At 52.5% G+C, this 42155-nt stretch carries 35 protein-coding genes, 1 tRNA gene, 1 pseudogene and 1 riboswitch; of the genes and pseudogenes, 28 read left to right on the forward strand and 9 right to left on the reverse strand.

The genetic code is table 11. The annotated features are described in order from the left end of the window. The 13 genes from ENN66_00135 to ENN66_00195 all read left to right on the forward strand — a co-directional run. Positions 1-114 (forward strand): hypothetical protein (locus ENN66_00135; GenBank protein ID HDS15047.1); only part of this gene is annotated, 114 nt, incomplete at its 5' end. Further along, positions 86-814, forward strand: a complete 729-nt coding sequence (gene grpE / locus ENN66_00140; GenBank protein ID HDS15048.1) for a nucleotide exchange factor GrpE — start codon at positions 86-88, stop codon at positions 812-814. The genes ENN66_00135 and grpE, both read left to right, overlap by 29 nt. 111 nt (positions 815-925) lie before the next feature. Continuing rightward, the gene (gene dnaK / locus ENN66_00145) at positions 926-2827 is read left to right on the forward strand and encodes a molecular chaperone DnaK (GenBank protein ID HDS15049.1); all 1902 of its coding nucleotides are present in this window, start codon (positions 926-928) and stop codon (positions 2825-2827) included. A gap of 242 nt (positions 2828-3069) precedes the next feature. Beyond that, entirely contained in the window at positions 3070-4179 is a 1110-nt protein-coding gene (gene dnaJ, locus ENN66_00150) for a molecular chaperone DnaJ (protein HDS15050.1), read from the forward strand. A 12-nt stretch (positions 4180-4191) separates the two neighbouring features. Further along, positions 4192-4953 carry a hypothetical protein gene (locus ENN66_00155; protein HDS15051.1) on the forward strand — a complete coding sequence of 254 codons (762 nt, stop codon included), beginning with the start codon at positions 4192-4194 and terminating at the stop codon, positions 4951-4953. 177 nt (positions 4954-5130) lie between these two features. Next, entirely contained in the window at positions 5131-7035 is a 1905-nt protein-coding gene (locus ENN66_00160) for a hypothetical protein (protein ID HDS15052.1), read from the forward strand. A gap of 77 nt (positions 7036-7112) precedes the next feature. Then, positions 7113-7188: transfer RNA gene (locus tag ENN66_00165), tRNA-Ala, on the forward strand. 208 nt (positions 7189-7396) lie between these two features. Beyond that, the gene (locus ENN66_00170; GenBank protein HDS15053.1) at positions 7397-7594 is read left to right on the forward strand and encodes a DNA-binding protein; all 198 of its coding nucleotides are present in this window, start codon (positions 7397-7399) and stop codon (positions 7592-7594) included. Between the two features lie 445 nt (positions 7595-8039). After that, complete coding sequence (locus tag ENN66_00175; GenBank protein ID HDS15054.1) at positions 8040-9671, forward strand: acyl-CoA synthetase; 1632 nt, start codon at positions 8040-8042, stop codon at positions 9669-9671. 2 nt (positions 9672-9673) lie between these two features. Next, the gene (locus ENN66_00180) at positions 9674-11449 is read left to right on the forward strand and encodes an AMP-binding protein (protein HDS15055.1); all 1776 of its coding nucleotides are present in this window, start codon (positions 9674-9676) and stop codon (positions 11447-11449) included. A 319-nt stretch (positions 11450-11768) separates the two neighbouring features. After that, positions 11769-12023, forward strand: a complete 255-nt coding sequence (locus ENN66_00185) for a hypothetical protein (protein HDS15056.1) — start codon at positions 11769-11771, stop codon at positions 12021-12023. Then, entirely contained in the window at positions 12020-13762 is a 1743-nt protein-coding gene (locus tag ENN66_00190; protein HDS15057.1) for a cation acetate symporter, read from the forward strand. The genes ENN66_00185 and ENN66_00190 overlap by 4 nt, the downstream gene beginning before the upstream one ends. Positions 13763-14057: 295 nt before the next feature. Beyond that, on the forward strand, positions 14058-14639 hold the full coding sequence (locus tag ENN66_00195; GenBank protein ID HDS15058.1) for a hypothetical protein: 582 nt from the start codon (positions 14058-14060) through the stop codon (positions 14637-14639). A 129-nt stretch (positions 14640-14768) separates the two neighbouring features. Here ENN66_00195 and ENN66_00200 read toward each other — a convergent pair whose 3' ends face one another. From ENN66_00200 to ENN66_00240, 9 genes are all read right to left on the reverse strand, one after another. Further along, positions 14769-15263: a PaaI family thioesterase gene (locus tag ENN66_00200; GenBank protein HDS15059.1), complete on the reverse strand. Its 495-nt coding sequence runs from the start codon at positions 15261-15263 to the stop codon at positions 14769-14771. Between the two features lie 166 nt (positions 15264-15429). After that, complete coding sequence (locus tag ENN66_00205) at positions 15430-16356, reverse strand: dihydropteroate synthase (protein ID HDS15060.1); 927 nt, start codon at positions 16354-16356, stop codon at positions 15430-15432. Between the two features lie 110 nt (positions 16357-16466). Continuing rightward, a complete protein-coding gene (locus ENN66_00210; protein HDS15061.1) occupies positions 16467-17810 on the reverse strand; it encodes an acetyl-CoA decarbonylase/synthase complex subunit gamma in 1344 nt (447 codons plus the stop codon). A 57-nt stretch (positions 17811-17867) separates the two neighbouring features. Further along, positions 17868-18053: riboswitch (cobalamin riboswitch) on the reverse strand. Beyond that, the gene (gene cdhC / locus ENN66_00215) at positions 18052-20277 is read right to left on the reverse strand and encodes a CO dehydrogenase/CO-methylating acetyl-CoA synthase complex subunit beta (protein HDS15062.1); all 2226 of its coding nucleotides are present in this window, start codon (positions 20275-20277) and stop codon (positions 18052-18054) included. (Overlaps the previous riboswitch by 2 nt.) Positions 20278-20354: 77 nt before the next feature. Continuing rightward, positions 20355-21302, reverse strand: a complete 948-nt coding sequence (locus ENN66_00220; GenBank protein HDS15063.1) for an acetyl-CoA decarbonylase/synthase complex subunit delta — start codon at positions 21300-21302, stop codon at positions 20355-20357. A 221-nt stretch (positions 21303-21523) separates the two neighbouring features. Beyond that, positions 21524-22276, reverse strand: a complete 753-nt coding sequence (locus tag ENN66_00225; GenBank protein ID HDS15064.1) for a carbon monoxide dehydrogenase — start codon at positions 22274-22276, stop codon at positions 21524-21526. Positions 22277-22378: 102 nt separating this feature from the next. After that, complete coding sequence (locus ENN66_00230) at positions 22379-24352, reverse strand: DUF4445 domain-containing protein (protein ID HDS15065.1); 1974 nt, start codon at positions 24350-24352, stop codon at positions 22379-22381. Between the two features lie 191 nt (positions 24353-24543). Next, on the reverse strand, positions 24544-26325 hold the full coding sequence (locus tag ENN66_00235; protein ID HDS15066.1) for a formate--tetrahydrofolate ligase: 1782 nt from the start codon (positions 26323-26325) through the stop codon (positions 24544-24546). A 360-nt stretch (positions 26326-26685) separates the two neighbouring features. Then, the gene (locus tag ENN66_00240) at positions 26686-28080 is read right to left on the reverse strand and encodes a CCA tRNA nucleotidyltransferase (protein ID HDS15067.1); all 1395 of its coding nucleotides are present in this window, start codon (positions 28078-28080) and stop codon (positions 26686-26688) included. 295 nt (positions 28081-28375) lie between these two features. Here ENN66_00240 and ENN66_00245 point away from each other — a divergent pair. The 15 genes and pseudogenes from ENN66_00245 to ENN66_00315 form a co-directional block, all read left to right on the forward strand. Continuing rightward, positions 28376-29671 (forward strand): annotated as a pseudogene (locus ENN66_00245) (acetyl-CoA hydrolase/transferase family protein). After that, positions 29671-30279: an XTP/dITP diphosphatase gene (locus ENN66_00250; GenBank protein HDS15068.1), complete on the forward strand. Its 609-nt coding sequence runs from the start codon at positions 29671-29673 to the stop codon at positions 30277-30279. The pseudogene ENN66_00245 and the gene ENN66_00250 overlap by 1 nt, the downstream one beginning before the upstream one ends. A gap of 610 nt (positions 30280-30889) precedes the next feature. Next, on the forward strand, positions 30890-32137 hold the full coding sequence (locus ENN66_00255) for a transcription termination factor Rho (GenBank protein HDS15069.1): 1248 nt from the start codon (positions 30890-30892) through the stop codon (positions 32135-32137). A gap of 91 nt (positions 32138-32228) precedes the next feature. Next, the gene (locus tag ENN66_00260) at positions 32229-32426 is read left to right on the forward strand and encodes a 50S ribosomal protein L31 (protein ID HDS15070.1); all 198 of its coding nucleotides are present in this window, start codon (positions 32229-32231) and stop codon (positions 32424-32426) included. Positions 32427-32440: 14 nt separating this feature from the next. Further along, complete coding sequence (locus ENN66_00265; protein HDS15071.1) at positions 32441-33130, forward strand: FAD-dependent thymidylate synthase; 690 nt, start codon at positions 32441-32443, stop codon at positions 33128-33130. A 14-nt stretch (positions 33131-33144) separates the two neighbouring features. After that, on the forward strand, positions 33145-34212 hold the full coding sequence (locus ENN66_00270; GenBank protein ID HDS15072.1) for a peptide chain release factor 1: 1068 nt from the start codon (positions 33145-33147) through the stop codon (positions 34210-34212). Beyond that, on the forward strand, positions 34209-35108 hold the full coding sequence (gene prmC / locus ENN66_00275) for a peptide chain release factor N(5)-glutamine methyltransferase (protein ID HDS15073.1): 900 nt from the start codon (positions 34209-34211) through the stop codon (positions 35106-35108). The genes ENN66_00270 and prmC overlap by 4 nt, the downstream gene beginning before the upstream one ends. Positions 35109-35125: 17 nt before the next feature. Beyond that, positions 35126-36418 carry a UDP-N-acetylglucosamine 1-carboxyvinyltransferase gene (murA, locus tag ENN66_00280; GenBank protein HDS15074.1) on the forward strand — a complete coding sequence of 431 codons (1293 nt, stop codon included), beginning with the start codon at positions 35126-35128 and terminating at the stop codon, positions 36416-36418. 67 nt (positions 36419-36485) lie between these two features. Then, on the forward strand, positions 36486-37799 hold the full coding sequence (gene hisD, locus ENN66_00285) for a histidinol dehydrogenase (GenBank protein ID HDS15075.1): 1314 nt from the start codon (positions 36486-36488) through the stop codon (positions 37797-37799). Continuing rightward, positions 37789-38388, forward strand: a complete 600-nt coding sequence (gene hisB / locus ENN66_00290; GenBank protein HDS15076.1) for an imidazoleglycerol-phosphate dehydratase HisB — start codon at positions 37789-37791, stop codon at positions 38386-38388. Before hisD ends, hisB begins: the two co-directional genes overlap by 11 nt. A 1-nt stretch (position 38389) precedes the next feature. Next, on the forward strand, positions 38390-39022 hold the full coding sequence (gene hisH / locus ENN66_00295) for an imidazole glycerol phosphate synthase subunit HisH (protein ID HDS15077.1): 633 nt from the start codon (positions 38390-38392) through the stop codon (positions 39020-39022). A gap of 12 nt (positions 39023-39034) precedes the next feature. After that, the gene (locus ENN66_00300) at positions 39035-39736 is read left to right on the forward strand and encodes a hypothetical protein (protein ID HDS15078.1); all 702 of its coding nucleotides are present in this window, start codon (positions 39035-39037) and stop codon (positions 39734-39736) included. Next, a complete protein-coding gene (gene hisA, locus ENN66_00305) occupies positions 39714-40451 on the forward strand; it encodes a 1-(5-phosphoribosyl)-5-[(5-phosphoribosylamino)methylideneamino]imidazole-4-carboxamide isomerase (protein HDS15079.1) in 738 nt (245 codons plus the stop codon). Before ENN66_00300 ends, hisA begins: the two co-directional genes overlap by 23 nt. Then, positions 40451-41209, forward strand: coding sequence for an imidazole glycerol phosphate synthase subunit HisF (gene hisF / locus ENN66_00310; protein ID HDS15080.1), 759 nt, complete (start codon positions 40451-40453; stop codon positions 41207-41209). Before hisA ends, hisF begins: the two co-directional genes overlap by 1 nt. After that, positions 41206-42155: phosphoribosyl-ATP diphosphatase (locus ENN66_00315; protein ID HDS15081.1), on the forward strand; the 950-nt coding region annotated here is incomplete at its 3' end. The genes hisF and ENN66_00315, both read left to right, overlap by 4 nt.

Below are 42155 nucleotides of genomic sequence, written 5' to 3' on the forward strand. Positions count from 1 at the left end.
GGTCGAGTCTGGGGACGGGTGGGCGTGATTGGTCCGACGCGGATGGATTATTTGAATATAATTCCTTTGGTGAACTATATCGCTGATGTTATGGGTCAGCGTTTGCACGTATAAGCCAAGGATTACAAGGATTAGAACTTATTTAAGGCTTCCGGCCACCAGAACGCCGCAGGAACGGGGTTGGCCGGAGCGTAAGGAGGCAGCCGTGAAGGAAGCGCGGGACCAGGTTGAAAAAAAAGAGGGAGCGGAGAGTGAGCCGGTTTTGGGGACGAAAATTTCGGAACAGGGCGGTGGTGAAGTTCAGGAAGAAAACCTGCCGACAGCTGAGGCAAAGGTGATTTCTGAACTGGAAGCAAAGATAAGTGATCTGCAAACGCTTAACAGCTCATTGCAGGAGCAAATGCTCAGAGTACGAGCTGAGGCCGATAACTTTCGCAAGCGGGTACAGAGGGAAAAGGATGAATTTACTCTTTTTGCCCGCGAGGGTTTTATTCGTGATCTGTTGCCGGTAAAAGACAATCTGGAACGGGCTTTGAGTTTGAGTCATTCGGCCACGGATACGGATGCGCAAGCGATAATTGAAGGGGTCAGGTTGACTCTGGAGCAGTTTGAGTCGGTTCTCAAAAATATGGGGGTCGAATGTGTCGAGTGTCTGGGCCAGGCCTTTGATCCAGCTTTTCATGAAGCCATGACCCAGGTCGAGAGCGATAAGCATGAGCCCAACATGGTGGTCGATGAGTTGCAGAAAGGTTATCAACTGCATGGCCGGCTTCTGCGGCCGGCTCTGGTTAGTGTGGCCCGAAGTAAGACCTGATGAAAAACAAAGCTAAGGGTTGATTTTCGGTTTCTGCGTGCTTAACTTGTAGCGCGGGTTGAGTTTGAAAAATATAATTATATTTTAATAACCTTTTTTAAGGAGTGTGTCATGGGGAAAATAATCGGCATTGATCTGGGGACCACCAACTCATGTGTCAGTATTATGGAAGGTGGCGAAGCCAAGGTTATCGCCAATTCGGAAGGGGTCCGAACCACTCCTTCGGTGGTTGCCATCAATGAAAGTGGAGAGCGTCTGGTGGGGCAGCTGGCTAAACGTCAGTCGGTTACCAACCCGACCAACACGGTTTTTGCCGTCAAACGTCTGATCGGTCGCAAGTTTTCCGCACCCCAGGTCCAGCAGATGAAGAGCAAGGTGCCTTTTGCGATTACCGAGTCCAAAAATGGTGATGCCTGGGTTAAAATCAGGGATAAGGAATACAGCCCGGCCGAGATTTCGGCCATGGTTTTACAGAAAATGAAACAGACGGCTGAGGATTATCTCGGCGAACCGGTTACCGAAGCTGTCATTACGGTGCCCGCCTATTTCAATGACAGTCAGCGGCAGGCGACTAAGGATGCCGGCAAAATTGCCGGTTTTGACGTTAAACGCATTATCAATGAACCGACGGCAGCCGCCCTGGCCTATGGCGCGGATAAGAAAAAAGATGGAAAAGTTGCGGTTTTTGATCTTGGGGGCGGTACTTTCGATATCTCCATTCTGGAGCTGGGCGACGGGGTTTTTGAGGTCAAGGCGACCAATGGCGACACCTTTCTGGGGGGGGAGGATTTCGATGAACGGGTTATCGATTATATCGCCGATCAATTTCGTAAAAGTGACGGTATTGACCTGCGCAATGACAAAATGGCTCTGCAGCGTCTTAAGGAAGCCGCCGAAAAGGCTAAATGTGAGCTCTCCTCCTCGATGGAGACCGATATTAATCTACCCTTTATTACAGCTGATGCCTCCGGCCCTAAACATCTGAATGTTAAACTGACCCGGGCAACCCTGGAGAGCCTGGTGGCCGACCTGATTGATCGGGTGGTTGGTCCCTGCCGTACCGCGATGAAAGATGCCGGAGTCTCGGCCTCGGATATCAATGAAGTTATTCTGGTCGGCGGCATGACCCGGATGCCCAGGGTTCAGCAGAAGGTCAAGGAAATTTTCGGTCAGGAGCCGAGCAAGGGGGTTAATCCGGACGAAGTGGTATCGATTGGGGCGGCGATTCAGGGCGGCGTTCTGCGGGGCGATGTCAAGGACGTTTTGCTTCTCGATGTGACTCCGTTGTCGCTGGGCATTGAAACCCTGGGTGGCGTTTGCACCAAGTTGATTGAGAAAAATTCGACCATTCCGACTAAAAAGAGCCAAATTTTTACCACGGCCGCGGATAATCAGCCGGCGGTCAGTATCGTTGTTTTGCAGGGTGAGCGCCAGATGGCCGCCGATAATAAGCGGCTGGCCCAGTTTGAACTGGTTGGCATTCCGGCCGCGCCGCGCGGGGTTCCGCAAATTGAAGTGACTTTCGATATCGATGCCAACGGGATTGTCCATGTTTCCGCCAAGGATACGGCAACCGGCAAGCAGCAGTCGATTGAGATCAAGGCCTCCAGTGGTCTGAGCGATGCGGAAATTGAACAGATGGTCAAGGATGCCGAGCTTCATGCCGACGAGGATAAAAAAAAGCGTGAGCTGATTGATTTGCGCAATCAGGCGGACAGTACGATTTACCAGACTGAAAAGAGTCTTCATGATCTGGGCGATAAAGTTCCGGCGGCCGATCGCGCTAATATCGAAGCTGCGCTTAATCAGTTGAAAACGGTTAAGGATGGTGGGGATTCGGCCGCGATCAGTAAGGCCATGGACGGTTTGCAGCAGGTTTCTCACAAGCTGGCGGAAGCGATGTATGCCCAGAATCAGGCGGGGAGTCCTGCCGGAGAAACTGCCGGAGCCTCTGCAGGCAGTGACGATGATGTTGTCGACGCCGATTTTGAAGAGGTTAAGGACGAAAAATAATCACCGCCGGCGGGGTTCTGCCCCCGGGCTTATCTTTTGGGAATTCCAGGTACGGTGGTGCGCCGTACCTGGTTTTTTTCGTCTTCGCGTTGGTCTCGCTGAAAGTGTGAGGTTTCGTTTTCAGGATAGAAGAGCGGATTGTTAAGGCGAGGGTGACGTTTCGTCGGGGGCGCGTGGTTGTGGGCCCGAAGGCTTTTCCGTGAAGCCGCTGGTTTCATGTATTTGGAGGGAGATTTACAGGCGTGGCGCAAAAAAGAGACTATTATGAGGTGTTGGAACTCCATCGCAACGCCTCTGAGACTGAAATTAAGAAGGCCTATCGCAGGATGGCTTTTAAGTACCATCCTGATCAGAATTCGGGTGACCCCGAAGCCGAAGCTAAGTTTAAGGAGCTCAGTGAGGCCTATGGGGTTTTGTCCGACAGCCAGAAACGGGCTCTTTACGACCAGTATGGCCATGACGGGCTGCAGCAACAAAATGGAGGTGGTTTTGATTTTGGTGGGGGCTTCGGCGACCTTTTCGGCGACCTTTTCGGCGAGGTTTTCGGGGCGTCCGGCGGCCGGCGACGTTCAAGCGGACAAGCCGGTGAAAGTCTGCGCTATAATCTGGAAATTAACTTCGAAGAAGCGGTTTTTGGGACTCAGGCCAAAATCAAGGTCCCTCGTTATGTGGTCTGCGATCTCTGTCGAGGGTCGGGTCTGAAGGCCGGGTCTCGGCCTGAGGTCTGTCCGACCTGTAAAGGGCATGGCCAAGTACGCTACCAACAGGGTTTCTTCAGCGTTAGCCAGGCCTGTTCAACCTGTCGGGGAGAAGGGTCGGTAATCAAGGATCCTTGTTCGAAATGTCAGGGCCGTGGTCGTATACGGGAAGATAAAAGTCTTTCGGTCAAAATTCCGGCCGGAGTTGAGACCGGCACCAGGCTGAAGTTGGTGGGTGAAGGTGGCGCCGGCATCAAAGGCGGTCCGGCGGGAGATCTTTATGTGGTGATTCAGGTGCGCGAGCACCCCTTCTTTCACCGGCGCGGCAACGATATCTACTGTCAGGTTCCGATCAGCTTTGCCCAGGCGGCTCTCGGGGCTGATTTTGAGGTGGAGGCTCTGGAGGGCAAGGAGAAGGTTTCAGTTCCGGAGGGAACCCAGTCAGGGGATCATCTTTGTCTGCGAGGTAAAGGCGTGCCGCATCTGAACGGATATGGTCGTGGCGATCAGATTCTGGAGCTGCTGGTCGTGACCCCGAAAAATTTGACCTCTCGGCAGCGGGAACTTTTCGAGGAGCTTGCGCGTGAAGAGGGAGATGTTTCCACGCATGAAAATAAAAGTTTTTTTTCCCGGATTCGTGAGATGCTGGATTAGGGTTGCTCCTTGATGTGCACGGTTTTGCTGGCCTTTCAAAAGGTCGCGGGCTGGCCTCTGGTGGTGGCCAATAATCGCGACGAGTTCTTTGATCGTCGCGCCCTGCCGCCGCGGGTTTACAGGGCTGGGCGGAAAGGTGGACGGCGTTGGCTGGCTTGCCTGGACTTGAGTGGCGGCGGCAGCTGGTGGGGGTACAACGACCGGGGGCTGATGGTTTTTCTGACTAATCGTTGGATCGGAGACAACTACGCTCCGGGCTCCTGTTCTCGGGGCCAGCTGGTTCTTGAGCTTTTACAGTTTTCCGAAATCAATGAAGCCCGCGAAGGCTTAGGTCGGATTGCCGTTGAACATCCCTTTAACCCTTTTAATCTGCTCGTTACTTCCCGTTACCAGGGCTTTTTTTCTTCTAATTTTCCCGAACTTCACTTTTGCCCTCTGTTGCCGGGGTATCATTATCTTGGCAATGGCCTGCTTGATGGTTGCAGCTCCATGAAGGCTCGCAGCGCTCGCCGTCTTTTTGCCCGGTTAGCGATTGACGGGGCTTCTCTCGGCTGCGTTCTGGATAGTTTTATGCAGGCTTTGCGCAGCCCCTATCCTCAGGATGGCATTCCCCCTCAGGGTTTTAATGTCTCCTTTGATGGCTACGGAACAACATCATCTTTACTCCTGGCCGTCCCCGAGACCGATAACGCGAATCTTTTCCTGGGCTACTGCGATGCCAATCCCTTGCGCTCTCAATACCGGGATTATTCGGCTTTGGGCCAGCTGCTCTAAAGGGAAGGCAAGGTTTTTTCTTGCTTTTTTATTCGCTCTTAACCTATAAGCCGGTTGCCGCGCTCTGGTTGTCCGGCGGCTCGGGCTTGCTTTCTGGATGCGGACAGCCCGGGAAAATTTTTAAAATAAACCGGTCGGTAGCTTACCCTGCCGGCGCAGAGAAGGGGTTTTTGCTGGATGTTAAGAATCATGCGAAAAAACGCCCAGTCCATGGTCGTTAAGTTTATTTTCGGGGTGATTATCGTCGTCTTTTCTTTCTGGGGTGTCGGCAGTATGAAGGCCAGGCAGATGACGCTGGCGGCAACGGTCAATGGAGAAAGTATCGATCGCAAGGCTCTGGATGAATCCTTTCGTAATCTCTGGCGTAATTATCAGGAGCAGGCGCAGGGTAAGTTTGATCCCGATGAAACCCGGATCCGCCAGCTCAAACAAGAGGCTCTGAACAGTCTGGTTGATCGTCGTCTGCTTCTGAAGGAAGCCGAGAAGTTGGGCCTGATTGTCAGTGAAGAAGAATTGCGTCAGCGAATCGCCGGCCTGGGGGCTTTCCAGCTGGAGGGTCGATTTGATCGGGAGACCTACCGGCGGGCACTGAGTTACAGTCGTTTGACCCCAGCTCAGTTTGAAGCCGGGCTGCGGGAAGACCTGTTGCTGGATAAACTGCGGCAGGTGATTGCCGATGGTGTAAAGGTGCTGCCTGAGGAGGTTGATATTCTGCTGCAGCAGCAGAAAGAAGAGATTCGCTTGGCTCTGTTGCGTCTGGCGCCGGCTGATTTTCAGGCGCTGATGCCGGTGGATGCGGAAGGCCTAGAAAAATTTTTCAGCGAAAAACGGGAACGGTTTCGTATCCCGGAACAGCGTCGAATCGCGGCGGTCGTCATTGAGCGGGAGCCGCTGCTCGATCAGGTCGTCTTGGCAGAGGGGCAGGCTGAAAAGTATTATCAGGATAACCAGGAAAAATTTCGGGTCGACGAGCAGGTTAAGGCCCGCCATATTTTGATCAGGGTTGGAGCGGATGCCGGGGGGCAGGAACTAGCCGAGGCCGAGGCTAAAATCGGGGAGATTCTCATGCAGCTTGAAGCCGGGGGCGATTTCGCTGAACTGGCTAAAAACTATTCTCAGGATGCGGCGGCCTCCAGGGGGGGGGATCTCGGTTGGTTTGGTCGCGGAGCCATGGTTGCTCCCTTTGAAGAGGCGGTTTTCGCACTTGAGACCGGGGTGGTCAGTGCTCCGGTGCGGACCGATTTCGGGATCCATCTGATCAAGTGCGATGAGCGGAAGACTGCCCATGTCAAGACCTTTGCGGAAGTGAAAAACAATATTGAGAAAGACTTGCGGGCGGAAGCCCTTCCCACGCTGCTGCGGCAGCGTCTGGCGGAAGTCGGCGAAGGTCTGGCCGGCAGTGGTCCGGATGACTTTGTCAAGGTGGCGGGGCGGCTTGGTTTGAAGGTGATAGAGACCCCTTTTTTTAGTCAGAAAGATGGCGTGGTGCCTGAGATTGGTCGGGATGTGGCTCTGATGGCTGAAGTCTTTAACACCGGAACTGGCGAGACGGCTGAATTAAATAATCCGACGCGTAACAGCTATTACTTTATGGTGCTTGAGCGGAAGGATAGTTATTTGCCGGAACTGGTCGAGGTAAAGGCTTCGGTGGAGAATGCTTACAGGTTGGAAAAGGCCAGGCTGCGCGTAAAAGAATTGACTGCACAGGTGGTTTCGCGCCTGCAGGAGGGGAAAGCCCCCCTGGAGGAGGCGGCCCATGAAATTGGGGTTGAACTTCTGGATAGCGGTTTTTTTCAGCGTGGTCGCGGGGCGATTCCCAAAATCGGCACCGACCAGCAGCTCAGTAGTCAGCTTTTCGCCCTGCTCGAGGGGCAGACATCGTCGCCACTGCGATATAAGGATGTATATTTTTTTGCTCGTCTGGAGGAGCGACGTCTTGAACTCGGCGACGATGCGAGCGCTCAGAAAAATGAGATCAGGGCGCAATTATTACAGTTCAAAGGATATCGCCTGATGAATGAGTTTGTTCAGGATCTGAGACAGAAAGCGGAGGTGAAGATTATGTCCGGAGTTCTTGATTAAAATGCGGTGCTGAGGTAGAAAAGATATTGACAGGGCTGCCCGGGCATGATAATAGGGCCCTCCGCGACTTGGGGAGAGGGGCTGTAGCTCAGCTGGGAGAGCGCTTGACTGGCAGTCAAGAGGTCGACGGTTCGATCCCGTTCAGCTCCACCAAAAGTAAAAAAAGCAGGCACTTGCGTAATGACGCAGCTGTCTGTTTTTTGTTTTGGCACAAAACGTGCAAGGCTAATCTGGAAACTGGGCTTTCAATCGGGTCGGCAGGTTTTTGTTCACGTGGATTGCAGTCTTCCCGAGGGTTTTTAAAATCTTGGTTTGTTTGCGAGAAACCCAAGGCCTGTTTTCCTAAATTAAGGAGAGAGTGATGAGGATTATGAAAGGTAAAAATAATGCTGAAATCGGTAGTATCGAGGTAGCGGAGCTGCTGGATACGAGCCCCGATAATGTAAACTACATGGCCCGGAAAGGGATTCTGCCTGGGTATAAAGAGAAAAAATTCTGGCGCTTTAATAAGCGTGCGGTGGTTCGTTGGATTAAATCCAGGAAGCTGGTAGAGGTTTGACTTCTTAGAGTGGACTATAGGTTTAGGCTTTGGTGTGGAGGGGTGGTGAAAATTGCCTCTTTTTTCGGGTTGTTTTTCGCCAGTTAACGTTAACTGAAGTCACAAATTCAGACCTTTCTGCTGGGAATCATTTTTTGAAAAAAAAGTTATTGCCAGCTGACGTTAACTGTTTTTAGTTGACAAAGTCATGTTCTTGTTATATGGGGAGGGACGGCTTTTCGTAGAAAGCTGTTTTATACATGGCTTTGTTCATGGATTGCTGAGCCCTGCTGCCGGGAGCGTAACGGTCGACAGGCGGGCGGCTTTGCCAGGGCGATACAAAGCCGACAAACATAATTGTTGACCTTGAAATGGGTCGATGCAGCGGAGACGGTTAAGGAGAGAGGAAGCTATGCAACTGACAACCCCGTACGACAATGTTCCGGTAGATCTCAATGGTCCTAACATGAAGGATTACGATGAGGTTAAGAAAAACTTTAAATTCGATATTCCAGAATTTTTTAATTACGGTTTCGATGTCGTTGATCGCTGGGCTAAGGACCGGACCAAGTTGGCGATGGTCTGGGCCAGTACCGACCTGAGTGAGATTCGCAAGTATTCATTTTTCGATCTGCAGTGTCTTTCCAATAAGTTCGCCAATGTGTTACGCAAAAAGGGATTGAAAAAAGGCGACCGGGTTTTTGTCATGGTTCCCAGGATTGTGGAATGGTATGCGGTTATGTTGGGGACCGCCAAGCTCGGCGTGGTGCCGATGCCGGCCCCCAATATTCTGGTTCCGCACGACGTTGAGTATCGCGTGCAGCAGGCCGATGCGGTTGCGGCCATCATGTGGCATGAAAATGTCTCGAAGATTGATGAGGTTCGCAGCAGCTGTCCGACGCTGAAGCATTACATTTGTATTGGTGAAAAGAAGGAGGGTTGGGATGCTTATGCCGATCTGATGACGGAGGCGTCGGTTAAACTCTCTCGTGACGAAGTCGAAGCGACTAAATCCAGCGACGGGTTACTGATTTATTTTACTTCCGGGACGACCAAGTTCCCCAAAATGGTTTGTCATACCCACGCGTCATACGGAATTGGCCATATTATAACCGCTAAATTCTGGCAGGATCTGAAACCCACTGATCTGCACTGGACTCTTTCCGATACCGGGTGGGCGAAAGCCGGTTGGGGCAAGATTTACGGTCAGTGGCAAATCGGCGCGGCGGTTATGGTGCATAACGCAGCCGGTCGTTTTGATGCAAAAACCCATCTTAAGATTATTGAAACCTGTGGCGTGACCACTTTCTGTGCTCCGCCGACCGCTTATCGAATGCTTATTCTTGAAGATCTTTCTCAGTATGATCTATCCGGTCTGCGCCACTCTTTGGCCGCCGGCGAACCTCTCAATCCAGAGATCATCAAGGTCTGGAAGGAGCATACCGGGACGACGATTTATGACGGCTTCGGTCAGACCGAATCAGTAAACATGATCGCCAATTATCCTTGTATGAAGATCAAGTTCGGTTCCATGGGCAAGCCGACTCCGGGCTTTGACATTCATCTGGTCGATGACGACGGCAATCCGGTGCCGATTAACGAAGAGGGCCATATCGCGGTGCGCGTTAAACCCGTGGCTCCGGTTGGTCTGTGTACGGAGTACTGGCGTAACCCGGAGGCCACGAGTGAAGCCTTTGTTGGAGACTGGTACTATACCGGCGACAAGGCGAAGGTCGATGAAGATGGTTATTTCTGGTTTGTCGGGCGTTCTGATGATGTGATTAAGGCTTCCGGTTATCGCATCGGACCCTTTGAAGTTGAAAGCGCCCTGCAGAGCCATCCCGCCGTCGCCGAAAGCGCGGTGGTCGGTTCTCCCGATGAATTGCGGGGGACGATCGTCAAGGCCTTCATCATTTTGGCTCCCGGTTTCGAGCCTTCGGATGAGTTGATCAAAGATATACAGGATCATGTTAAAAAGGAGACGGCTCCGTATAAGTATCCCCGGGAAATCGAATTTTTGAAAGAGCTGCCGAAAACGGTTTCCGGCAAGATTCGCCGCGTTGAGTTGCGCAAAATGGAAGAGGCGAAAAAAGCCTAAACATGGGGTTTGAAGATCAGGGGGAGACGTTAGTCTCCCCTTTTTTAGAAGGTTTCTTGTATACTAGAGAAGAGTTGGAAGAGAAAGAGGAGGTATTGGTGAACAAACCGCAATTTGAACTTGGTAATATTACCATCGGAAAATTAATCGAAACGGTTGCCGGGCAGTTTGGTGACAATAAAGCGTTAGAGTATCATAAGCAGGGGCTCAGCCTGAGTTATAAAGAGCTGAATCAAGTCTGCAACCAGGTGGCTAAAGGTTTCATGGCGCTGGGGGTTAAGCGCGGAGACCATGTCGCCATCTGGGCCAACAACGTGCCGCAGTGGACCTATACACAGTTTGGTTTGCCCAAGTGCGGGGGCGTGTTGGTTACCGTCAATACCGCCTATCGCAGCTTCGAGCTCGAATACCTGATGAAGCAATCCGATTCGACGACTCTGATTCTGATCGGCGGAGTGCGTGAAGCGGATGAGTATGTCAAGGTTATCAATGAAGTTTGTCCGGAACTGAAGGATGCCCAACCGGGGGAACTTGACTGCGCCAAATTACCGAAGCTTAAAAATGTTGTTTATATCGGAACAGAAAAGATTCCCGGAACCTTCAGCTGGGAAGATGTTATGGCTCTGGGTGAAAAGATCAGCGACGTCGAGCTTGAGGCACGGCAAGCGACCTGTCAGCCAGAAGATGTCATAAATATGCAGTACACCTCAGGGACTACTGGTTTTCCCAAGGGGGTTATGCTGACCCACACCAACCTGATCGGCAACGCCTACAGCATGGCGGATTGCATGAACCTGACTGCAGATGACTGTCTTTGCATTCCGGTTCCCTTTTTCCACTGTTTCGGATGTGTGATCGGTAATCTCTGCAGTCTGGTTTCGGGAGCGACCATGGCCCCGGTGGTTGCCTTTAACGCCGTGGATGTTTTGGAAACCATTCAGGCTTCGAAGTGTACCGTTATTCACGGTGTCCCGACGATGTTTATCGCTGAGCTTGAGGAGATGAAAAAGAAGAAGTATGATACCTCACACCTGCGCACCGGGGTCATGGCTGGATCTCCCTGCCCGATCGAGGTTATGAAGCAGGTGGTCGATGTGATGGGGGCCAGCGAGATGACGATTGTCTATGGCCAGACCGAAGCTTCGCCGGGCTGTACCCAGACCCGGGTTACGGATTCCCTGGAACTGCGGGTTTCAACCGTGGGGCGGGCCCTGCCCAATGTCGAGGTCATGATTGTCGATCCTGATACCGGCGCGGAAATGCCGCGTGGCGAGCAGGGTGAGCTTGTAACCCGGGGCTATCATGTCATGAAGGGTTACTATAAGATGCCGGAAGCTACTGAGAAGGCGATCGACAAGGATGGCTGGCTCCATACCAGGGATCTGGCGGTGATGGACGCCGAGGGCAACTGCAAGATTACCGGCCGGATGGGCGATATGATCATTCGGGGCGGCGAAAATATCTACCCGCGTGAAATCGAAGAATTTCTTTATACCAACGAAAAGATCAAGGACGTGCAGGTGGTTGGCGTACCCAGCATCAAATATGGAGAGGAAGTGGTCGCTTATGTGCAGATGAAACCTGGACAGCAGGCCACTGAAGAGGAACTTAAAGCCTTTTGTAAAGGCAAGATTGCTTTTCACAAAACTCCGGCTTTTTTTATGTTTGTCGACGAATATCCGACTACTGCCAGCGGCAAGATTCAAAAGTATAAATTGCGTGAAATGGCCACTGTTTCATTGGGGCGAGAAGAAGCCGCCAAGATCAAAACTGCCTAGAGGGTGTCGTTACTGGACGGGAGTCGATCTAATACGGTCGTCTTTCGTCCATCTTGAGTTGTCAGGCAAATGTTTAATAATTTAGGAAAGGGAGGTGAGGATATACAGGTTGGGAATGCCGGGGTTAACGGCGAAGCGCTGAAATTTCAGATTGACAACAAGGCAGGGTTGCCCGCGTGTGCTTGTATCGGCAAAAGAAGAAGAAAAGGGTTCTTGGACAGCGAAATTTTTATTGAGTATTGCCTTTTTGATCGACTTAGGCTTGATATGTGCAGACGGGTAAAATTTAAATTGACTGTATTTTAGGAGGAGAAAGTCGATGAGTCCTTATAAAAAGGAGTGCTGGTTCACGTTGATCAGCTTTCTGATCGTGATATTTCTGACCAATATTTTTCCGCTTTATTTCATGTTCCCAGGCTTGACTAAGAGCTATATCATGGGTTACCCCAGCCATTATTTCCTGGCTATGTTTTTTGGCTGGATTGCTTTGATTCCGTTTTACTGGTTCTACATGAACGTCAGTGAAAATATCGATCGCGAAATTGAAAACAGCGGCTCGGGAGGGAAAAAATGAGACGTATTTTAATTGCCGTACTGGTTCTGCTGTGTTCTCCCGCGCTGGTCATGGCGTCGGAAGAGGCGGCCAAAATTTTCAAGTTTGAGCCCACGAAATCACTTTCGGCCCTCGGCCTGATTTATACCGTGCTCATGGTTTTCGTCTTTCTGTATGTCGGTTATCTTTCGAAGAAAAAGACCACCACGTCGGATGATTACTATACCGCCGGGCGCGGTATCGGCGCTCTCTCCAACGGTCTGGCCATGACTTCCAATTATCTCAGTCTGGCGACCTTTCTCGGGTTTACCGCGCTGATCTGGAAGCTGCAGTTTCTGTTGGTTGCCTTCGTCATGGCCTGGATGGGCGGCTTTGTGCTGATCTCTATCGGTGTGGCTCCAAGTCTGCGGCGTTGGGGTAAGTTTACCAGCATGCAGTTTATCGGTGAGCGCTATGGTCGATTTGCCAAAATCATATCCGTTATCTGCATGATTCTGCTGGCCCAGCTTTATCTGATCGGACAGATGAAGGGGGTCGGCAACGTCTTTCAGGTCATGTTTCACTGGGATTACACGACCGGCCTGGTCATCGGCGGCCTCGTCGTCACCACTTATGTCACGATCGGGGGTATGTACGGACTATCCTATAATCAGACCCTGCAGACGATCATCATGGGCTTCGCGCTCATTTTCCCGACGGTTATAATTTTGATGAAGTTGGGGGCCGGCGGCGCCGCTATCTTTCCGCCGCTTGGTTACGCCAAGCTGGTGCCGACCATGTTGGCTCAGCTGCCGACCTATTTCGATCCTTTTACCACGGTCGGCGGCAAGATTCCTCTGACCTTCAAGTACTATACGGCAATCATTTTCAGCCTTGGCATGGGAACCATCGGTTTGCCCCATATCGCCATGCGTTATTTTACGGCGCCGTCGGTGCGCGAAGGGAAAAAGGCCACTTTGTGGGGCATCTTTTTTGTCGGGATCATCTTTCTGACGACCTTTGCTATTGGTTTCGCGGCTAAACTTTATACGGTTGAAGTCATCAATAAGCAGATGGGTCTGACGATGGCTCCACAAGATGCCGACTTGCTGGTCGTGGTTATGAGCCAGGCCTTTACGCCGAGCTGGATTGCAGCTCTGCCGATCGCCGGCGCTCTGGCTGCCGGTCTTTCCACCATCGGAGGCCTGCTGATGGTTATCGGAACCGGAATCGGCCACGACATCTACACGACGATTTCTCCGAATGCGACGGAAGAGAAAAAGATGAAGATGGGTCTTTTCTTTACGGCTGCCGGTGGAATCACGACTATTTTGCTGGCTCTGAATCCGCCTGAGTTCCTGCTGACCAGCGTTATCTGGGCTTTCGTGGTCGCCGCTTCCACCTTTACCCCGGTGCTGATTCTTGGTGTCTGGTGGAAGGGAGCCAACAAGGTGGGAGCCGTTTGCGGCATGGCTGTCGGGGCTTTTCTTTCGATTACCTTGTGGTGGACCAAAGGCAAACTGTTCGGTTTCCAGTTTGTCAATATGGGTCCGCTGGGTCACCTGATGGGCGGTATTTTTTCCGCTTCCGCTGCGTGGTTTGTGACGGTGCTCGTCAGTCTGATTTCCGGTGGTGAAAAAGACGAAGAGATTCTGCGCGTGGTTGATCGTATTCATGGCTGGACTGACTACAGCACCGAGCGTTACTCGGGTAACACCTTTGCGATCTGTTGCGCTCTGGTCGCCTTGGGCTTGATGATCTGGTCGGCGATGCCAGCCTAAAGGGTGAGTTGCTTCTCTAAGACCGCATGATGAAATAAAAAAAGGAGAGAAGGGAATTATTCCTTCTCTCCTTTCGTTTTTTTAGGTGTAGTGAATGCAGAAGTATATTTTACTAATGCGGGAATCATCCCGCAGCCCAAATGATTTTTCACGGCCCGTACTTAAAGGTATTTCCTTTGGTCATAAATATGTACTCTTTACAGAACATTTTCTTGTTTTTGTGGTTGAAAAAAACAAGAAAATGTTCTGTAAAGTACTAAAAAGGTAGAACCATTACTTTAGTCAGGAAACTTAAATGAAGTTATTAATAGATTTGTTCTTATTGCGCGAAACCCCTTATCGCTATGCTGCAGAAAATCCCAGATCGCCGCTCTGGATGCCCTTTTTATTAATTGGCACAGGGGCCGTTTATGGAATCCTGGTTGCGATTTTTCAGAGGATTTTAGGGGGTAACCTGCAAGGATTTGCCGTGCAGGATATCTCTAATCCGATTTTGATGGGGGGAAATATCCTTTCCGGTATCTTCGTTGCTTTGATTTTTCATGGCGGAGTTACCATGGTGATCTGGCTGATGGCGCGTGGTGTCGGGGGCGCCGGACGGCTGGCGGTACTTTATCGCAGCACAGCATTTATCCTCCCCCTCGCCGTGCCGGCCTTTCCGTACATGGCTGCTCACAGTGTGCCGGCAGAAAGTCAGGCAAGTCTGATTTTACCTTTGGGCTGGTCATATCCTTTGCTGGCGGCAATTGCGCTGGTTATGGTTATCGTGGGACTTTTCCGGCTGTTTCGCGTCACTCAAAAGCTTTCAACCTTTCGCTGTGGGTTTGCGGTATTCTTAGTGTTTTTCTTTTCACTTGCGGTTTATTTTCTCCAATAGCCGTTAACTGTTCTGATTTAGAAGGACATGAATTTTGTTTAATTCGGTGATGTTTTAGGGCTATGAAGCTAAGACTCAGATGCATATTGCAGGGAGTAAAGTTTGTTAATCAAAGAGAAGTCATGATTGTCAAGTTCGAAACAGCTCTTCCATCTCCTGCATGAATTCTGGCGGAATAAGTCTAAGACGTGCAAACTCATTGTTGTCAAAGAGAACAAAATCACCTTCACCGCTGCAGCAGACAATGTTATCTGGGTCCCTGACTTCTGCCTTAAGCCTTAAAACTTTGTTTTTACGGGCTAGAATCTCCCCGTAGACGGTCAGTGCCGTGCCAATAAAAACCGGTTTTCTGAAAATTATATTGATATTCTTGGTTAAAATAAAGCCTTTTCCGAAGTGAATCGCCGTCCAGGACATGGTTTCGTCAAGAACGGTTGCAAGTATGCCGCCATGTACCAAATTATGCCATCCTCGGGTATAATCAGGGAGTGTAATTAATGATCTCAATCTTTTTCCATTGGTGGTAAAAGTCATTTTCAAGCCGCAGCGATTTTCGGTGCCGCAGGCAAAGCAAAGTCTATCTATATTGGGCAGTGCAGTCCAAGTTTCTGGGTCAGCCGTCATTTTACCCTCCAAGTAGAAGTTCAGATGTCAAGGAAAAAGAATTGCGTTTGAGCCCTCAAGATGGCGAAAGTAGAAAGTGTATTGATATCTGGACTTTAAATTAATAAGGGCCGCTTATTTAGAAGCGGCCCTTATCTTGGGAGTAACGCGATTTAAAATTGGTGGCTTATTTATACCAATTCTTGTTGTACTTTCCAACTAGATCTTCGATCCAGGAGTGCGAATACAGGACCTCACCCATCAGACATTTGATGCTGCGATAGTAAACCTGCATTTCCGTACTCAGGTTGTTGGAATCAACATCGCCACCTTCCATCATCGTTTTGGTTAATTCCTCGACCTGAGGAATTTTCCCTTTGCATAGAGCCATCATTTCAGTATCGTAAGCATCCACAATGGAGGAGTAAATTCCAAGATACATATGCATGGCCTGATATGCACGATTCAGATATTGACGCAGTTCCGTTGGGGTCCCGTTGGAAATGTTGGAAAGACCACAAGTTGACTTAGCTCCGGGAGCAAAATCAGGAATCAGGGGCAGAAACTCTAGAAAAGAGGCAACCTGACCTGGGTCAACGCAGACCGGTAAAACAATCGGGTCAATATACATTCTTTCGGCAGGAATATCATATTCCAGGGCCTTATTGTAAATTTCCGCTGCACACATCCCGCGCTCGTTGACATCGCGTGGAATACCTTCATCGCTCAGCGTCAATGCAACAAACTGACAACCGTATTTTTTTACCAGCGGCATCCTGTCTTCAAGGCTCTGGGGCTGCGCGGAGATTGAATTCAGAATACAGGACTCTGGTCTTTTCGAGGCTTTAAGTCCGGCTTCAATAGCAACCGTATTGGTAGTGTCCAGCGCCAGCGGCAGATCGGAAACCTCTTCCACAGTCTTGACCAGCCAGGCCATCATTTCGTCACCGGCTTTACGCGCCGGTCCCAAGTTCAGATCCTGTACATCCCCACCGGCTTCCATCTGTTCAATCGCCATCTTCTGAATCGGCTTGGGATCGCGCTCTTTGATCGCGGGCCCGATGGTTTTGGACATGATGTTAATGCTTTCAGGTATGGTAATGATTGATGCCATATCTTCCTCCGCAAAACTGCTTTTTATTGAATGATTCAAGGGCTAAAAAGACAGGTGCAGGGTGTCTCTTGACTCCCTGAACACCTATCTTAAAGATCGTATTCTCGTTTTTACAGACCTTTCAAGAAAGCGGGAAGGTCTGACGCTTCACGGGTTCCGATAATTACTTCCCAGTCACTACCAAGTTCTTCCTGGAACTCACCGGAAAGCTGTGCGACATAGCCCGGGATAATGATTTTACTATGGTTGATTTTGTCTCTGATGCCGCTCTTGACGACAAAAGGAGCCATTGCGTCGGCCACAAATTTTCCTGCCGACCAGGCGGTCAGAACCGACATTCCTTCAACGTCCATGATCAATAACCAGGTTGGCACCCGGCTGGCTTCGATTTCGGCCGCAACTATAAAATAAGTCAAGGCAAAGTTGGTGGTGATGATTACTGGAGAGTCGGGACCGGGCTTATTAATTTCGTAAATGCCTTCGTCCATCACCATCGGCCGTTGCGGGTCGGTGTAGATGTTAAGGCGCTGGACCAGCAGGGGCAGCATTCTTTCCTTATCGACGTCGCTCATGACAATTATGCCGGCATATTTGGCGATCGCAATATTGGCCAGCATGGCTTCCATGTAGGGATCGTCGGTCATGTCGCAGACAAAGTCAATGGTGGGGAAGCCCAGTTCCCGGTTTTTGGCTTTCAGCGCCGCCCGTCGTACCTGGACATCATTATAAAACATGGTCTTGAGATCTTTGGCGCCGCAGTCAATGACAATATCCTTAATTCCCGCTTCAACGATTTTGCCGGTAAAATTCGAAACTTCTTCAGGGTTGGCGCCTTTGGCGACAACCGCGGCTCCGGTTTCCTTGGCAAGAGAAGCCATCTTTTCACAGTTATCGGCGGTTGCGGCATAGAGCAAGGCGCCTTTTCCGCTGGCTGCCTTGGCGCCGGCTTCAAGGGCGGCAAAGTTATCGCTCATCAGAATCAGACCTTTACTGGTGGCCCCGAGAGCTTTTTTTACCAGAGCTTCAAATTTACCAACGTCACCACTGCTGTTGCGAATGGCCAGATAGTCAGGTGCCAGGGTCAAACCCACGCGCTCAAAACAAACATTGTTAAGATTGCTGATCTTGGCGTCGATTTCTGCCTCAGGCATGGTATCGCTTATCAGGCAGGCAATTCCGGTTGCGTTAACAAAGGTTTTTTCATGGCGATACATAACCAACTCTTCGCCGATTTTCTTGGCATTCGCACCACTGCCGATAGTGACGCCGCGAATTGGAGGCGCAGAGGCTTCGCTCAGGATGGTTTTTGCCTCATCCGAAACATATGGGCATTTACTTAGTTCCGCTTTGCCTCCGGCCAGGGCCATGGCGAAAGCCAGACAGGTCGGGCTACCACATTCTTTGCAGTTGGTCTTGGGGAGCAACTTAAAGATTTGTATTCCAGTGAGTCCCATTCAGACTTCTCCTTTTGTGTTTGTCCCCAACTTCATCTTTCGCCGCGTACTAGCATCGTTGAGGAACACTGACCGGTCAGGTCTTCTGGCTTCCGGATCTTCCATCTAGCTCTCCTTCCCAGGTTGCCCCAGTGGTTTATTGAGTAGAAGTCCCCGGTTACAGCGGCGGGCCCGCTTCCGCTTTTAACGGAATTCCCTGTGCCGGCAGTGTTCGGTTATTAAAATTAATTCAAAAAATTTTTTACATCATTTCCATCAAAGAATCCATCTCCATGCAAGGATGTCCGACTTCGGTCAGGAATGCCATGATGCTTTCTTCATCGGTGCCGTTTTCCTCGGTGGCGATCTTGCTGTAAAGATCAGGCACCCCGGCTTCCGCCGCGCGCACATCGATCATTTCCTTCAATGATTCTTTTAAGGCTTTCGGCATCCAGCAGAGACGCTTGATACCGCCTTCGGCCGAAATAAATTTTTTACTCCCGATATAGAACTTGGAAATTCCGACGAATCCAGGGGTTTGCAGGCCTCCACCGACCGAACCCGCCAAGGTTGAAAAGGCCATTCCGCAGGGTGTCTCTCCGGCATAATCGCGGTCGACAACCATGACGCCGTTCGCGGCGAAAAGACAGGCGGCAATCGCCTCGAAGCAGCCGCAGGAAGTCATCGGATCAACCATGATTGAATAAGCGGCAAATGATTCAAAAGCGTTACCGGAAGCCGGACGTACGAATTCATCGACCCCTTTCCATTTACCAAGTCTGGCGTCTATGACATCGCCTTTGACAATCGGCTGGTTCGGACCGTGTTCATTGATCTCATAAGAAGCCCGGCAGTCCAGCCAGTTGTAGGCGCCGCAGAGCCCCGGACGTTCCGGGGTGACGACGCAGACGTGAGTCGGAGCAAAGGACTGGCAAAGGGAACAAGAATAATAGGTTTCCGTGGTTTCGTCATTCATGTCGGCGAGACGGTTGTCGCGTTCGGTCCAGGTTTTGCGAGCGACATCGAGATGTTGTTTGACGTCTTCTTCGTTGGTGAAAATCGTCACCTGAACCTTATCCACGATGGCACCGAACTCGTTATGCATCTTGGCATGGAGGATCGTACCAAAATGCTCAAAAGTGAAGCCGGATTCGACGGCCTTTTTGGAAACCCGCATCCAGACGATGTCGCGCTGTCCGATGTGCAGAATTCCTTCAGCGCCATTCAGCAAATGATGGCACTGACGCTCCAGAATGGGTTCGAAGTCCTCCTGGAATTTACGTCCCGCCAGCTCAATCCAGATGCCGATAGGCAGCAGGCCGCCGGCTTCGATATCCTTGATGTTGGGGCCGACGACCTTGAATTTCCCGTCCTCGACCTGGTCGAGTGGTTTGGAGTAGGCAAATTCAAAGCCCATGGATTTGGGTCCGCCGAGCTCGACGTACATGGCGTCTTTTTTGATGCGCTCGCCCTCAAAGGCTGGACCGTAGGACATCGGAATATCGATTTTGGTGATGTTGATCTTCAATCCGCGGACTTCGATGCTTTTGGCGACGATTTCTTCCTGCGGAATATTGGATACCACATGTTCATAGGTACAGATACCGGTCGGCAGGATTTCCGGAATATCGGTATCGGCAATTGCCGGGTAACCCCAGTTGATGGCTCCGGCGGCGGCGGCGTACTTTTCATCATCGATTTCATCAAGGGCAAGCACGAAGGCAAAAATGCGATCCTTACTGTACTTGAGAATGCCTTTGTAATCCCCGGCGGCCTTGCCGCCAAAGGTCAACGCTGCTCTGGTGGCGAAGCCCAGGGCATGAATCGCCGCCGAGGTATCTTTGCCGAAACTGACGAGACGGGTGTTCCAGCCTAACTGAACCCCACCCTCTTTGAGCTGTTCGGCAAAGGAAATGCCGGTTTTCGGGTTGTGTCCGGCCATGAAGACATAAATGCTTTTCTCCTGTAATTCTTTAGCAATCTTAACCGCGGTCTCGACATCTTTGGCGGCTCCGACGACGGCGGCAAAGCCGGGAGCGGAACCGTCAACGAATTCGACCCCGCGTTTCCGCAGAATAATATCATCCGCAGCTCCGAGCCAGATGTCCGCGTCGGTATCTTCAGGATCTTCCTTGCTTGGCAGATATGGGCAGTTTTCAATGTATTTGAGCGCTTCTTCCATGTCGAAAGCAAAGGCCGTGGCCATGCCGGCGTCGAGGCCTGGGCCGAGATACGGCAGCCATGCCGTTTCCGTCGGCAGCTCGGGCAGTAATTCACGACATCGGGTTAGGACCGGAATCATGTCACCCAGGGTTGAAACCTTCATGCCGCCGATACCGTAAACAACGGGCAGGTAGTAAGCGGTGTTGGGCAAGGCCACCTCTTTGTCGGCGCCAAACTTTTTGATCGCGGCATTGATTTTACCTTCAACCCGGTCCACCACGGCATGGGCGCCGCGAATCGCTGCTGTAAGGATTAATTTAGACATATCTTATTCTCCTGTACGGGCTTCTTGCCCGCCTTGTAAGAGTTTCTAAATCGAAATCTACTTAATCATAGGCCAGCTTAGGCCAAAAGCTCGGCGATGCAGTTTTCCACCAGTTTCACAGCTTTGGGGTTTCGCATGATCAGCAGGTTGGATCCGGACAAAGCCATGTCCATGGCCGTCATGGCCTCCCAGAGGACGCCGCGTTTTTCCATGTCCGGACCAAAGGCCGGTTCTTCGACTTCAGTCAGTTTGACCTCGCGGGCTTTCCAGCATTCCTTGCCCAGGTCATTAATGATCGGAGCCTGCATTTTTTCGTCATTTTGCGCCAGAGCGGCCAGTGAAATGCGCTCCATTACCGAATAAGAATATTCAACTCCGTAGCCCAGCGCACCGGTCGAAGGCTCCATGATAACCTTGTTCAGGGGCAGGCCGAGATTGTTGATGAGAATATTCATCTGCTTGGCCATGTTGACATCGATCGGACTCTGGGAAACCACAGCGTGACCATAGCCGAGACAGGCCGCGGCGATCTTTTTGTAATTAGCCTCGACGGCGGGCCCGACCAGGAGGTTTTTGCCTTCGTTGACCTGGCAGACTTTAGCCAGGACTTCAGCGTCTTTTTCAACGTTGCCGGAACCCCAGACAATCAGGGGAACGTTGATTGCTCCGAGCATCTTTTTGACCAGATCCGCGGCGTAGTCGGCGTTTTTATTCTCGCCGTTGGGGTCGGTTCCCGCCAGCTGCAGACAGATCGCCGCGGCGCCATATTCTTCCACGTTCTTTTTGGCCCAGGCAATCGGGTCGTTGATTACGTCTTTAAAGGGGTCGACCACGGCGGCCGCCCATTCGGGATCGACCACGTCATAGACTTCCATGGCCACAATGGGTTTATGGGGGATCGCGCCGTCAAAGGTACCGAAAGGCATGGCCGCCTGACCGCCTACTGTGAGTGCATGGTCACCGCTGCCAAAGGTCAGGGTGCCCATTTTCCCGGAATACTTCTCTGTCTGTGCTGAAAATGCCATCAGATATTCCTCCTGTTAGAGTTGGTGGGGTTGATGTTTCTCATTGCTTTATTAAAAATCATTAGCTTTGATTGATGCAGATCTTATTCGCATGCCATGGTGGCGGGGTGAAAACGATTTGTCAGAGAACACAGATGCTGAAACTGTACATTGTATATTTACGAAGCGCGGCACTATAATCACATTCGAAGAATTATTTCAAGAAAAATTTCGCCTTGTTTTTAATAGGGAAATATTTCGGCCATAATTTTATTGATCTCGATGCTGGCCGGGGAGTCCGTCGGAAGCTTGATCGTGGCCTTGCCTTCGCGATCAAATTCGGCAATCAGAGGATCGTCGGGAATGACTCCGGCCAGATCTATGCCGATTTCATTGATTAATGCGTAGGCTTCGTCAACCAGCTTGCCGTCACTGGCCCGGTTAACGATCAGGGCCAGGCCTCCGACCCGAAGCCTGAGCTCTTCAACCAGTTCCTTAATACGTCCGGCGGTGCGGATGCCGCGCAGACTGGGATCGGAAACCACCAGCAAAAGGTCAATGTCTTTCATCAGAAGGCGACTCAGGTGTTCCATGCCGGCTTCATTATCGATCACCACATAATCGTAATCCTTGACCATGAAATCGATAAACTTGGTACACAACGAATTGGCGTAGCAGTAGCAGCCGGCGCCCTCGGGACGACCCATGGTCAAAAGATCAAACGTGCCGGTCTCTACCAGCAGGTTCTGGATATGGTATTCCATGTAAGCTTCTTTGGTCATGCCGGTGGGAACTTCGGTTTTCATGCCTTCGCGGAGCTCGCCGATGGTGCCGGGAATTTTGACGTCTAGGACTTCTCCCAGATTGGCGTTGGCATCCGCATCAACCGCCAGGATCGGCTTCATTCCCTGTTCCGCCATCCAGCGTAGAATGAGGCCGATCAACGTAGTTTTTCCGGTTCCGCCCTTCCCGGCGATAGCGATGGATTTTCCCATTTTATGTTTCCTGACTTAATTTAAGGATTGTGGGGAGGCATTGCTTTCCGCCCGGTTCACTTGACTACCGCCGGACTGGCATCTTACCGTCGTCACGTCAAGTTACCGCAGCAGTTTCATGGTCTTCGGAAAAGCTTTACTGTCAGTATGCGGCAGAAATTGGGCCGCGACATATTCATCCATGAATTTCATGTTGTTGGCGAGTTCGATATTAGTCATCATTTCGGCAACCCGGCGGGCTTCACTCATCATTTCCCGGGAGACTGAAACCAGGCGATTGCCGAGCAGGGCGCCGTTGCCGGCAAACATAAATTTATCGAGTTCTATCTCCGGTAACAGCCCGATGGTGATCGCTCGTTCCAGATTGATATATTTGCCGAAACCGCCGGCTATAATAAAGCGATCAAGTTCAGAAAAGGTCAGGCCGACGCTGTCCAGCAGAATCCGGCAACCGGCGTAAATCGCGCCTTTGGTTCGAATAATATTATCGATATCCCCTTCGGTGATCGTGATTTCAGCAATTCCTGCAGCGCTTTGCTCGGCATCGGCAAGAATGAATTCCCAACCGCTTTCGCCCTCACGGATGCGATTGCCAGGCAGATCGCGTCGGAACTTGCCGTTTGGCTCAATGATCCCGACCAACAGCATTTCCGCGATAGCTTCAATAATCCCGGAGCCGCAGATGCCTAAAGGCTTTTGTTTGCCGATCGTCAGCAGCATCGGTTCAAAGGTTTGCGGGTTGATGCGGATCTGCTCAATCGCGCCAACCGTTGCCCGCATGCCGTATTTGATGCCGCCTCCTTCAAATGCGGGTCCGGCAGAACAGGAGGTGCAGACCAGCCAGTCGCAGTTCCCGAGAACAATCTCGCCGTTGGTTCCGACATCCATAAACAGGGTCAGTTCGTCGCGCTGAAAAATGCCGGAACCCAGGACTCCGGCCACGATGTCCCCGCCGACATAAGAGGAAACCGCCGGAAAGGTATATACATGCACATGCTCAGGCAGCTTCAGGCCGAGGTTGACCGCACGTACCGGAGGAAAGAAATTGGCGGTGGGAACATAAGGGGCTTCGCGGAGGTATTTAGGGTCAATTTCCAGAAAAAACTGGGTCATTGCGGTATTGGCTGCAATGACCAGATGTGAAATCTGTTCCTTGGGGATGCCACCGGCGCTTATCAGATTGTCAATTATTTCATTCAGATCGCCGATAATGACCCGATGCAGATCCTGCAGTCCCGTTCCTTTTTGGGAGTAAACGATGCGACTGATGACATCCTCGCCGAATCGCACCTGCGAGTTGTATTTAGCGTCGCTGGCAACCAGTAACTCGTTGTCGAGGTCATTGACTACCGAGCGGTTCTCGGCTTGCTGGGAGGCGTTAAGATTAAGAAGCTGTCCTTGAACCGTAGTCGTGCCGATATCGATAATGATGGAATAGTTTTTATCTCTGGTATCGCCTGCTTCGATATCAATCAGTTTCAAACCTTTGGGGTTATAGACGATGGTTGCCGTAACCTGCCATTGCGCCTGGCGCAGCAGGTTGCCCAGACGCCGTAAAAGAAAATAGTCGGTTGAAATGTTTTCAAGCTGGTGAATTTGTTTCAGTTCTCGCATCAAACGGCCCAGGTCGCTCAGGTTGTCATCCGGGGTCGGAGGCGGCATCTCTATGTAATATTTGAATACGGCGGGGTTTATTCTGACGCCTTTGACCAGGGTGTTGATATCCCGGGCCATCAGGGTATGTTGTTGCTGTCCGAGATTCTTCTTCAGGACGGAATGGTCAATGCGGGATTCCGGAGGAATCATGATTACCAGGTCGTCGGTCACTTTGGTCAGGCAGGCCAGGCGATAGCCCTTTTCCCAGTCCGCATGGTTAATTTTGGCGGAAGTATCGCTTTCGGCCTTCCCTTTTTTAAGGATGACCCTGCATTTGCCGCAGGCTCCGGTGCCGCCGCAGGAAGCGTTGATATGGACGCCAGCCGCGATTGCGACGCGGAGCAGGTTTTCACCGTCCCGATAAACGTCGACGGTCTGGTTGTCGGGTTCAAAAGTGACCTGGTGGATAGGTTCGGGCATCGGCTTTTATAATTGAATTAAGGCAAGGTAAAAACTCAGATATCGCAGAGTTGTAAAAAGGGCTGGGTGTGCGGCGGCGCCCCACCGATCACCCAGCCTTTCAAGACTTGATCGACCGTGGTTTCGAGGCCAGGCCACGAAACCACGGTCTTATGGAACAGAACGGAAAAAGGACAGGTGTCCTTTTAAGCCTAGAACAATCCCTTTACCTGACCGGTCTTGGTGTCTACATCTATCCGACGGTAGGCAGGATCGGAAGCCGTTCCCGGCATCAATTTGATGGTTCCGGCCAGAGGTACGCAGAAACCTGCACCCTGGTAGATAAGGACGTCGCGAATCGGAAGAATGAAACCTTTCGGGCGGCCTTTCAGAGTCGGATCATGAGATAATGAAAGGTGGGTCTTGACCATGCAGGTTCCAAGTTTGGAAAGCTCAGGATCATTTTCAATCATTTTGATCTTCTTGAGTGCTTCATCCGTGAAGGACGCACCGTCGGCCCCGTAGACTTCGGTGGCCAGTAATTCAATGCGTTTCTTTAGTGGCGTGCTGTCTTCGTAAAGAAGTTTGAAGTTGGTCGGCTCATCACAGGCAGCAATTACCGCTTCGCAAAGCTCTTTGGCGCCTTCGCCACCGAACTGCCAATGTTTGGAAACCGCACAGCGAGCACCGGCTTTCTCGGCCTCTTCCTTGATTACCGCGATTTCGGCGTCGGTATCGGTATAAAAACCGTTAATGCAGACAACCGGATTAATGCCGGCCTTCTTGACGGTTTCGATATGAGCCACGAGATTGCAGCAGCCGGCTCTGACCAGGTCGATATTTTCTTCAACATATTCCTTGGCCAGTTTGCGGCCGGGCACGACTTCGGGACCGCCGCCGTGCATTTTGAGGGCGCGAACCGTGGCCACGATGACCGAACAGTTCGGGGTCAAACCGGAGAAACGGCACTTCAGATTCCAGAACTTTTCGAAGCCGATGTCGGCTCCGAAACCTGATTCGGTAACCACGTAGTCGGCCAGCTTGAGGCCGATCCGGTCGGCGATAATGGAGGACTGGCCGATGGCGATATTGGCGAAAGGTCCGGCATGAACCAGCACCGGCTGGCCTTCAACTGTCTGCAGCAGGTTGGGGTTGAGGGCCTTGACCATCCAAGCGGTCATCGCACCGGCGACGTCCAGATCCTCGGTGGTTACCGGGTTGCCGGCCTTGCTGTAGGCGACAATGATTTTGCCGATGCGGGCGCGCAGGTCGGCAAGATCCTTGGCCACGGCCAGGATCGCCATGATTTCTGAAGAAACGGCGATGGCGAAGCCGGATTCCATGACCATGCCGTCAAGGCGGCCACCGAGGCCGATGACGATGTTACGCAGGGACTGAGCACAGAAATCGATGATCCATTTTACTTCAACCCGATTGGGGTCGATGTCGAGACGCTTGAGCCCTTTGCTGGCCAGGAAAGCGTCACTGTTGTTCTGCTCGTGCTGCATGCGTGAGGTCAGCGCCACCATCATCAGGTTGTGAGCGTTCATGATGTTGTCGATGTCGCCGGTCAGGCCGAGGGAGAATGGGGTCAGCGGAATGGTCTGGGCCAAGCCGCCGCCGGCGGCGGAACCCTTAACATTGAAGGTCGGTCCACCGGAGGGCTGACGGATGGCGCCGACGACCTTTTTGCCGAGTAGGCCAAGTCCTTGGACCAAACCCATGCTGGTCGTGGTCTTACCTTCTCCCAACGGGGTTGGGGTGATCGCCGTAACATTGACGTATTTGCCGTCGGGCTCATCTTTAAGGCGTTCGAGAACCTTCATGTAATCGATTTTGGCAACATACTTGCCCATCGGAATGAGTTCTTCGCCTTCAAGGCCTAGCTCGTCTGCGATCTCGGTGATCGGTTTCATTAACTTTTCTTCGGCCAATGCGGCAATCTGCCAGTCGGCCAGATTGGGCGCGTCAAATACGCTGAAATCTAATCCCATTGCTTCTTCCTCCTCGGAAATTGAGTTTTGCCGGTCATCTCTGGCCGGTCTTTTAAAAGCTCTCACCAGCGCCGGGCTGGTGGCAAAAAAAAGGCAGCGAACCTCGAAAATTAAGGTCGTTGCCTGGGTGCATTCATCCTTTCGTAAAAGATCTCAAGCTTCATAATGGCTTTTTGTACAGTTAGCTGTCGGAGCTATAAAAAATTATAAAAGACGAGGCCGCCGTTCAGCAATGGTCTGGAAGAGATAAGGCTCCAGTTGCTTAAACCAAACCGCGGGGCTCATACCCTATTGTATATTTTTTGTCAATCATTTTTAGCTTGAACTTGTCGTATATATAATTTTGTATATTCCGGTCCGCTAGTTTTCCCCTGCCCTCAGCAGCTGTTGGACCTCAACCAGAGCTTCCTGGCGGTCGGTGATGGTTCCCGACAACTGTTTTTTATGAATCATTCGCAGAATGGTCCCGATGGCTGGGCCTGGTTGCAGGCCCAAAAGTAAAAGATCTTTGCCGGTGAGCAGAGGTTTTATGAAGCGAGCCCGTTCTTCGCTGTAAATCGTTTTAAGTTGCCGCCAGAGTCTGAGCAGCTTTTCTTGGCGGGCTGAGGAAGCTTGTCCCTGCGTTGCTTCGAGGTCGGCAAAAGCGAGCACCATGAGTAGTTCGAGGTCATCTTCGAGCTCAAAAATCAGCTGCCGCAGGCTTTTAGCTTGGGACTTGTCGGGGTCGGTCAGTAATGGGCGCCGATGATTTTCGATCAGGCGGGCAAGGCGTTTGAGTGATGTTCTCCCAAGGGCGAAACCGGCCAGGGTTTCCCGGGCGAGATGACTTGAAAAACCTTCATATCCGTAAAAATGTACCGCACCGCAGTCGGGATCAACGGTTCGGGTCAAGGCTTTTCCGCAGTCATGGAACAGCGCGGCCCATTTGAGCAGCGCCCGATTGTCGGCGGAAAGCGGTTTTATCTGCAACGGATTTTCCTCGCATAATCGGTCCAGGGCCGCGATTGTCGCGAGGCTGTGCTGGAAGACATCCGGATGGTGGTGATGGTTCTGGGGTAGTTCTTTCAAGGGTGCCAAAGGGGGTATGATTTCGCATAAGGCCCCGGCTTTGTCGAGTTCCTGCAGGGCGCATACAGAGTTTGAGTGGCTGAAAATGTGGTGAAACTCCGGGGTAAAGCGTTCCCGGGCGACTTGTTTGAGCGAACCAGCCCCATCGCTCATGGCCAGGCAGGTGGTTGCGGTTAGTTCGGCTTTAAATTCGAGCATAAAGCGTACGGCTCGGACAATCCGTATGGGATCGTGCGTCAGGTTCTTTCGCCGGACGCAGTTAATGCGCCCGGCCCGCAGATCCTGCAAACCAAAGAAGGGGTCGTGGAAGGTGTTTTGGGCTACATCCCAGGCCATGGCATTGATCGTGAAATCGCGATGTTCCAGGTCTTCATTCAGGTCATTTCCCTGCAAGGGTGCCAGGTCAATGGTGAACTGTCCGCTGACTAGCCTGCGAATGGTCTGTTTCTTGGCCCCCAGGGTTATAAAATGTCCCTGCCCAAGGCGCTCTAGGATGGAGTTTTCCCAAAAAATAAGCTCGGTTTCGGGGATGACAAAATCAAGGTCGCTGATTTTTTTGCCATACAGCAGGTCACGCACTGCGCCGCCGACCAGATAGATGGGTTTATGCTGTCGGCGGGCAATCGGGCCCAGATCTAGGATTTGGGGAACTTGTTGTGAAAGTCGGGAGATAAAATCGGCAATCATGTCCTGGAATACTCCGCAGGGCTGGTAAAACGTAAAACTCAAAAGCTGGCTTTTGCCGTTTCCGACAGGCACTGCATATCATTGTGTATGCAGTGCGCTTTGTCAAATAAAATTTCATTGGGTTAAGGTGCGCGGCAAGGTTTCGCCGGCAAAGACGGTCTGTAAAACTGAAATCAGAGAAGGGTGCTTGACAGTTTGCGCCAAGATGTGTAGAACGCAGTTATGAGATGTTCCGGGCGGATCTTGGTGCCATTTTAAGGATGTAGGTAAAACTCAAAATTCGGGGAGCGGGTTTATGGCGGATTGGCGGAAGATGTATGACGAGAAACTATGTTCAGCGGCAGAGGCAGCGGCGGCAATTGAATCCGGTGACCATATCTGGTTTCCGGTGGGAGCTGGTGAGCCCTATTCTTTTATCCTGGCTCTGGAGGCCCGCAAAAAAGTCTGAAGCATGTGGTGACCCATCAGATTCTGCCGGCTCGCCCCGGTTATTTCGATGAGGATTCGTCGTTGCATATTCGTCATAATTCACTTTTTACCAGTGGGGCCTCGCGTGCCGCCGTCCATGAAGGCTGGGCTGATTTTACGCCCAACTATTTCCATGAAATTCCGCGCTTGATTCGGGAATATTGGTCGGCTGATGCTGCCGGCGCGATTGTTTCGCCGATGGATGAACATGGTTTTTTCAGCCTGGGGCTGGGCGTTGATTATACCTGGGAAGCCCTGCATAAAGCTAAAAAGGTGATTTTTGAAGTTAATCCGGATGCACCCCGCTGTCACGGCAACTGCCAGGTGCATATTTCCCGGGTTACCCATATTATCGAGTGTGACGATCCCATTCCGGTGCTGCCGATGCTTGAGCTTTCCGAGGTTGAAAAAAGCCATCGGGGGGTATGTGGCGGAGTTGATTGCCGATAGTTCAACCTTGCAGATTGGTTTCGGTGGGGTTCCCAACGCGGTTTGCAAGGCGTTGGAGCAAAAAAAGATCTGGGGATTCATACCGAGATGATGACCGAGGGTATCATGGAACTGGCCGCTTGCGGAGCGGTTAATAAATAACTCACGGAAAAATTTTAATCGCGGGAAAATGGTCGGCACCTTCGCCTGGGGCAGCAAACATCTTTATCAGTTTATGCACGCCAACCCGATGGTCGAAATGCATCCGGTCGATTACACCAACGAACCTTATAACGTGGGACGAAACGATAATATGGTGGCTATCAATTCGACCATTGAGGTTGATCTTCTGGGTCAGTGTCGTTCTGAATCAATGGGGCCTAAACAGTGGAGCGGCACCGGCGGGCAGGTTGATTTTTTCCGCGGAGCCAATATCTCCAGGGGGGGCAAAGGTTTTGTGACGATGCCTTCGACCGCGAAAAGCGGCACGGTCTCCCGAATCGTGCCGGCCCTGAAGTCGGGGGCCGTGGTGACCACGAATAAGAATGATGTCGATCATATTGTCACCGAGTTCGGAGTTGCTAAAATGCGCGGGCAGAATGCCCGGCAAAGAGCTTTAGGTCTGATTCGCATCAGTCATCCGGACTTTCGCGCTGAACTGACCCGTGCCGCACGAAAGTTGAAGCTGATCTGATGCGGCAACCGGATACGCGGCTGCTGCTGGCCACAACCAATCAGGGCAAGGTCAAGGAATTGCGGGTTCTGCTCGCGGGCACCGGGGTAGAGCTCGTTTCTCTACTTGATTTTCCTCATCTGCGGATGCCTGAAGAGACCGGTATGACCTTTGCGGAAAATGCTCTTTTGAAGGCCCGGGCGGCAGCAGTTGAGTTCGGGGGCTGGGTTTTAACCGATGATTCAGGACTCGTGGTGGAGGCTCTGGACGGGGCTCCCGGAATCCACTCGGCCCGATATGCCGGGGCTGGGGCCGGTGACGCGGAAAATAATGCAAAGTTGCTGCGAGCTTTGGTGTCAGTGCCGGAAGCGCTGCGCAAAGCTGAGTTCGTCTGCGTGCTGGCCTTGGTTTCGCCTGCGGGAGAAGAGTACTTGTTTGAGGGTTTCTGTCGAGGCCGGATTGCCACGGCGCCAGCTGGGGGTGGTGGCTTCGGGTACGATCCTGTTTTTCTGGTCGGGCCCGATTATCGGTTGAGCATGGCTCAGCTCAGTTTAGAACAAAAAGCCGAGGTCAGCCACCGGGGGCGGGCTTTACGAAAATTTCGTGCCTGGTGGCTGGCTGTCTTCTGATCGGTAAGGGCTGGCTCTGGTGGCTAAGCTTTTCGCGTGAAGCGACCGGATCCGGTTAGGGAAAAATTGTTTTTTTGTCCTGGCGAAGTGAAAAAAATGTTGACAATAACCCATTAAATATCTATATGCTCCTGCAAAACCCGCCTTTATTAGATTATTCTTAATTTTGAAGACCTTATAATAAGCCCGTTGAGAAGTTTTGCCGCGGCTGTTGCGGATGGTCGGCTTGGTTTTCCTGGCCCCGTTTTCATGGGGTTGGTGGAAAAACGTCATTTCCAAGTTTTACGGGCTTGCTTATGAGAGGCGCATTTAAATCTTATAGCCAACTTGAAAAGTATTTATCTATAAAAAACAGTTCCGGTTAGCTCTTCTTTTTCTGTTCCCGTATTCCTTTCGAAATGATTCGAAGTACGAAATCATATTAACGCCCGGATAAAATCAAAACTGCTTTTTTTTAATCAAATACCTTTTAAAAAGTCGGTTGCCTCTTTGCCGACAGCCAAAAACAGCTGTTTTTACCCTTATGTTGTTGTGTCGCGGTAGCAGCTGAAGGCGGACAGGTCCGTCAGCGCTGGCGATCTTCTGTTCAAAGTCTTTGCAAGGAATATCTATGAATCTGTCTGAGTTGAAAACCAAAAAAATCGCCGAACTGATGGATATGGGGCGGGAAATGCGGATTGAGGGGGCGGCCGGAATGCGTCGCCAAGATCTGATCTTTGCCATATTACAGGCCCATGTCAATAAAAATGGCGCGATTTTCGGCGAAGGTGTGCTTGAAACACTGCCCGATGGTTTTGGTTTTTTGCGTGCACCCGACTATAATTATCTTTCCGGTCCGGATGATATTTATGTTTCCCCTTCCCAGATCAGGCGTTTCAATCTGCGAACCGGCGATACGGTGGCGGGTCAGATTCGTTCCCCTAAGGAGAGTGAACGCTATTTTGCGCTGTTGAAAGTCTCCGAAGTCAACCATGAAAAACCGGAGGTTTCGCGCGATAATATCCTTTTCGACAATCTGACTCCGATTTTCCCCGACCAGCGTTTTATTCTCGAACGCGAGCAGGATAATTTCTCTATGCGGGTGATGGATCTGATGACGCCCATCGGAAAGGGCCAGCGCGGCTTGATCGTGGCTCCTCCCCGCACCGGGAAAACCGTCCTGCTGAAACAGATCGCCAACAGTCTTACCAAAAACCATCAGGAAATCACCCTGATCGTGCTCCTGATTGATGAACGACCCGAGGAGGTTACTGATATGAAACGCTCGGTGCGGGGCGAGGTGGTTTCCTCCACTTTCGACGAGCCGCCGCAGCGCCATGTTCAGGTCGCTGAGATGGTTTCCGAAAAAGCCAAACGCCTGGTTGAACATAAGCATGACGTGGTTATTCTGTTGGACAGTATAACCCGTCTTGCCCGGGCCTATAATACAGTTATTCCAGCCAGCGGCAAGGTGCTTTCTGGTGGGGTTGATTCCAATGCCCTGCACAAGCCGAAACGGTTTTTCGGCGCCGCCCGGAACATAGAGGAAGGGGGTTCTCTGACGATCATATCAACCGCCTTGGTGGATACCGGGAGCCGTATGGACGAGGTTATCTTTGAGGAGTTTAAAGGCACCGGTAACATGGAGCTTCATCTTGAGCGCCGCCTGGCGGACAAGCGTACCTTTCCGGCGATTGACATCATTCGTTCCGGAACCCGGCGCGAAGATCTGCTCATGGATCCCAAGGATCTGCAGCGGGTCTGGATTCTGCGGAAATTCATTCAGCCGATGAATGTTGTCGAAGGTATGGAATTTCTTTTGGAAAAAATGAAAGACACCAAGAATAACGCCGACTTTCTTGACTCAATGAACAGCTGAAATTTTAAATTTTGTTGACAATTGCATCCGGAAAGGGGTACAAAACCCGGCTTCTTCCTTTTCTGCAAAAAAATATGGAGGTCTATCTAAAATGAAAGAAGGAATTCACCCTAATTACGATAAGTGCGAAGTCAGTTGCGCCTGTGGTTTCACTTATGAGACCCAGTCGACATTGTCTGAGATCAAGGTTGAAGTCTGCTCTCAGTGTCATCCTTTTTTTACCGGCAAGCAGAAGTTTGTCGATTCCGCCGGCAGGATTGAAAAGTTTCGTCGCAAATACAGTAAGTAGGCGGTTTTCAGGATTTGTTGGTTTTTCTTTTGAGCTTCACCCCGGAAGCCGAGCGTTTGGTGGCCAATGCCGCTCGGCTTTGTTATTCGGCGGCGGATGGTCAGGCTCTGGGGTTGGGTTTCGGGCCGGATGATGACCGGAAAATGATCGCCAAGGTGCTGGCTTTGGGGCATCATGGTGTTCTGGAACACGCAGTTTTCAGCTTTATGGTGGAAGGCGTTTCCCGGGCCTTGACCCATCAGCTGGTGCGTCACCGGCTGGCCTCTTTTGCCCAGCAAAGCCAGCGTTACGTTGCCTTTGACGATGGTTTTACGTATGAAGTCCCCCCCGCCATCGCAGAGCGCTCCGATCTGGTGGCCCGTTACATTGATGAAATGGGCCGCTTGGCGGCGCTGTATAATGAATTCCGGGCGGCTGGGGTCAGTGCCGAGGACGCTCGTTTTATTCTGCCCAATGCTGCTCATACCCGCCTTGTTGTTACCATGAATGCACGTGAACTGCGTCATTTCTTCCGTTTGCGCTGTTGTCGTCGATCCCAGTGGGAGATTCGGGGGCTGGCGGTTAGAATGCTGCAGGAAAGTAAAAAAGTAGCACCGGCTTTATTTGAAAACGCCGGACCCGGTTGTCTGGTCGGGCCTTGTCCGGAAGGGCAAATGAGTTGCGGCGAAGCCGCTGCAGTCCGCCGCGAATTTTCCTCCCTTTAATCATTAATACAGCTATGTTTGCCAAACTTGAAGAAGTGGAACTGCGTTTTCTGGATCTCGAGGCCGAACTTGTTCAACCGGGGGGAATCGCCGACCGCAAGCGTTATCAGGAGGTCAACAAAGAACTTTCCGATATGCGTCCGGTGGTGGAGGCGTTTCGTCTTTACCGGGAGCTGGTTGATGAAATCAAGGAGCATCGTGAAATACTGAAAGACGACGACGAGGATCTTCGGGGGCTGGCTTACGACGAACTGCCGATTCTGGAGCGGCGGCAAGAGGCGCTGGAAAAAGAGATTAAGTTTCTGCTCCTGCCCAAGGATCCCAATGACGAAAAGAATGTGATTCTGGAAATACGGGCGGGGACCGGGGGCGAAGAGGCGGCCTTGTTCGCGGCCGACCTTTTTCGCATGTATGCCCGTTATGCCGAGCGACAGCGTTGGCAGATCGAAGAACTGGGCCGCAGTGAAACCGGAGTCGGCGGGTTGAAGGAAATCATTGTTCTTGTCAAGGGTAAACGGGTTTACAGCCGGCTTAAATATGAAAGCGGGGTGCATCGGGTGCAGCGGGTGCCCGCCACGGAATCACAGGGTCGCGTTCATACCTCGGCCGTGACCGTGGCCGTGCTGCCGGAAGCCGATGAGGTTGATGTTGAAATCAATCCTCAGGATTTGCGGATAGATATTTATCGCTCTTCGGGTCCCGGAGGGCAGAGCGTCAACACTACTGATTCCGCGGTGCGGATCACCCATCTGCCGAGCGGACTGGTGGTTGCCAGTCAGGATGAACGCTCGCAGCATAAAAACAAGGCTCGGGCAATGAAAGTTCTGGCTTCCCGGTTGCTGGATCTGCGTTTGCAGGAGCAGCATGATCAAATAAGTTCTGAACGTCGTCTACAAGTTGGCAGTGGTGATCGCAGCGAACGGATTCGGACTTATAATTTCCCTCAGGGACGGGTTTCCGACCATCGCATCGGGTTGACCCTGCATCGGCTAGAGACAATTATGAGTGGTGAAATCGATGAGTTGCTTTCCGCGTTGGTCTCTCATTATCAGGCCGAAGCCCTGCGAGGTCCCACTTCATGAGTTCACTCTGGACGGTGCTCAGCCTGCTTAACTGGGCCGCACCGTACCTGGCGAAATATGGTATTTCCTCCCCCAGACTCGACGCGGAGCTTTTGCTGGCCCGGGTTCTTGCTTGTCCCCGTCTTGATCTTTATCTGCGTTTCGACCAGCCGCTGGCCGCTTCCGAACTGGCTTCTTTCAAAGAACTCATTCTTGAACGCCGCCGGGGGGTCCCGGTAGCGTACCTGTTGGGTGAAAAAGAGTTCTGGTCTCTGCCGTTCAAGGTCAGTCCTGCAGTGCTGGTTCCTCGGCCTGAAACCGAACATCTGGTGGAAGAGGCGATTACTTTTCTTGAAAATACCTTTCCTCACGGTTGTGGAGTACTTGATCTAGGTACCGGATGCGGCAATATTATTTTAGCCTTGGCGCGCCATTTCTCGCAGGTTTCAGGATTTTCCTGGTGTGGGGTTGATCTGCGTCCGGCCGCCCTGGAAATTGCCTGCATCAATGCCCGGCAACTGGGTTTGCCGAATGTTTCCTGGCTGCAGTCCGATCTGTTTGCTGAAATTGGTTCCGAATCCTCGGTGTTTGGATTGATTGTCGCTAATCCGCCTTATATCGTCTCGGCGGAAATGGCAGGGCTGCCATCGGAGGTGCGCCATGAACCTGCCGCGGCTTTGGATGGGGGAGTTGACGGGCTTGATTTTTATCGACGGATCAGCGTGGCCGCGCGAAGGTTTATGCTTCCAGGTGCAGGGTTGATGTTTGAAGTAGGTGACGGGCAGGCGGAAGCGGTTAAAAATATCTTGGCATCATGCGGTTACAGTGCTATCTCTACGCGCATGGATCTGGCTTGCCGGGAAAGGGTGGTGAGGGGGTTGTTTGAGCCACGCCGGGAAAGTCAATCAGGTGCTTGAAATTTTTTGGAGCTGGGTTGGAAAGTATAATTATTAAAGGTGGTCGGCCCTTGTCCGGCGAGGTTACGATTGATGGGGCTAAAAATTCTGCCCTGCCCTTGATCGCCGCTACCCTGCTTGCGGAAAACGGTTGTAGCCGGCTTGAAAATATGCCTGATCTCAGAGATATCGGAACTATCCGGAGCCTGCTGGAGGGGATGGGTGCGGAAACCATGGTTTCGGGCAGCACCCTCGCCATTGTCGCCGAGCGTCTCAAAAACCAGCAAGCCCCGTATGAGTTGGTAAAGACTATGCGGGCCTCAATTCTGGTGCTCGGGCCGCTGATGGCCCGTTTCGGTCGGGCCCGGGTATCATTGCCCGGAGGCTGCGCGATCGGGGCGCGCCCGGTCAACCTTCATATCAAGGGGCTGGAGATGATGGGGGCCCGGATTAAGGTTGAACATGGCTATATCATAGGTCAGGCCGAACGGCTGCGGGGGGCCGATATCAGTTTTGACCTGACTACCGTGACCGGGACCGAGAACCTGATGATGGCGGCGGTCTTGGCCCGGGGGGTGACCGTTTTGCGCAATGCCGCCCGTGAACCGGAGATTGTCGACCTGGCTTGTTTCCTGAGGAAAATGGGGGCTCGGATCGAGGGCGAAGGGACGCATACGATTACGATTACCGGGGTTGAACGGTTGGCGGCCGCGGATTATCGCGTGATGCCTGATCGCATCGAAGCGGGAACCTTCATGGTGGCCGCAGGCATCAGCGGCGGAGATATCGTGATTCGTAATGCACCGCTGGCGGCCCTGGGCGGGGTTGTCAGTAAATTGCAGGAGATCGGACTGCTTATTGAACCCTTGACCGTTTTTCATGAGGAGGACTTGTTGGCGGGGACGGCGGTGCGGGTGCGGCGCCGGGATCTGGGTTTACGTTCCCTGGATGTCAAAACCATGCCCTATCCTGGTTTCCCCACCGACATGCAGGCCCAGATCATGGTTCTTCTGGCTTTGGCTCAGGGAACCAGTGTTATCAGTGAAACTGTTTTTGAAAATCGTTTCATGCATGTTTTTGAACTGCAGCGCATGGGGGCCGATATCGAGGTCGAGGGCCGCACGGCGGTGGTCCGTGGCGTTACGGCGCTTTCCGGGGCTCCGGTCATGGCCTCCGACCTGCGGGCGAGCGCCGGTTTGGTGCTGGCCGGCCTGGCCGCCGAAGGGGAAACCGTGATGTCACGAGTCTACCATCTGGATCGCGGTTATGCCGGATTCGAAAAAAAACTTCAAGCGCTGGGAGCCGATATTCAGCGGCGTCAGGAAATCTGACGCCGCCGCTGCGCGGAAAACCCTTTTTGCGCTTGCGGGCAAGTTAAGTCGGGGCAGAGAGAGGAACATGGTAAAAATTCATTCAAGCACCGATCCGCATTTTGCTGATTTTTTCGCACGGCTCTGCGAACGTAATCAGGGCTTTGACCCGGCCGTCGACGGAGTGGTTGCTGAAATTCTTGAGCGCGTTCGGTGTGAAGGCGACCACGCCCTGTTTGACTACACGCGGCGTTTTGATGGGCTTGATTTAACGACTGCTGGGATTGTCGTGAGCGAGGCGGAGATCGACGCGGCTTTTACGCAAATCGGCCGGGAGCAGTTGGCCGATCTTGAGCTTGCGGTGCAACGGATTACCGCTTATCACGATCGTCAACGCCGGCAGTCCTGGTTTGACGATCATGAAAACGGCGTCCTGCTGGGGCAGAAGATTACCCCGCTGTCCCGGATTGGTATTTATGTGCCAGGGGGTAAGGCCTCATATCCTTCTTCGGTGCTGATGAACGCTCTTCCGGCCCGGGTTGCCGGGGTTGATGAAATCGTCATGGTTTCGCCGGCGTCTCAGGGTTACAACCCCGCAGTTCTGGCGGCCGCCCGGCTCAGCGGCGTGGCTCGCATTTACCGCATCGGCGGGGCCCAGGCCGTCGCGGCGCTGGCTTTCGGCACTGCATCGGTGGCCCCGGTCGATAAAATCGTCGGGCCGGGCAATATCTACGTAGCTCAGGCCAAGCGGCAAGTCTTTGGTCGGGTTGGGATCGATATGGTCGCCGGTCCCAGCGAAATCATGGTCGTGGCTGATGATGGCGCCAATCCGGTTTTCATTGCGGCCGATCTTCTTTCCCAGGCCGAACATGATGAACTGGCGGTCGTGGTTTTAGTGACCCCGTCCGCTAAATTATGTGTCGAGGTCCGGGAAGAGCTGGCCCGGCAGCTTTCGCTTTTACCGCGGGCGGGCATCGCCCGGCAGGCTCTGGCTGATCAGGGCGCTCTGATTACTACCGGAAGTCTGGAAGAAGCCCTGGAGCTCGCCAACCGTTTCGCGGCCGAACACCTGGAACTGGCGGTCGCGGAACCCATGGTTGCTTTAAGCGCGATTCGTCATGCCGGGGCGATTTTTCTCGGCCATTTCACCCCGGAGGCTCTGGGAGATTATCTGGCCGGCCCCAATCATGTTTTGCCGACCGCAGGCACGGCTCGTTTTTCATCGCCCTTGGGCGTGGATGATTTTCTCAAAAAAAGCAGTGTTATCTCATTTAGTCCGGCAGCGCTCGGACGTTATGGTCGTCCGGTAACCGCGCTGGCGCAAATGGAGGGCCTCGCGGCCCATGGTCGGGCTGTCAGTCTGCGTCTGGCTGCTGATCGGGAGGGAGTTCATGGGGAGTAATGTACGTTGCGCCGAAATCCGCCGGCAGACCGCCGAAACCGATATTCAGCTGCTTCTGACCCTGGAGGGCCAAGGGGAGGGCCGGATTGAAACCGGAATTCCTTTTATGGATCACATGTTGACCCTCTTCGCCCGGCACAGCGGCAGCGATCTGGAGATTCTGGCGAAAGGTGATCTGGAGGTCGATTTTCATCACACGGTCGAGGATCTGGGGATTTGTCTGGGGCGGGCCTTAAGTCAGGCCCTGGGTGAACTTGGCGGTCTTGCCCGGTACGGAGAGGCCTTGATTCCGATGGATGAGTCCCTGTGTTCAGCGGTTGTTGATATCTCGCGACGACCTTTTCTGGTTTTCAACCTGGCTCTACGAACCCCCAAGGTGGGCGAGCTTGACAGTGAACTGATCGAGGAGTTTTTTCGGGCGCTGACAGTGCATGGGGGTCTGACTTTACATCTGAATCTCCATTATGGTAAAAATCAGCATCATATCTTCGAGTCGGCTTTTAAAGCCGTCGCCCACGCCCTGCGCCGGGCCTGGACGCCGCGGACGGAACTCGCGGGCCAGGTGTTAAGCTCAAAAGGGGTTTTGTAAAATGATCGCGATTGTTGATTATGGTATGGGCAACCTGCGCAGTGTGCAGAAGGCCGTGGAAAAGTTCGGTCGCCGGGCAGTGATTACTCGCAGCCCACAGCTGTTGGCCGATGCCCGGGCCGTTATTTTACCGGGAGTCGGAGCTTTTCGGGATTGCATGGATAATCTGGAAAACTTTGCTTTGATTGATCCGGTGCTGCGCGCCATTGCTTCTGGAAAGCCTTTTTTAGGTATCTGTCTGGGGTTGCAGTTGCTGTTCAGTGAGAGCCTGGAATTTGGATGCCATGCCGGACTTGGGGTGATCAAGGGCCAGGTCCGGCCTTTTGCCGTGGATTTGCCGGATCCGGATCGTCCCGGCGCTTTTCTGAAGATTCCCCATATGGGCTGGAACGAGGTTGTCAAAACCAAAGACTGCGCCGTGCTCGACGGGCTTGATCCGGCCGCCTATTTTTACTTTGTTCACTCTTATTACGTGGTTCCCGAGAATCCGGAAGTGATCGCTGCGAAAACGGATTATGGCGGTGAGTTCGTGGCGGCTGTAGCCTTTGACAATGTCTTAGCGACCCAGTTCCATCCAGAAAAGAGTCAGCAGCAGGGACTAGCCCTTTTCCGGGCCTTTGCGGCGCTGGAGTGAAAGGAAGAAAAAATGATCAAGCCTGAGGTCTTTGCCGTTGTTTGGCGGAGTGTCTTGCTGTGTCTGATGGCGATCTTCTGTGTAGCCTGTACGAGCAAGGATGTTCGGGTGCGCGCGGTCGAGGAAGTTCCTCCGTTTACCCGGATTGCGGTTATGCCGTTTGATGTGAGCGGCTGTCAAAGTTGTGCGCAAGCCTATCCTTCCTGCCGCCCCGACGGGGGCAAGATTATCTGCGACCAGATCGACAGCGGTATTGGTTACGAACTGGCCCTGTCGCTGGCGCGGGAAATTGCAATTTATGGAAAATATAAGGTAGTTGAACCGGAAACGGCGGTTAACGTGCTGCCTTTGGTCGGTCAGGCGCCGATGGCTGAAATCGGTCGGCGTCTGGGGGTTGAGGTTTTACTTTTTGGCGCGGTCAACCGTTTTGAGGAAAGGGTCGGCGGCCCCATCTCAGCACTCAGTCCGGCCTCGGTGTTTTTTGAGGTGGCGATGGTCGATGCCCGCAGCGGCCGCAAGGTCTGGTATGCGGTTTTTGACCAGACCCAGAAATCCTTAAGTGACGATATTACCAATCTGCGAAACTTTATACGCGGCGGCGGCAGGTGGTTGACGGCCCGCGAATTTGCCGATGTCGGGATTGCCGAGCTGGTGGAAAACTTTCCCGGTCTCGGGAGGAGTCAGATAAAAGATGATTATCATGCCGGCGATTGATCTTAAAGATGGTAATTGTGTGCGGTTGCGGCAGGGTCGGATGGAGGATGATACGGTTTTCTCCGGCGACCCGGTGGCCATGGCCCTAAAATGGCAATCTGCGGGGGCCAGGTATCTGCATCTGGTCGATCTCAATGGCGCCTTTGCCGGAGTTCCGGTAAATCGCGCGGTTATCGAAGAGATTGTCGCCGCCCTGACGATTCCCTGTCAGCTGGGCGGCGGGATTCGAGATCTGGAAACGATTGCGGCCTATCTTGAACTTGGTTTGGAACGAGTCATTCTGGGAACGGTGGCCGTGGAAAAGCCGGAACTTGTCAGGCAGGCGGCGGCGGCTTTTCCGGGACGGATCTGTGTCGGCATTGATGCTCGGCAAGGGTGGGTCGCGACTCGGGGCTGGGCCGAGGCCACTCGTGTCCAGGCCCTGGATTTGGCGCGTGGTTTTGAGGATTGCGGGGTTGCCGCGATCGTCTACACCGACATTTTGCGGGACGGGATGCGCAGTGGTGTTAATCTGGAAGAAACCCGCTCTCTGGCGGAGATAGTTTCCATTCCGGTGATTGCATCGGGCGGAATCGCCACGCTGGATGACATCAGGGTCTTGTTGCCGCTGGAAAAATCCGGAGTGCAGGCGGCGATTACCGGCCGGGCGCTTTACGAAGGCAGTCTTGACTTGGGGCAAGCTCAGGCTTTGGCTGACGGAGAGGGAGGGTTGTAATGTTGGCGAAAAGGATTATTCCCTGTCTTGATGTCAAGGACGGCCGAGTGGTAAAAGGGGTTAATTTTGTCGGCTTGCGGGATGCCGGTGATCCGGTGGCCGTGGCCGCGATGTATGATGAACAGGGCGCAGACGAATTGACTTTTCTCGATATTACCGCTTCCAGTGATCGGCGCTCGATTATTCTGGATGTGGTTGCCCGCACTGCCGAGCAGGTTTTTATTCCCCTGACTGTCGGTGGAGGGGTTCGAACTCTGGATGATATCCGGGCTCTGCTCAACGCCGGCGCCGATAAGGTTTCGATCAATACCGCCGCTGTGCACCGGCCGGAATTTGTCAAGGAAGCGGCTTATTGTTTTGGCAGCCAGTGTATTGTGGTGGCGATTGACGCCAAGGCCCGATCAGTAGGTGACGGTTGGGAGGTTTATATTTATGGCGGCCGTGAACCGACCGGAATCGATGCAGTGGCCTGGGCTCGGCGCATGGTCGATTACGGGGCCGGTGAAATTCTCCTGACCAGCATGGATCGGGATGGCACCAAGGATGGTTTTGACCTGGAGCTGACCCGTACAATTGTGGATGCCGTTGCGGTGCCGGTGATTGCCTCGGGAGGGGTCGGTAGCCTTGAACATCTCTATCAGGGCCTGACACGAGGGGCTGCCAGCGCCGCGTTGGCCGCCTCGATTTTTCATTATCGTGAATATACCATCACCCAGGCTAAAGCCTATCTTAGAGAACGCGGAGTCAGGGTTCGGTGATAGCTGAAGTTTACCGCCTGATCTGTGCGCGCCGGGATCGCCCCCGCCCCGATTCTTACGTGGCTGAACTTCTCGGGAATGATCCAGACCGGATTTTGAAAAAAATCGGGGAAGAGGCCTGTGAAGTTATTCTGGCGGCCAAGCAATCAGGCTCTGAAGCTCTGGTTCATGAACTTGCCGATCTGACCTTTCACCTGTTGGTCCTGATGGCTTCGCGGGGGCTTTCCCCTGAGTCCGTGGCTGCGGAGCTTGGGCGCCGTTTCGGGGTCTCAGGATTGGAGGAGAAGCGCCGACGTGAAGAAATGCATCGCGGGCAGAAGCTTGCCGAGGTTGCAAAGGATGATTTAAATGATGGCGGCGCAACGGCCGGGATGAAAAAAGTCCACCTGATTGGCATCTGCGGGACGGCGATGGCGGCTTTGGCCGGTATGCTTCATGAACGGGGGTGGTGGGTCTCTGGTTCCGATGCCGCCGCCTACCCGCCGATGAGTGAGTTGCTCGCCGCCCGGGGCATAAATGTAGGCTTGGGATACGAGCCCGCCCGACTCAGTAGCGAGTTGTCTTTGGTGGTTGTCGGCAACGTTGCCGCCCGCAGCAATGTGGAGGTGATACGGGCTCGGGAATTAGGGCTTGAGTGTCGTTCGCTGCCGGAAACTCTGTGGCGCGAGTTTCTGGTGACGGCCGGGCGTCGTCTGGTGGTTGCCGGCACTCACGGTAAAACCACGACAGCCTCGATGCTGGCCTGGAGTCTGGAATGTTGTGGAGTGGAGCCCTCCTTTATGATCGGGGGAGAGCTGATAAATTTCTCGACTAACTACCGACTGACTGGTAAAGCCGATTTTGTTCTCGAAGGGGATGAGTATAACAGTGCCTTCTTTGATCGTCATGCCAAATTTCATCACTATCGGCCGACTCATCTGATCATTACCGGAATCGAAATGGATCA

This window comes from Pseudomonadota bacterium, assembly GCA_011049115.1.
Classification (GTDB): Bacteria; Desulfobacterota; Anaeroferrophillalia; order Anaeroferrophillales; family Tharpellaceae; genus DSCM01.

What these genes read in the sequence shown, in the direction of transcription:
- hisD (HDS15075.1), top strand. Translation starts at nt 36,486, where the DNA reads ATGGTAAAAATTCATTCAAGCACCGATCCGCATTTTGCTGATTTTTTC.
- ENN66_00210 (HDS15061.1), bottom strand. Translation starts at nt 17,810, where the DNA reads ATGGGACTCACTGGAATACAAATCTTTAAGTTGCTCCCCAAGACCAAC.
- ENN66_00235 (HDS15066.1), bottom strand. Translation starts at nt 26,325, where the DNA reads ATGGGATTAGATTTCAGCGTATTTGACGCGCCCAATCTGGCCGACTGG.
- prmC (HDS15073.1), top strand. Translation starts at nt 34,209, where the DNA reads ATGAGTTCACTCTGGACGGTGCTCAGCCTGCTTAACTGGGCCGCACCG.
- grpE (HDS15048.1), top strand. Translation starts at nt 86, where the DNA reads ATGTTATGGGTCAGCGTTTGCACGTATAAGCCAAGGATTACAAGGATT.
- ENN66_00250 (HDS15068.1), top strand. Translation starts at nt 29,671, where the DNA reads ATGCGGCAACCGGATACGCGGCTGCTGCTGGCCACAACCAATCAGGGC.
- hisA (HDS15079.1), top strand. Translation starts at nt 39,714, where the DNA reads ATGATTATCATGCCGGCGATTGATCTTAAAGATGGTAATTGTGTGCGG.
- dnaK (HDS15049.1), top strand. Translation starts at nt 926, where the DNA reads ATGGGGAAAATAATCGGCATTGATCTGGGGACCACCAACTCATGTGTC.
- ENN66_00260 (HDS15070.1), top strand. Translation starts at nt 32,229, where the DNA reads ATGAAAGAAGGAATTCACCCTAATTACGATAAGTGCGAAGTCAGTTGC.
- ENN66_00220 (HDS15063.1), bottom strand. Translation starts at nt 21,302, where the DNA reads ATGGCATTTTCAGCACAGACAGAGAAGTATTCCGGGAAAATGGGCACC.
- ENN66_00185 (HDS15056.1), top strand. Translation starts at nt 11,769, where the DNA reads ATGAGTCCTTATAAAAAGGAGTGCTGGTTCACGTTGATCAGCTTTCTG.
- ENN66_00170 (HDS15053.1), top strand. Translation starts at nt 7,397, where the DNA reads ATGAGGATTATGAAAGGTAAAAATAATGCTGAAATCGGTAGTATCGAG.
- ENN66_00155 (HDS15051.1), top strand. Translation starts at nt 4,192, where the DNA reads ATGTGCACGGTTTTGCTGGCCTTTCAAAAGGTCGCGGGCTGGCCTCTG.
- ENN66_00180 (HDS15055.1), top strand. Translation starts at nt 9,674, where the DNA reads ATGGGGTTTGAAGATCAGGGGGAGACGTTAGTCTCCCCTTTTTTAGAA.
- ENN66_00240 (HDS15067.1), bottom strand. Translation starts at nt 28,080, where the DNA reads ATGATTGCCGATTTTATCTCCCGACTTTCACAACAAGTTCCCCAAATC.
- ENN66_00230 (HDS15065.1), bottom strand. Translation starts at nt 24,352, where the DNA reads ATGCCCGAACCTATCCACCAGGTCACTTTTGAACCCGACAACCAGACC.
- ENN66_00225 (HDS15064.1), bottom strand. Translation starts at nt 22,276, where the DNA reads ATGGGAAAATCCATCGCTATCGCCGGGAAGGGCGGAACCGGAAAAACT.
- ENN66_00190 (HDS15057.1), top strand. Translation starts at nt 12,020, where the DNA reads ATGAGACGTATTTTAATTGCCGTACTGGTTCTGCTGTGTTCTCCCGCG.
- ENN66_00300 (HDS15078.1), top strand. Translation starts at nt 39,035, where the DNA reads ATGATCAAGCCTGAGGTCTTTGCCGTTGTTTGGCGGAGTGTCTTGCTG.
- hisH (HDS15077.1), top strand. Translation starts at nt 38,390, where the DNA reads ATGATCGCGATTGTTGATTATGGTATGGGCAACCTGCGCAGTGTGCAG.
- cdhC (HDS15062.1), bottom strand. Translation starts at nt 20,277, where the DNA reads ATGTCTAAATTAATCCTTACAGCAGCGATTCGCGGCGCCCATGCCGTG.
- ENN66_00200 (HDS15059.1), bottom strand. Translation starts at nt 15,263, where the DNA reads ATGACGGCTGACCCAGAAACTTGGACTGCACTGCCCAATATAGATAGA.
- ENN66_00255 (HDS15069.1), top strand. Translation starts at nt 30,890, where the DNA reads ATGAATCTGTCTGAGTTGAAAACCAAAAAAATCGCCGAACTGATGGAT.
- ENN66_00195 (HDS15058.1), top strand. Translation starts at nt 14,058, where the DNA reads ATGAAGTTATTAATAGATTTGTTCTTATTGCGCGAAACCCCTTATCGC.
- ENN66_00160 (HDS15052.1), top strand. Translation starts at nt 5,131, where the DNA reads ATGTTAAGAATCATGCGAAAAAACGCCCAGTCCATGGTCGTTAAGTTT.
- ENN66_00175 (HDS15054.1), top strand. Translation starts at nt 8,040, where the DNA reads ATGAAGGATTACGATGAGGTTAAGAAAAACTTTAAATTCGATATTCCA.
- hisF (HDS15080.1), top strand. Translation starts at nt 40,451, where the DNA reads ATGTTGGCGAAAAGGATTATTCCCTGTCTTGATGTCAAGGACGGCCGA.
- ENN66_00205 (HDS15060.1), bottom strand. Translation starts at nt 16,356, where the DNA reads ATGGCATCAATCATTACCATACCTGAAAGCATTAACATCATGTCCAAA.
- ENN66_00270 (HDS15072.1), top strand. Translation starts at nt 33,145, where the DNA reads ATGTTTGCCAAACTTGAAGAAGTGGAACTGCGTTTTCTGGATCTCGAG.
- hisB (HDS15076.1), top strand. Translation starts at nt 37,789, where the DNA reads ATGGGGAGTAATGTACGTTGCGCCGAAATCCGCCGGCAGACCGCCGAA.